The organism is Candidatus Nomurabacteria bacterium, from assembly GCA_020632395.1.
Lineage (GTDB): Bacteria > Patescibacteriota > Dojkabacteria > SC72 > JAHDCA01 > JACKFQ01.
The window spans coordinates 1-51,170 of record JACKFQ010000003.1 but is presented as its reverse complement, the minus strand read 5'-3'; the positions used below and the strand labels follow the sequence as shown (position 1 = coordinate 51,170).

At 40.9% G+C, this 51,170-nt stretch carries 48 protein-coding genes and 4 tRNA genes; 26 read left to right on the top strand and 26 right to left on the bottom strand.

The window, feature by feature from the left end:
- Window positions 1-338: 338 nt before the first annotated feature.
- From H6763_03510 to rpsB, 11 genes are all read right to left on the bottom strand, one after another.
- A complete protein-coding gene (locus H6763_03510) occupies window positions 339-2,837 on the bottom strand; it encodes a DEAD/DEAH box helicase (GenBank protein MCB9803871.1) in 2,499 nt (832 codons plus the stop codon).
- A gap of 4 nt (window positions 2,838-2,841) precedes the next feature.
- Window positions 2,842-3,402 (bottom strand): aminoacyl-tRNA hydrolase, encoded by a 561-nt coding sequence (locus H6763_03505; GenBank protein MCB9803870.1) that lies wholly within the window; start codon window positions 3,400-3,402, stop codon window positions 2,842-2,844.
- Between the two features lie 15 nt (window positions 3,403-3,417).
- The gene (gene ybeY, locus H6763_03500; protein ID MCB9803869.1) at window positions 3,418-3,933 is read right to left on the bottom strand and encodes an rRNA maturation RNase YbeY; all 516 of its coding nucleotides are present in this window, start codon (window positions 3,931-3,933) and stop codon (window positions 3,418-3,420) included.
- Between the two features lie 13 nt (window positions 3,934-3,946).
- Window positions 3,947-4,393 carry a GatB/YqeY domain-containing protein gene (locus H6763_03495; protein ID MCB9803868.1) on the bottom strand — a complete coding sequence of 149 codons (447 nt, stop codon included), beginning with the start codon at window positions 4,391-4,393 and terminating at the stop codon, window positions 3,947-3,949.
- Between the two features lie 35 nt (window positions 4,394-4,428).
- A complete protein-coding gene (rpsU, locus tag H6763_03490) occupies window positions 4,429-4,629 on the bottom strand; it encodes a 30S ribosomal protein S21 (GenBank protein MCB9803867.1) in 201 nt (66 codons plus the stop codon).
- 106 nt (window positions 4,630-4,735) lie between these two features.
- Window positions 4,736-6,979, bottom strand: coding sequence for a DUF4215 domain-containing protein (locus H6763_03485; GenBank protein ID MCB9803866.1), 2,244 nt, complete (start codon window positions 6,977-6,979; stop codon window positions 4,736-4,738).
- A gap of 70 nt (window positions 6,980-7,049) precedes the next feature.
- Complete coding sequence (locus H6763_03480) at window positions 7,050-9,029, bottom strand: hypothetical protein (GenBank protein MCB9803865.1); 1,980 nt, start codon at window positions 9,027-9,029, stop codon at window positions 7,050-7,052.
- A 39-nt stretch (window positions 9,030-9,068) separates the two neighbouring features.
- Window positions 9,069-10,244: a site-2 protease family protein gene (locus H6763_03475; GenBank protein MCB9803864.1), complete on the bottom strand. Its 1,176-nt coding sequence runs from the start codon at window positions 10,242-10,244 to the stop codon at window positions 9,069-9,071.
- A 28-nt stretch (window positions 10,245-10,272) separates the two neighbouring features.
- The gene (gene frr, locus H6763_03470; GenBank protein ID MCB9803863.1) at window positions 10,273-10,821 is read right to left on the bottom strand and encodes a ribosome recycling factor; all 549 of its coding nucleotides are present in this window, start codon (window positions 10,819-10,821) and stop codon (window positions 10,273-10,275) included.
- A gap of 483 nt (window positions 10,822-11,304) precedes the next feature.
- Window positions 11,305-12,018 (bottom strand): elongation factor Ts, encoded by a 714-nt coding sequence (gene tsf, locus H6763_03465; protein MCB9803862.1) that lies wholly within the window; start codon window positions 12,016-12,018, stop codon window positions 11,305-11,307.
- A gap of 68 nt (window positions 12,019-12,086) precedes the next feature.
- Entirely contained in the window at window positions 12,087-13,220 is a 1,134-nt protein-coding gene (gene rpsB / locus H6763_03460) for a 30S ribosomal protein S2 (protein ID MCB9803861.1), read from the bottom strand.
- Window positions 13,221-13,527: 307 nt separating this feature from the next.
- Here rpsB and H6763_03455 point away from each other — a divergent pair, with 307 nt between their 5' ends.
- A complete protein-coding gene (locus H6763_03455) occupies window positions 13,528-13,863 on the top strand; it encodes a hypothetical protein (GenBank protein ID MCB9803860.1) in 336 nt (111 codons plus the stop codon).
- Between the two features lie 49 nt (window positions 13,864-13,912).
- Here H6763_03455 and H6763_03450 read toward each other — a convergent pair whose 3' ends face one another.
- The gene (locus tag H6763_03450; protein MCB9803859.1) at window positions 13,913-14,620 is read right to left on the bottom strand and encodes an HAD-IA family hydrolase; all 708 of its coding nucleotides are present in this window, start codon (window positions 14,618-14,620) and stop codon (window positions 13,913-13,915) included.
- A 213-nt stretch (window positions 14,621-14,833) separates the two neighbouring features.
- Window positions 14,834-15,466, bottom strand: coding sequence for a DNA repair protein RadC (gene radC / locus H6763_03445; GenBank protein MCB9803858.1), 633 nt, complete (start codon window positions 15,464-15,466; stop codon window positions 14,834-14,836).
- A 99-nt stretch (window positions 15,467-15,565) separates the two neighbouring features.
- On the opposite strand from radC, the gene H6763_03440 reads away from it, so the two are divergent.
- A complete protein-coding gene (locus tag H6763_03440; protein ID MCB9803857.1) occupies window positions 15,566-16,144 on the top strand; it encodes a hypothetical protein in 579 nt (192 codons plus the stop codon).
- Between the two features lie 4 nt (window positions 16,145-16,148).
- On the opposite strand, the gene H6763_03435 is transcribed toward H6763_03440, so the two are convergent.
- From H6763_03435 to dprA, 3 genes are all read right to left on the bottom strand, one after another.
- Window positions 16,149-17,288, bottom strand: coding sequence for a DUF3182 family protein (locus H6763_03435; GenBank protein MCB9803856.1), 1,140 nt, complete (start codon window positions 17,286-17,288; stop codon window positions 16,149-16,151).
- 94 nt (window positions 17,289-17,382) lie between these two features.
- Complete coding sequence (gene topA, locus H6763_03430; GenBank protein MCB9803855.1) at window positions 17,383-19,497, bottom strand: type I DNA topoisomerase; 2,115 nt, start codon at window positions 19,495-19,497, stop codon at window positions 17,383-17,385.
- 81 nt (window positions 19,498-19,578) lie between these two features.
- Entirely contained in the window at window positions 19,579-20,847 is a 1,269-nt protein-coding gene (dprA, locus tag H6763_03425) for a DNA-protecting protein DprA (protein MCB9803854.1), read from the bottom strand.
- A 44-nt stretch (window positions 20,848-20,891) separates the two neighbouring features.
- Here dprA and H6763_03420 point away from each other — a divergent pair, with 44 nt between their 5' ends.
- On the top strand, window positions 20,892-21,365 hold the full coding sequence (locus H6763_03420) for a GreA/GreB family elongation factor (protein ID MCB9803853.1): 474 nt from the start codon (window positions 20,892-20,894) through the stop codon (window positions 21,363-21,365).
- 236 nt (window positions 21,366-21,601) lie between these two features.
- Here H6763_03420 and H6763_03415 read toward each other — a convergent pair whose 3' ends face one another.
- The 5 genes from H6763_03415 to H6763_03395 all read right to left on the bottom strand — a co-directional run bounded on the left by H6763_03415 (window position 21,602) and on the right by H6763_03395 (window position 26,407).
- Window positions 21,602-23,542, bottom strand: coding sequence for a hypothetical protein (locus H6763_03415; protein ID MCB9803852.1), 1,941 nt, complete (start codon window positions 23,540-23,542; stop codon window positions 21,602-21,604).
- A gap of 17 nt (window positions 23,543-23,559) precedes the next feature.
- Window positions 23,560-24,057 (bottom strand): hypothetical protein, encoded by a 498-nt coding sequence (locus tag H6763_03410; GenBank protein MCB9803851.1) that lies wholly within the window; start codon window positions 24,055-24,057, stop codon window positions 23,560-23,562.
- Window positions 24,050-24,835, bottom strand: coding sequence for a hypothetical protein (locus tag H6763_03405; GenBank protein MCB9803850.1), 786 nt, complete (start codon window positions 24,833-24,835; stop codon window positions 24,050-24,052). The genes H6763_03410 and H6763_03405 overlap by 8 nt, the downstream gene beginning before the upstream one ends.
- 130 nt (window positions 24,836-24,965) lie before the next feature.
- Window positions 24,966-25,994 carry a rod shape-determining protein gene (locus tag H6763_03400; protein MCB9803849.1) on the bottom strand — a complete coding sequence of 343 codons (1,029 nt, stop codon included), beginning with the start codon at window positions 25,992-25,994 and terminating at the stop codon, window positions 24,966-24,968.
- Between the two features lie 182 nt (window positions 25,995-26,176).
- A complete protein-coding gene (locus H6763_03395; protein ID MCB9803848.1) occupies window positions 26,177-26,407 on the bottom strand; it encodes a 50S ribosomal protein L28 in 231 nt (76 codons plus the stop codon).
- 111 nt (window positions 26,408-26,518) lie between these two features.
- On the opposite strand from H6763_03395, the gene H6763_03390 reads away from it, so the two are divergent.
- From H6763_03390 to rpmG, 7 genes are all read left to right on the top strand, one after another.
- Complete coding sequence (locus H6763_03390) at window positions 26,519-27,148, top strand: site-2 protease family protein (protein ID MCB9803847.1); 630 nt, start codon at window positions 26,519-26,521, stop codon at window positions 27,146-27,148.
- 508 nt (window positions 27,149-27,656) lie between these two features.
- Window positions 27,657-27,733, top strand: a tRNA-Thr gene (locus tag H6763_03385).
- 87 nt (window positions 27,734-27,820) lie between these two features.
- Window positions 27,821-27,906, top strand: a tRNA-Tyr gene (locus tag H6763_03380).
- Window positions 27,907-28,796: 890 nt separating this feature from the next.
- Entirely contained in the window at window positions 28,797-29,006 is a 210-nt protein-coding gene (locus H6763_03375) for a hypothetical protein (protein MCB9803846.1), read from the top strand.
- Window positions 29,007-29,297: 291 nt separating this feature from the next.
- A complete protein-coding gene (locus tag H6763_03370) occupies window positions 29,298-30,386 on the top strand; it encodes a hypothetical protein (GenBank protein ID MCB9803845.1) in 1,089 nt (362 codons plus the stop codon).
- Window positions 30,387-30,792: 406 nt separating this feature from the next.
- Window positions 30,793-30,868: transfer RNA gene (locus tag H6763_03365), tRNA-Thr, on the top strand.
- Between the two features lie 243 nt (window positions 30,869-31,111).
- A complete protein-coding gene (rpmG, locus tag H6763_03360; protein MCB9803844.1) occupies window positions 31,112-31,279 on the top strand; it encodes a 50S ribosomal protein L33 in 168 nt (55 codons plus the stop codon).
- Window positions 31,280-31,438: 159 nt separating this feature from the next.
- Here rpmG and H6763_03355 read toward each other — a convergent pair whose 3' ends face one another.
- Window positions 31,439-31,603 (bottom strand): hypothetical protein, encoded by a 165-nt coding sequence (locus tag H6763_03355; protein MCB9803843.1) that lies wholly within the window; start codon window positions 31,601-31,603, stop codon window positions 31,439-31,441.
- A gap of 47 nt (window positions 31,604-31,650) precedes the next feature.
- On the opposite strand from H6763_03355, the gene H6763_03350 reads away from it, so the two are divergent.
- The 6 genes from H6763_03350 to H6763_03325 all read left to right on the top strand — a co-directional run bounded on the left by H6763_03350 (window position 31,651) and on the right by H6763_03325 (window position 35,107).
- Window positions 31,651-32,529 carry a hypothetical protein gene (locus H6763_03350; GenBank protein ID MCB9803842.1) on the top strand — a complete coding sequence of 293 codons (879 nt, stop codon included), beginning with the start codon at window positions 31,651-31,653 and terminating at the stop codon, window positions 32,527-32,529.
- Between the two features lie 128 nt (window positions 32,530-32,657).
- Window positions 32,658-32,732 (top strand) — tRNA-Trp (locus H6763_03345).
- A gap of 285 nt (window positions 32,733-33,017) precedes the next feature.
- Window positions 33,018-33,194, top strand: a complete 177-nt coding sequence (gene secE, locus H6763_03340; protein ID MCB9803841.1) for a preprotein translocase subunit SecE — start codon at window positions 33,018-33,020, stop codon at window positions 33,192-33,194.
- An 18-nt stretch (window positions 33,195-33,212) separates the two neighbouring features.
- Window positions 33,213-33,884 carry a transcription termination/antitermination factor NusG gene (gene nusG / locus H6763_03335; protein ID MCB9803840.1) on the top strand — a complete coding sequence of 224 codons (672 nt, stop codon included), beginning with the start codon at window positions 33,213-33,215 and terminating at the stop codon, window positions 33,882-33,884.
- Between the two features lie 74 nt (window positions 33,885-33,958).
- Window positions 33,959-34,396 carry a 50S ribosomal protein L11 gene (gene rplK / locus H6763_03330; GenBank protein MCB9803839.1) on the top strand — a complete coding sequence of 146 codons (438 nt, stop codon included), beginning with the start codon at window positions 33,959-33,961 and terminating at the stop codon, window positions 34,394-34,396.
- Window positions 34,397-34,417: 21 nt separating this feature from the next.
- Window positions 34,418-35,107, top strand: coding sequence for a 50S ribosomal protein L1 (locus H6763_03325; protein ID MCB9803838.1), 690 nt, complete (start codon window positions 34,418-34,420; stop codon window positions 35,105-35,107).
- 202 nt (window positions 35,108-35,309) lie between these two features.
- Here the strand turns inward: H6763_03325 and H6763_03320 are convergent, their stop codons facing one another.
- Complete coding sequence (locus H6763_03320; protein ID MCB9803837.1) at window positions 35,310-36,014, bottom strand: hypothetical protein; 705 nt, start codon at window positions 36,012-36,014, stop codon at window positions 35,310-35,312.
- 202 nt (window positions 36,015-36,216) lie between these two features.
- Between H6763_03320 and H6763_03315 the strand changes: the two genes are divergently transcribed.
- The 10 genes from H6763_03315 (at window position 36,217) to H6763_03270 (ending at window position 47,284) form a co-directional block, all read left to right on the top strand.
- Window positions 36,217-36,732: a 50S ribosomal protein L10 gene (locus tag H6763_03315; GenBank protein ID MCB9803836.1), complete on the top strand. Its 516-nt coding sequence runs from the start codon at window positions 36,217-36,219 to the stop codon at window positions 36,730-36,732.
- 111 nt (window positions 36,733-36,843) lie between these two features.
- On the top strand, window positions 36,844-37,245 hold the full coding sequence (gene rplL, locus H6763_03310; protein MCB9803835.1) for a 50S ribosomal protein L7/L12: 402 nt from the start codon (window positions 36,844-36,846) through the stop codon (window positions 37,243-37,245).
- Between the two features lie 560 nt (window positions 37,246-37,805).
- Window positions 37,806-38,477, top strand: a complete 672-nt coding sequence (locus H6763_03305; GenBank protein MCB9803834.1) for a hypothetical protein — start codon at window positions 37,806-37,808, stop codon at window positions 38,475-38,477.
- Window positions 38,458-39,915, top strand: coding sequence for an ATP-dependent zinc protease (locus tag H6763_03300; GenBank protein ID MCB9803833.1), 1,458 nt, complete (start codon window positions 38,458-38,460; stop codon window positions 39,913-39,915). Before H6763_03305 ends, H6763_03300 begins: the two co-directional genes overlap by 20 nt.
- Window positions 39,916-40,031: 116 nt before the next feature.
- On the top strand, window positions 40,032-41,003 hold the full coding sequence (locus H6763_03295) for a hypothetical protein (protein MCB9803832.1): 972 nt from the start codon (window positions 40,032-40,034) through the stop codon (window positions 41,001-41,003).
- Window positions 41,004-41,270: 267 nt separating this feature from the next.
- Window positions 41,271-42,113 carry a hypothetical protein gene (locus H6763_03290; protein ID MCB9803831.1) on the top strand — a complete coding sequence of 281 codons (843 nt, stop codon included), beginning with the start codon at window positions 41,271-41,273 and terminating at the stop codon, window positions 42,111-42,113.
- Window positions 42,114-42,413: 300 nt separating this feature from the next.
- Entirely contained in the window at window positions 42,414-42,554 is a 141-nt protein-coding gene (locus H6763_03285; GenBank protein ID MCB9803830.1) for a hypothetical protein, read from the top strand.
- 129 nt (window positions 42,555-42,683) lie between these two features.
- On the top strand, window positions 42,684-44,087 hold the full coding sequence (locus H6763_03280; GenBank protein ID MCB9803829.1) for a glycine--tRNA ligase: 1,404 nt from the start codon (window positions 42,684-42,686) through the stop codon (window positions 44,085-44,087).
- Window positions 44,088-44,240: 153 nt separating this feature from the next.
- A complete protein-coding gene (locus H6763_03275) occupies window positions 44,241-45,905 on the top strand; it encodes a hypothetical protein (protein ID MCB9803828.1) in 1,665 nt (554 codons plus the stop codon).
- 416 nt (window positions 45,906-46,321) lie between these two features.
- Entirely contained in the window at window positions 46,322-47,284 is a 963-nt protein-coding gene (locus H6763_03270) for a hypothetical protein (protein MCB9803827.1), read from the top strand.
- A 135-nt stretch (window positions 47,285-47,419) separates the two neighbouring features.
- Here H6763_03270 and H6763_03265 read toward each other — a convergent pair whose 3' ends face one another.
- The 3 genes from H6763_03265 to H6763_03255 form a co-directional block, all read right to left on the bottom strand.
- A complete protein-coding gene (locus H6763_03265; GenBank protein MCB9803826.1) occupies window positions 47,420-48,574 on the bottom strand; it encodes a DUF1704 domain-containing protein in 1,155 nt (384 codons plus the stop codon).
- A 37-nt stretch (window positions 48,575-48,611) separates the two neighbouring features.
- Complete coding sequence (locus H6763_03260; GenBank protein ID MCB9803825.1) at window positions 48,612-49,310, bottom strand: class I SAM-dependent methyltransferase; 699 nt, start codon at window positions 49,308-49,310, stop codon at window positions 48,612-48,614.
- A gap of 433 nt (window positions 49,311-49,743) precedes the next feature.
- Entirely contained in the window at window positions 49,744-50,736 is a 993-nt protein-coding gene (locus H6763_03255) for a rod shape-determining protein (GenBank protein MCB9803824.1), read from the bottom strand.
- Window positions 50,737-51,170: the final 434 nt, after the last annotated feature.

The following is a 51,170-nucleotide window of genomic DNA, read 5'->3' as shown; positions in this document are numbered from 1 at the left end:
ACTCTGACTTCTAACTCCGGACATTATGCCTGTATTAGCAAGAGTATATTGAAAGAAATGAACGTGATTTACTTGGTCTTGGAGGTGTTGCCACAGCATGGTATTCGACAGGTTATATCTTGGGTCGCAATACTGGATCTCGCAAGATTGAGATTTCCGCCAAAAAAGTTGACTCGGAAAGGGTTGGGGCGATATTAGCTAAGGAGAGATCAGAACGTTTTACATCATTTTATCGAGTATAACGGGATCAAATGCAAATTATCATATTAATCCTATAAGATCAATAGGATTCGTTCTGAATCTTCTCGGCGTATTTTGTTACTGATACACACTTCTCTTTACAAAGTTGGCTCGACCCCTTCCTTCAGTTCCAATACCTTCTCCTGCAACAGAGTCATATACAAACCGTATCCTACGCTAGAGATCGCACCGGATTGCTCTCTGCCGAGTAGTTCCCCTACCCCTCTGATCTCCATATCACGATTGGCTAGAAGGAAACCTGAACCTAGTGATTCTGCCTCTTCAAGTGCCTCCAATCTATCACCAGCCTGTCCTACAAGCTTGGTGTGGAAGAAATATGCATATGCCTGTTTGTCTGAACGCCCTATCCTTCCACGTATCTGGTATAGCTGTGAGAGTCCAAAGATCTCACTACGATCAACAACCAAAGTATTTACATTTGGCAGGTCGAGACCATTCTCGATTATAGTAGTACAGACTAGGATGTCTATATGTCCTTTACCAAAACGATACATTACCTCAGAGAGTTCATGGTCGGATAGCTGACCGTGAGCGATCTCCACTACACTTCCAGGGAAATACTTCTGCAACTTGTTCTTAACATCAATGATGTCTTTGACGCGATTGTGGAGGTAATATACCTGACCCTTTCTTTCAAGCTCTTTGCTGATAGCACGATTAACTAGACTCCAATCAAACTTGGCAAACATATTTTTTATAGCTCGTCTTCTATGAGGGGGTGTGGCAATTACAGAGATATCACGGATTCCAGATAGTGACATATTTAATGTACGAGGTATGGGTGTTGCACTAAGTGAAAGTACATGTGATTCTACACGTTTCTGCTTTAAGGATTCTTTCTGAGAAACCCCAAATTTCTGTTCTTCATCGATCACTATCAGACCGATATTCTTAAATTTGATCGAAGGATTAAGTAATGAATGAGTACCGATCAAGATGTCGACCTCACCATTCTTTGCACTCTCGATAGCCTCTCTCTGTTTGGTCGGTGGCAAAAACCTCGATACTGCAGAAATCTTTACTCCAGTACCTTCAAACCGATCTTCGATCACTGCCCGATGTTGCTCTACCAATACGGTTGTCGGAGCCAGCATCACCACCTGTTTTTTTTGTAATGTAGCCCAGTACATAGCTCTCATTGCAACCTCTGTCTTTCCAAAACCCACATCACCAACTAATAAACGATCCATAGGCGATCCGGAGCGCATATCTCGTATGATCTCCTCTGTGGCTACGATCTGATCTTCGGTGTCTTGATATTCAAACCGATCAATAAAGTTCTGAAAGTCGCTTTGCTTCACTTCGTTCTGTTCTGTCTTCATCAGTTTACGCATTGCATACAGTTGGATGAGTTCCATAGCCAATTTCTCAGCATCAGCCTCTGCTTTCTTTCGGATCCGTCTCCAAGACCCACTATTTAACGAAGTCAAAACAGGATCCTTGCCAGAACCGATATATTTCGTCAACTTCTTGCTCTGGGTTAGGGGAACGTACAACCGATCCTTACCGGCATATCGTACCTCGATGAAAACACCTTCTTCCCGTTCAATGACACCGTTGTACTGACCTACTCCATGATCATCATGCACAATATGATCACCAGGAACGATCTTTTTGAATATCTCTTCTCTTTGAACCTTCTGTATAGAGGCAACTGTCCCCTCATGGACAGATTCCCCAGTATGATAATGATCAGAAAGATCTAATTCACCAAATGTCTCATATGGTGTCAGGATAACGGTCTTTTCCCTTTCATCAATAAAACCTTTCGGGATGATAGCTAGTGTATCTCCCACTACCTTTTTGAATTCGGACATGTTTTTCACATATCCACTCGCTGAATCATATCTATCACGTGAAGTGTCGATCGCCTGGATTGAATAACCCTTTGTAGTATATGTCTTTATCAATGTTTCTAAGATACTACTGGCTAACACATTCTCACCTACGAGAGGAAGTGCTCGGAAACCAATATCTATGACTGGAGCAGAGATATCTTCTCCATGGAACTTATTTACTCCCCTAACCTTTGCCAACATCAGTGGAAAATTCTCTGTATACTGCACTCCTTCAATTATCGTATCCACTACAAGATCATCTGTATCGTATCCACCATGTGATATCTCTATCTTGGAGATCTCCTCTATTCGCCTACGCGTTTCTGCATCAACGATACTGATATTTTCGATCTCATCCCCAAACATACTTACCCTGACAGGATCAACAAATCCAATTGGCCAAATCACAGCAACATCTCCATATATTGAAAATTCACCAGGCTTCCAAACTCTATTCACTCTAGATAAGCCTTGCTTGACGAGATCTATCTCCGAGAGAGCTCCTCCTACCTCCAGTAGATATGCCTTAACTTTATTGGAATATAATCCTTCAGAATACGATTCAAATGATTCAATATCATCAAAAAAGAGGATCTGGACTCGTTTCTGCAGATCAGAGGCGAGAGATCTTACGGTATATAGGTCCAAGTGGTCTGGAAATCCGGTAAGTAGAGCAATCCGTGCTTGAGATGAAAGTAACGGGTCAAATTCCTTTTGGATATCTTTGATCGTGAACATAGGATCAGACCTGCAAATGACTTCGTAGCGAACGACAGGCATCTGAGATGACCTCATTGAGTAACAAAAGGTCTTGGTCCTTGTATTTCATCAGAACATAATCTTCTCCTGAAATATCTTTGTTTACGCGATTTTCTACTCCGATCCGTACAGAAAGATAATCTGATGTGCCGATCATTAGCTTGATATTATTTATACCATTGTGAGACTTGGGAGCTTTATTACGCTGTATCTTATATTCCCCCAGGGGTATATCCAGATCGTCATGTATAACTACAAGGGATTCTGAGGCTTTTAGGTCGTATCTATTTAATGTCTCTCGAACTGCTAGGCCTGATGCATTCATCATTGTCATTGGCTTTAGAAAAAGTACTTTCTCCTCCATTCCAACCTTTCCGATAGAAAGCTCGGCGTTGAGGTATTTGTCATATACCCAATCATTCACACTATACAATGTGTCATATCCAAGGTACTCACGGAACTGATCTACAAACATAAATCCCGCATTATGCGGTGTATTTTTGTATTTATCACCAATATTCCCCAAACCTGCAAAAAGATACATCTGTATTGATATAAATTAATTACTTTTCTGATATGTTTTTAGGATGATCTTTAGTATTCGCTCTTGCTCTATGAACATAGCCTCCGGATTGTCATCCTCATACCCATACTCTAATTCCGTACTGTGATCATATCCATTTGTATGCAATAAGCCGTGTATGAGCATACGGATCAGTTCTTTTACTACAACTTCTAAAAATTCCTCATCTGTAACATCATGAACAACTTCTGACATCTTTGCCTCAATAACAGGATAACAAACGTATACCTCCGCTATTTTTTCTCTGTCGAGTTTTCCTGCCTCAAATGAAAGTACATCTGTCGAGGAGCTAATATCTCGTGTTTCATAATTGATCTCAGTTATAGCTTCTTCATCTACAAAGGATACTTCTATCACATCAACAACCAGTTTGATCTCGGCGGATATCAGATCGATCATCTTTTCGATATTTTGCAGAAGAGTATGTTCTTGGATATTGGGTGGAAGGGATCTAACACCAAATAACACGATCTTTGGCTGACCTTTTTTCATTGGGCAGAAACATTCAGCTTAACTTCTTGATCACTATATCTTTTACTGCATTTCCCTCTGCTTTTCCTTGTAACTTACCCATTACTGCACCCATAACCCTACCCATATCTTTCATACTCACCTCCCCCATCTCTTTTATTGTTGAATCAACAAATCCCTCGATCTCTTCTAGGTTCATCATTTGAGGGAGATACTGTTTGATATATTCTAATTGGATACGAGTGGAATCTACAAGATCTGTCCTACCTGCAGAGGTAAATTGATCAATACTATCTTGCAATTTCTTAGATTCTTTGCGAAGTACTTCTATGATCTCTTCTTCTGATACATCTTCACCCTTTGATATCTCAAAATTCTTCACACTTGCTATAGCTAATTGAATGATCCCAGAAATGACCTGGTCGTGATCTTTTACGGCCTTGAACATATCTTTTCTCATTCTTTCCAGAATTTCGGACATAATTTGAACGAATAAAAACTTAGATGATCATAAGATCACTTAGCTCTTCGTGCTGCTGTTCTCCTTCGTCTTTTCATCTTGGCGTATTCACGCCTCTTTTGAGAGTCTAGACTAGAAGGTGCAATGTGATAGACCCGATTTCTAAAGGTCTCAAGGATCTTTTCCCTAAGAACCTCACGATGAAGCCTTTTCAATGCACTATCTATACTCTCGTTCGAATGGACAATTACTGCCATCTAACCTACTTATAAAGTAATCTCAAAGCACGGGATTATAGCATATCCCCAATGCAAACATCCACAAGGGATGTTAGCAATTCTCATCTTCACATTGCAATACGATTCACTTCTTGGTTCTCTTTTCAAACTTCTCTCTCTCATAACCCAATCTCTCATCTTTCGATATGAATCTCAACAAGACCTTATCTGTACTATCCATGAAGAAGTACAGACCACTGATAGAGATCAGCAGTAATCCTATTCCTACCCTTCCAAGCATATTATCAAAGATAGCTGTATCAGGAAGTGGTTCTCCCGATGTTGAGCAGGTAACGGTTGTCTGATTGGTTACAGAACTTGGATTCCCACTTACAGGGATTATCTCTGCAGTATTGGTAAAAGTGCCAAATGACCCTGAAGGAACATTCACTTTATACACAAAATCTTTACTCTCACCAGGCTGTAGTACCCTCTCAGCAACGGGTACAGTCCAAGTAATGATATTTCCGGATAGAACACCGTATGAAGGTGATATCGAAGCTTTATCCACCCATGTCGGATCGACTGCATCATCCAAAGTATCGATCACACGATCGATCTCACCTGATCCTGTACCATTATTTTTCACAGTTATCTTGTAAAGGATCTGTGCGGTTAATTCTTTGCCAGTTGTACATGTAGGAGTACCATTCTTCACAATACTCCAGTCAGATGGTGCAGGGAGTTTACAATCTATCGTGCAAGTATCTCCACCATTCTTAGCGCCATCATCACACTCTTCCCCATCATCTATCACACCGTCACCACAACTTGGTAGAGAGCAGTCATTTCGACAAGCATCATCATCATTATCATTGCCATCATCACACTGCTCATCACCATTCAGTTCTCCGTCACCACAATATGTACAATTCACTCTACATTCAACATTTTGTTGGGTATCATCAATACAGCTTTTATTTGCCTCACACATCTCAGTTGTTTGATTACAGACACCATCCCCGCAATATGGCTCTTTTGTTATTGCCTCGGTCTGACAGCTTGAATTACAACCATCCCCATTATCAGAATTTCCATCATCACACTGCTCACCTGCATCTATTATCCCATCACCACAATATGTACAGTCCGCTCTACATGATTTGATCGTTTTGTTTGGACCACCTATCGGGCATGAGAATGCCGTTCCTTCATTACTTACCTCACATCTTTCACCAGTATCACAGTTACCATCCCCACAACTTGTACTTGGCGGTGGTGGTGGTGTCACATTGCAGTTTAAGGGTACTTTGGGTGATTCACAAATCGCAGTAGTAGAATCAGGTGTCTTATAGGCAGTTGCCCATACTTCATATGTATGACCAGTTTTTATCCTATCGTACTGTACCCCTGCGTCAGTCCTACCAAAATCAAAGTTTTGTGTCGCTGATTTTGCATTCTTACCACTCGTGATGAAATCCTGATAACTTGTTGCCCAGTATGTATCTGATCCTTGGGTGAACCACCCATCTGCTTGATCATTTATCCTGATAACAACCCTACCTTGACCTTCACCGATCGTGAAGTTCTCCCCAGTCACATTCCAAGAAACATCTGCACTTACACCATCATTTATTGTGGCAGGTGCAGAGGAAGATTCGACACAGGCTGCACTTACCGTGATATCACATACATCGGCTGTAGGTGGAGGTGGGGTTGATGGCTCACAGTCATCCCCAGAAAGAGATCTTGGACATAGAGTATACCCTCCTGTACCTCCATAATAATCGATCTGTCGGGCAAAACAATCAAGTGGTATATCCTGTTCTGAAGCAGGTCTTGGATCATCACCACACCCTAAGACACCAGTAAAGCTTTCACAACCAGTATCGCATCTATTACTACACTGTGATCCGTTCACAGTACTACATTGGAAATTATCACAGAAACAGTAGATACCGGATGTAGTACCCGCACCGGGGCCAGGACCATTACCTGCTGCATCACACTCCGCTTGAGTACATGTTCCTCCACCGGCAGCGGGACATTCGGACATATCCGCACACTGGTCACCACTGTCGATCCATTGATAATAAATATTACCGTTGTATGATTCGGTACACTTACATTTCTGTTTATATGTACAACCCTTACCTTCTCCGGTCTCACAGTAATACGCCCCATCCTCTACACATGTAACCCCTGGACCTGCAAGATCACTACACTCCTCATTAAATACTGGGGGTGGATAATCTCCCGCACTACTATCTGATGGACCTACTTGTGTAGATGGGCGGGAAAGTTGATAGACAACATAAATGATAACCGGTATGGCAATAATGAAAAATCCTACGATTATAAAGGTTAATCCTTTTCTGGTAATTTTCATAATGATAATTTGTTGAATAATAGTATTACACTATCAATCTACACAATGAATCTTCTGGTGACAAGTACTCCTATCGATCGTCATCCTCTACGAGGTCTTGTTCAAAACGGCTTCTGTGTTTTCTGATCGATCTTTCGGTTCGAGAATCCCTACTAAAATATCCAGCAACCCTCTCTACACCCCCAGCTAATAACAAGACTTTCTTATCGGTATTATTGAAGGCAAGCAGTAGTCCGCTTACAAGTATCAGGATGAGTGCACCTACGATCTTTCCACTTGTGTCATCAAACAATCCGGTGACAGGGATCAGACAGGCTACATTTACTGTTTCTTGAGCTGAGAATTTCTCTCCGTTCTGCGGTGTTGCTTCCACGATATTTGTATATTCCCCAAAGGATTCCTTCGGGATCAGCATTGAGTATGTCAACATCAACTCCTCACCAGGTTCAAATTGTGCATCATCACCACTCAATTTCCAGACGATCGTTTTTCCTTCTAGTACCCCTCCATTACTGATAGAACCTTGGTTCACCCAGCTTGGATCCACTTTCGGATCAAGAGTATCAACAACATCCACAATCGTTCCAGTTGCTCCACCTCCATTTCTTACCACTACAGTATAAAAGACCTGTGCAGATGTATTTGAGTTGATACAGCTCGATACACCATCCTTAGAGATCCTCCAAACAGGTGTGTCTGTTGGACAGATACAATCTGCTTGTTCTGTACATGCTGATTCACGACACTGTCCATTTGTACAAACTAATTCACCCCTACAATCCTCATCTGCCTTACATGTTTCGTTACATGCTCCTAAAGGACACTGACAGTTTGTCTGCGTCGGACAATCCGGATTTCGACATCTACCATCCGTACAAGCAAGACCGCTCGAGCACTGATCATCTGAAGTACAACCCTGTTCATCACACTGAAGTTTTGTAGAATCACATCTGACAGGGATCTCAGTCGTTGAACATGTACCTTGATAATCGCCGGTATAGTTTGGAGAATTTACAGCAACCCTCACTGTATAATTAACATCGGGTCTTATCTCATCTCCGTTGTAAGTCCAACTTGCGTTACTTGGATTCCCCCCCGAATCAATGAATGCCTGATTATCGGTAGACCACCAGAAGTCATTTCCATCCGTGAACCAATGACCGTCATCTATATTATCGATCCTTACTATAGTAGTTCCAAGTGTATCACCAGGACCCAATGTAAAATTAGCGTCTGTGACATTCCAGGATACATCGATCTTTGTATCATCCGGTAGAATCTCACACACAGCAGTAGCTGTAACATTGCAGGAATACTCTTGTGAACAATCCCAATCGAGTTGCGACGGGTCGCAACCTGGCTCAAAGTCTATACAGTAATCCCCTTTATCACCTACAAATACTACGGAGAAAGCACCGTTTGGTGCATTACTATCAAATTGATAGGTTTTACACCAATATTCTGGATTAGAATAATCAGGTGTACCTACTGTAGTACCATTAGCATCGTTACACCCTGATTGTGACCATCCATCACACATAAAACCTGAGTTCCATATCCCACAATCATCACGAGGGTTTATACCTGCTCCACAAGTCGTACTACAACCTGTGGCAGTACAGGTACCAACACATGTAGCACAATCGGGATTCCCTCCTGTATTAGGCAATACACACGTACCACCTTCACAATTCATTCCATTTCCACATCCATTTCCCGGCTGACAACACGGTTGATTCAAAGTACCACATGCAGATGCCTCACACTCCTCTCCTCCAGATGCGATTCCACCGTGTTCAGCACAAGCAGCAATATTACGTTGATCACATGTACCACCTTTATAGTTTGCATCCGGTCCAAATTGCCATCCGTCGTTACATTCCCCCCCATTACAACAGATCCCTGATGCATCACTATCTCCCGTACCGATCTGATTATCACGATTCCCTAAATAAACAACTGTAAACGCTAAGCCAGCGCCAAATAGAAGAAATCCTACAACAGCTAGAAATACAGATCCTTTCTTAGTTAATCGAACATTGTATGCCATCAAGAGGCTTTTTGATAATTATCTATATACCAATGTACATCAAGCAAAGAGATCTCGCAACAGGTCGATGTAAATGAAATCCTTTATCAGGACAGCCCCCATCAGTAACATCAGTAAAATGAAACTTATACGAATAAGCCATGCTTCAATATTCTTATTAAATCTGGAACCCATGATCCTCTCAGCGATCACCAATACGATACGCCCACCATCTAATGCAGGTATCGGAAGAAGATTCATAAAGAATAGCGTGAGACTTAGATTTGCTATCAGATCTAATATTCCCAATATCCCTAAACCTTTTAGATAATCAACAATGAAATACAACCCTACAGGACCCGCCAAAGTATTAACTGCTTGAGTATAATCACCGGAATCAGAGGCATCATTAAAGATATTTCCTATGTGTACTCCTGCCAACTTTAGCATATTTACAGAATGTACAAATCCACCCGCATACTTTTCCCAACCACGATACTCGATCAGATCGATGACATTATTTTCTAGCAGGATACCTACCTTTCCTTCTTCGGATAGATCACTTGGATACACCTCGCATACCTTTGCCTTGTCGATATAGTCACATATCTCAACATAGATCCGTTCACTTGCCCTTGATTTGGTGAATTCTGAAAATTCTCTTGAGGTCTGGATCTCTTTTAGGTCTGATTCGCTATCACCTACAGCTCTGATATAACCATCTTCAGGCCAACCCTCTTTTATAGCATTACCATCTTCGGATAATTCAGAATAGTACAGCTCTCCCAAAACCTTCTCTACCTTATTGCCAAAAGTAGGCTCATACCCTACAACGTCAGAAGGATAAACGAAACTAAATGCTGACATACTAAGAAAAACGTAGTATATGATAACTGCAGTCAAAAGATTGAATGTGACTCCAGCCAGAAGTATCGCTATTTTTACGAATACATTTTTATTTTGAAAATTTCGAGGATCATCGATGTCTGCTTTTGACATAGATTCCTCATCTACTACCTCTCCCAGGATACTGACATACCCACCGATAGGAAGCAGACATAGACGATATTCTGTTTCCCCTCTCTTCTTTGAGAATATCTTCGGCCCCATCCCTATAGAAAAAGCCTCTACCTTCACATTGGAGAGTTTAGCAACCAAGAAGTGTCCAAGTTCATGGATGAAGATCAGAAGCCCAAGCACCAAAATGACCAAAACGATATTTATTATAAAACCCATTTAGTTCACAACTGATATTAAAAAAGAGCTATATGCTCATTAAGTCACCTTCTTTTGTATCCTTCATATCTTCGATCACCTCGTTTGTCTTCTTTACCCTCTTCTCAATATCATCCTTGAACCTTTTACCGTCATCCTCAGGTAATTCTCCTTCCTTAACCATCTCATCGATCATTTTGATATAATCTCTGCGTACATTCCTGACACTTATCCTAGCTGTTTCTACCCTTTCTTTCATTACCTTGACCAGGTCTTTTCGCCTTTCTTCCGTTAGCTCGGGAACATGAACGCGAACTCCATCGCCTTCAATACTTGTGCTCAACCCAAGATTAGCTGCATCTATACCTTTTGCTACACTTTCGACCACCCCTTTATCCCAAACCTGCACAAAAAGACTTCTTGTGTCAGAAACAGATATATTTCCAAGATTCTTCAACGGACTAATAGTCCCGTAAGCCTCGACTTTTATTGGTTCGATCAACTCGGCAGTAGCCCTCCCTGTTCGTATCTGTGCCAACTCTTCTTTCAAGTGTTCAATACATTTTTCAAGGTCAGAATCAAATAGATCAAAATCCATAAAGTTTCTTGTAGTCAAAATTTACATAAAAACATTACTCACACCCTAAAGATTTTACATCAGAAACGTGTAGATTGGAATTTTCATTTTTGAATTTACCGTGGGATCGAACCTATCAAAATCCCCTCAACCTTACGATCGGAGTATTTGTGTTATTCACCAGCCCTTACAGGCTAACACCCCGCTTCGCGAAACCCAACCTCATCGCCTTACTTACCAATGGGGTATCATGTTTGGTTCACAATAAAACAAAACGGGTGGCAAAGCCACCCCAAAAACTCATCTCCTCGATAAAAATACTTATCTGACGCTATCGAAACACCCCTACTGATCTATATCATGTTCTTGGTGGCTGAACCTCATCGTGTACTTCGTGCCTATCTCCGTCATGTACTCGGTGGCTGAACCTCACCCAGCACCAGTACAGATAGGAATCCCATCTGACCGACATTTAGTATCGGATCGATACGAAGTATCCCTTACCTACTTACCAAATTCCCAGACCAATAATCTTCCGATCTTCAGAGGCTCACCTAATCTACCAATTGCGTCATCAAGTAAACTCTGCATCGTCTTGGTGTCATCTTTGAACCACTTTTGGGATAATAGACATTTCTCCTCATAGAACTTGTTCAATTTACCTTCGATGATCTTCTCAACGATATTTTCTGGCTTCCCTTCCTCCAAAGCCTCTCTTTTGAACAGATCTTTAAGTTCAGAGAGTTTGTCTTCCGGGATCCTATCGACAGAAACATATTCAGGTTTCATAGCAGCAGCCTGCTTGGCTAATTCATTTGCAAATTGGATAAAATCTTCATTTTTAGCCACAAAATCTGTTACACACTCTACCTCTATTAGAGCAACTGTCTTGCGATCAGTACCATGAACATACGAACCGATCATACCCTCTTTAGGTTTTTCTACTGTATCAACAGGGTCAGAAGCCCATCCACGTTCTTCGATCAAATCAAGTGCTTTTTCAAAATCCTCCTCAGCATCTTTGAACGCTATTTTGCAAAGACCGATCTTGGCTCCTGTCATATTATGTAATCGACTTACCGCATCACTTTTTTCATTAATATATACGACTGCCTTCTCCATATCACCATCGGCATTCTCCAAAGCCTCCTTACATAATGCCATTCCGGCAGATGTTTTACTGCGAAGTGCGACTATATCTTTTGCTGTGTAACTCATGCTTGATCTAGCTAATTTTATTGAATATCAGATAACATTGAATTCCAATGCATCTGATAATTTACTCTTTACTTCATTTTCTTGATCGCCTTTAGGATCTCATCTGCGGCCACATCACCTATTCCTTTTATTGCTTTTAGATCGCTCTTTGTGAGCTCTACCAGATGGGAAACCTTAGCATATCCTGCTGTTTCGAGCGCTGATGCTACTCTACCACTGATGCCAAGATCTTCGAGTGTTTTCTCTTTCTTCTTAGGTTCTACCTTGCGTGCTGTTTCTTTTCCGTCATCTTTCTTTGTCACACGAACAACTGTTGTTCTTTCCTCCACTTTTGCCTCTGACGCAGAAGATCTTGCAGCCTCAGCTACCTCTAAACCAGCTCTTAACTTCTTCATTCTCTCTCTTTCAGCTTCTTCTTGCTGTCTCTTCTGTTCTTCGTTTCTTTCAAACTCTGCTCGAAGAGAATCTAGTTTAGCTGTATGAGATTGCCTTAATGAGATAACCCTATCAGATCTTTTTCCAGCTTTTATAGCCTCTCCAAACAATTCTAAGAACATTCCTATACTTCTGATCGAGTCGTCATTAGCAGGGATCGGATAATCTACAAGATCAGGGTCACAATTCGTATCTATCAATGCAACGATAGGAATACCAGCTAACCTTGATTCTTTGATCGCATTCTTTTCAAGTTTACTGTCGATAACTACGATCATTGCAGGGAGTTTATCCATGAACTTGATACCTTGGTAAAGTTTGTTGAGTCGAGCAACGTCTCGATCCAATAACAACTGTTCTTTTTTGACAAGATCTTCGGCTCCACTGGCTAGACGCTCTTCCATACTCACTAGCTTTGAAACACTTTTATGTATCATCTCATAATTTGTGAATAACCCTCCGGGCCACCTTGTGTTCACATAAAAAGCACCATTATCTTCAGCAACCTTTTGGACCATAGATGCTGCTTGCCCTTTAGTACCGACAAGTAGGATAGACCCTGTATCAGCAGCTTTTTGCATCGCTTCCAAAGCCGACTTCAACATCTTCATTGATTTAACGAGGTCGATTATATGTACACCATTTCTTTCGGTGTAAATATACTCCTCCATTTTGGGATTCCATCGACTTTTGCGATGACCGAAGTGGACACCTGCTTTTAAGAATTCTTCTAATGCGGGAATTTGCACAGATTGTGTATCTGCCATGATAATTTTTCCTTATAATTAATTTACACCTACCTAGCAGGCATATTGCCAGGAAATTTGCTAGGTATGCGAGATTAGTTCCCAGGCGATAATAACAGATGAAAGAGTCGTTTTCAAGCTGAAAGAATGATCATGATAGAAACTAACTCGAGAACGGTTGTAGAAAGGATGACAGTTTGAAAGACATTGGAACGAAACAGGTGCGAGGTTAAGCCTGGGGTTTAACTTGAAGGCAGACACTAGATGGATCCGGGATTCGCATCAAGGCAGGCATGAGGTGGATCCCGGGGTTTGCACAAAGGCAGGCATGAGGTGGATCCCGGGGTTTGCACAAAGGCAGGCACGAGGTGGATCCCGGGGTTTGCACAAAGGCAGGCATGAGGTCAGTTACGGAGAGTGGTCAGTTACGGAGAGTGGTCAGTTATGGAGAGTGGTCAGTTATGGAGAGTGGTCAGCTATGGAGAGTGGTCAGTTATGGAGAGTGAAATTTAGTGGTGGACATGAAATCGGTAAATGGATAATAGGCATGGGGTCGATCATGGGTATAGGATTAGCTTGCAGACACGAGATTGGTTACAGGGATGTAGCTGGGGTAGATATGGGGGTGTATGACAGGAAAGGAGCTGTGGCAGACACGAGATAGACCGCGGAGATGAGATGGATAATGATCTTTAAATTCAACCCACATCAGGTTAGATACCAAATTCGGGAAGGAGTTCTGACCAGGCAGAGATAACAAAATCTGCCTTGATAGTACCATCTTGACCCTCAACATTCCCATCTACAGGAGGATCATACAATCCTGTACGAATTCCGATAAGCTGAGCTCCTCGGATATCATTTTTAAAATTATTACCCACCATTATGGCTTCCGAAGCCTCAATACCTAATCTAGATAACGCAAGTGTGAAGATCGCGCTAAACGGTTTTTCGAAGATCACCTCTTCTGAAGCGATCACTTCATCTATCAAATGCAACAAGCCGGCCTTTTTGATCTTTCTGATCCTGAGATTCAAGCTACCATCTGATACGACACCAATCTTAATATTGTGATCTTTCAGTTTCGTTAATGTACTCTCCACCTCTGGGTATGTCGTAATATGGTCTAAGAAGAAATTCCAATACATATCCTCAATATCAGGAAGCAAAGAGAGGTCATACTTCTGCACAACCTGATCCAAAGCCATCCTAAAAACCAATATTCTACTATGTCGTGTGTGAACAGTAGGGAAATTTCGCTGAACGATCTGGTGTTTCTCTTGAACTACCTCATAAAAAGGGTCTAGATCCAATGAGTATTTCCTTGCTAGATACGTCGCAACAAATTTTGTAGCTCGGTTATAAAGTGTACTCGAACGGATCAGAGTATCGTCAAGATCGACCAGCAATGCTTCATACATTCTGTAGGCAGTAGAAAACTTACTTCACCAGAATGATAGCAATATTCTGTAAGATACGGAAATATCTTGAAAAAGCACTTTGATGTTTTGATCCATTGCCGCACAAAGCAGCTGATGCCCCAACACTTTTGACAGATCATAATGAAGTCATTTATAAGGTATTTGCTTCACCTTAATTGCAAGGAGGATCCTTCATATTGTTAAATACTAAACTTAAAGAATACTAGTCCAACCGTTCTTACTTACAATAATATGATCGATCAGTTTTATCCCGATCAATTCACATGCTTTATTTAGTCTTTGGGTGGCTTGTCTATCAGAAACACTTGGGGAATGGTCTCCAGAAGGATGGTTGTGGCAGATGATTATTCCATAAGCATTTAGTTCTAGGGCTCTACTGATTATCTCTCGAGGATGTATTCCTACCTGGTCGATCGACCCAATTGATACAGTCTCACACCTGAGAGACTCATATCGAGCATTCAAGAACACACATTGCAGCACTTCATTTCTTTTTTCACGAATATCATTGAACAATTCTGCTGCCTGAGATGAAGTAGTCACTTTCTTTCTTTGTTTTAACGATGGATCATACAATCGCCTACCGATCTCCAGACTAGCAACAATTGCACATGCCTTTGATGCTCCTATTCCCTTGATCTGAAGTATCTCATCAAATGTCCCCTGGAGATCCTCAAGATCTTGTTTCTTAAGGATCTCAGTTATCTTCTTGGCAATTTGTTGGTAATTTTGTTTGCTGGTACCCGACCCTACGATTAAGGACAGTAAGTCTATTACAGAGAGACTTTCTACTCCCCGTTGGGTCATTTTTTCTCTTGGACGCATATGTTGTACGATACAAGGAAAGTATTAAATTTGTCTGAAGTATATATTGCATGATATAATATGTATGAGATATATAAGATTTTTATTAGCAAACTTACTATGAGAGCTGCAATATTTGGTGTGAAATATAACGATTCTCTAAATGAATTCAGAAAGATCACAAAAAAGGTGATCAAAAAGAATCGAGTACACCCTGATGATTCGTACTTTGATTCTAGTACGACTGCAGACAAAGAAAACCTCGATGGATTATATAAGAAACTCAATAAGATCCTCCTCAGATCAGATGTCGCGATAATCGAAAACACAGATTACAGCAATGGGATCGGATTCATCATTGGAAAAGCGGCTGAGATGAAAAAACCTGTATTAGTCTTTTTCAAAAAGGGGGAGGAGAACATCCCTTCTGTGGTGATACGATCATACCAAGAGTCTAATAAATTTGAGTTTGCTGAATACACAAACGAGAAAGACCTCGAAGAGATTATATCAAGCTTCTTAAAAAGGGCCAGAAAACTAGTAAATACAAAATATTTATTCAATCTCACACCAGAAATGGCCCGTTATTTACAATGGGATTCTGAAACGTCTGGTAGACCTATGGTTGATATTCTACGAGAATTACTAGATACAAAGATGAAGAATGACACTAATTGGCAAGAATTTGATAAAAATTGAAGTACTATTCGTCAACTATTACTGCACCGACACGAGTGTGTCCAAGTATTGGATCTACTGTATCACAAAAGATCTTCACATAGTCTCTATCATATAGACCTGTATATGCGTGATCGGTCAAAGAGTCTATTGTGATACTTCTTTTATTCGGATTTTCATTTAAATATCTTACTGCTACTAACTCACCAGCCGTAGCTCCCCCTGGGTAAGTCGAGATCTCAGTAAAATACATTTCAGGTTTCTGCGAGATAGTTTCTTGAAGATCTTCCCTTTCGAAAACACCATAGATCAAATCAGCATTTAATCTTGAACCAACACGAAATGGCTTATATTCTGTTATCAATTGAATCATCGAGTTAGCTTTCTTTTCAATTATTTGATAAAGACCGTGAGAACTGATCTCCTCTTTAAAACCACCGTTATATAATGATAACCTTGTTCCTAAATATCCAAAAAGACCGCTATCCACGATCTTTTGATGACCGATATATGAGTATACGTTTCCAAGTATTTCCAAGACTCCTATGGAATATGAGTCTGGTAGTGCACTACCTTCTGGATCAACAATATTTAGTTCGACCAACATACCAGACCGTTCTATATATCCATCCTGATACCCAAATAAGATCTCTTCCAGACGTGCAAGGTTCTCCAATCTGTACTGTTTTACAGTACCCGAACCATGCGAATCTTTAAGTCTAACAATAAAACCATCTTTTGACAGGTCAAAATAAGCTCTACGAATGTCTTTCTTTGAAAAGCAGGTGATCCCTGGTACCGAGAGATGTTGTTCGTACAGCTTTTCTGAGAATTCTCGGGGGAAATTCGCCGGTACACTCTGTGTATCCTTAACTAATGGGTGAATGATACCTTTTAGTGGGAATGAGAATTTCACCATACCTCCCCACAACCTTGTCGGATCAATCTGAAGCTGATCATACTGTTCAACAGTTACTGGACAGAATGAAAACAAGTAGCTATCAGAAGGAAGCCTTGTATTAGTTGATATCATACCTGAATACTCTGCCCCAACGATCTCGGCAAGATATTTTGCATATTCTGTATTTCGGACTATTTGAAACCCAAACTGATCAACACCGGGTGGGAGAAATGAGTATATATTATTAATATTTGCTTTGATCATACGGACAAAAGAATATGGACAACTATTTAACCTTTCTAATGAAGTAAGTATGTTTCTGAATCAACTAACACCGTTTCCTTCTAATTCCACCCTTTTACTCCTCCTCTTTCTTCTTTTTTGGGGTCTTTTTGATGTATTTACAATCAGGATAACCACTACAACCAATAAAGATCCTACCCCAACGGCTTTTTCTTTCTACTAAAGGTCTACTACATTCCGGACATTTCTCAGTTAGTAGTAATGGCAATGTTCCCTTACATTCCGGATAATCAGAACATGCCCAGAATTGCCCGTAACGACCACCCTTTAACACGAGAGCTTTCTTGCACTTTGGACATTCTTCCGGACGCAAATATTTCTCAAAATCGAGACCTTCCTCGCCTCCATCTAAACTTGTCATTCCCTTGCACTTGGGGAAGGTTGAACAGCTAAGGAATTTCCCATACCTCCCTAATCTGACTACCATTTTACCACCACATTCAGGACATTTCTCGTCACTTTCTTCCAAAATAACAACATCCTCTTTTTTAACATCTTTCTTTGCTTTTTTTATCTCCTTCTCGAGAGGCTTGAACTCTTGGTCTATGAACTTAACATACTCCTCTTTTCCTTCCGCGATCAGGTCCAATTGATCCTCTACACCTGCAGTATATTCGTAATCGACCAATCTACCGAAATTGTCTTCAAGAAAGTGATTTACAACAGTACCAACTTCCAAAGGATGTAGGTATTTTTCGATCTTTTCTACATATCCCCTATCTTGTACAGTACTAATTATCGTGGCATAAGTTGATGGACGTCCGATACCATGTTTTTCCAATGCCTTCACAAGAGAGGCATCTGTGTATCTCGGCTTAGGTTGCGTGAAATGTTGGGTTCCTCGTATTTTCTTAGCTTTAAATTCTTCCCCTATCTGCAATGTAGCAGAAAGTTCTTGAATACCTAGATCATCTTTCCCATTCGTACTTCCCCAGATCTTTCGGAAGCCCTCAAACAACACCTTCTCTGCACCAGCTCGAAATTCATAACTATCCTTACTGGCACCAATCGCCTCTGTCGTTATTGTTATCTGTTCACTTTTTCGATCTGCCATTTGTGAAGATATCGCCCTTTTCCATATCAGTTCGTATAATTTTGCATGAGAACCTGTCATTTCTTTCCTTATGAGGTCAGCAGTATTGCTGAAATCTGTTGGTCTTATGGCTTCATGGGCTTCTTGTGCATTTTTACTCCTGTTCTTGTAATACTTAGGTGTCGGAGGAAGGTATTTCTCTCCGAATTTCTGTACTATCGTTTCTCTGATAGCATCGATAGCCTGATTTGAGAGGTTGAATGAGTCTGTACGCATATATGTAATATACCCCCCCTGGTATAAGGCCTGTGCCAATGACATGGTTCTTTTTGCTGTGAACCCAAGCATATTGTTGGCTGCCTGCTGTAGCAAAGATGTTGTAAATGGTGGGAATGGAGATTTGCTTATCTGCTTCTTCTTAATATCGATCACTTTGAACATGGATCTCTTGAGGTCAGACTTTACAGTTGTGAATTCTTCATCACTTGATGGTCGATATTTTTTCGTATTCTTCCTCACCAACTCCATTTCCAAAGTGGTTTCGTTTGTGACGATGACATCAGCAAATACTTTCCAGAATTCCTCTGGAATAAAAGCTTCGATCTCCCTTTCACGCTCTACAATTAGCCGAAGGGCAGCTGATTGTACTCTTCCAGCAGAAAGACCGTACCAGATCTTCTCCCATAGAACTTGCGACACCCGATAGCCAACGAGTCTATCTAAAACACGGCGCGCTATTTGTGCATTCACCAGATGCATATCAACTTCTCGAGGGTGCTTGATCGCCTCATTCACAGCATTCTTAGTGATCTCGTAGAACACGACTCTTTGAGGTTTTTTAAGTTTGAGTGCCTCGGCAACATGCCATGCGATCGCCTCACCTTCACGATCAGGATCCATTGCAAGAAGAACTTTACCCCCTTTTGGGATAGCCTTTTTAATTCGTTTTATTACAGCTCCCTTACCTTTGATGGTGGTAAACTGTGGTGCATAATCATTTTCAAGGTCAACTCCTAATTTACTTTTCGGAAGGTCGATCACATGACCTACAGTAGCAACTACCTTATATCCTTTACCGAGGTATTTCTCTATGGTTTTAGCTTTTGATGGGGACTCTACGATAACAAGGTTACTCATAATATTTATCATTCCAATAATCTGAATTCATCTGGTAAGCACAATATCTGCTCTATGAATGACTGTCAATACCGCGATATTCTAACACGCACCCCTTTTCAACTCCAAATATTCGTCAAAGACCTCAAAAGAATACAGGGGAATAGCACCCTGTGCAATCAATAGATTACACCCCTCAGCAACACTTCTATCTATATCACCCGGTACGGCTAGAACGTCTACACCCATCTCTGCAGCATGCCTTGCTGTTATCATCGACCCTCCTTTAGACGAGGATTCCACAACGATAACCATTTTTGACAGTGCTGCAAGAAGACGATTTCGCATCGGAAACATACCTTTCACGACATCCACACCAGGTGGAAATTCAGATAGTACAGCTCCTTTTTGAACTATCTCATCATATAATCTTTCATTTCTTTTTGGGTATCCTTTATCGATCCCACCCGCAACTACAGCAATAGTTCTCAAACCAGAATCTAAAGTATATTGATGTGCCTGGGAGTCGATCCCATATGCCAAACCACTAACCACAGCACTTTCAGTTGCAATATTCTTGATAGAATCAATAATGCGCCTAACTACCTTACCTCCATAAAAGGTATGCTTTCGAGTACCAACAATCGTTATGTTCGAGCAAGAAAGTATCGATGGATCACCACTTATGAAGATCACCTGAGGAGCATCCCGTAAGCCCAAAAATCCCTGGGGAAAGAGCTTAGACCAGCACATGACGGGGATTATATCCCCTGATATAAAAGTACTTTCAAAATCTCGCATCTTTCTTCGGAAAACCTGCTCTGAGATGCCATTCTCTGTACAAAACTTGAAAATAAGTCTATCCAGGTCAAACCTATACGGAGAGGTTTCTGAGTACAGAGAACTTTCATTAAACTGCATTTTTACGCTATTTGAGGTGACTATACTCTCCCTGGTGGTTTCACTCTGCCGAGTGACTTCACCCTTCCGTGTGACTACGCCCTGTCGAGGAGTTTCACTCTGCCGAGTGACTACGCCCTGCCGAGTGGTTACACCCTCCTGAGTGACTACGCCCTCCTGAGTGGTTTCCTGCCCACTTGGTTTGTTCTGCTGAGACCTTTTCTTTGTGTCAGTTGCTTCAATTTGGTGAGAATTTTGTTTCTGCTGAATACCCTGCTCTCTTTGCTCACCTTTACTGTGCCGAGGATCTTCGATACGTTCTGTCACACTTTCATGCTGAAATTCTCCGATACGTTGTACTTCATCATCTATCAATCTTTTCAATCTGACATGTCCAAATCCAGGAAATGATAGAATTGCAGACATAAACGCTGGTGTGTCAATATCTCTTGTGGGTTTAGATGGTATCATGATAAAATCATACCCCTCCATAATTAACTATTCCTTAACCAAAAATGAAAGAACAAAGGGTCTATCAGATCACCCAAAAGAAGCATAGGCAACTGAAGAAAAAGGCTTTAGAGCTTGAAATTAGACGTCAACAGTTAAATAAGGATTGGGAAAAAGCTGTCATCGAGGGAGATGATCGAGAAACTGACGCAATAACCGTATCATTAAAACTTCTACACGAAAATGAACTAGAAAGACGCGAACTGAACCATATCCTTAGGAATGTGACAATTCTCGATCGGAAAATAACCCCAACCATAGAGATCGGATCAACAGCGATTGTGAAGATCGATAATAAGAAACAGAAGATCATGATAGTCGACCCAATTGAGGCTGATCCGTTACAGAATAAATATTCCTACGAGAGTCCTATCGGAAAAGCATTGCTTGGGCTTAATGAGGGCGATGAAGCGACCTACTCCTCTCCAAACGGTGTGAAAACAAGATTACAAGTTGTATCTGTCGATGGAGGTCGGTAAATCTTAGTATCCTTGGTTAGTTTTGCGCCATTCATCATTTGTAACCTGGAATCAGCCACTTGCCATTTACTATTCCAGACGCGCCATTAACTCTTAATTAACCAAATCTCGCTATCCGCAATCTGACATTCACTCATCACTCCTCGCCATCCACAATCTCTCCACTCGCTTGCTCCTTGTTCCTCTCCACTCACTCCTCACCATTTGCAATCTCTCCACCCGCTCCTCGCCACTCGCTACTTCATATTTTGGATCCACCAGTCAATGTATTCTCTGGCTACTTCGGCAGCCTGATAACTCTCACCACCATCCTCAAGAAGTAACACAAATGCATATTTTGGTTTTTCGTATGGAAAGAATCCTGTCACCCATGCATGCGTGTGCTCATAGATCCCCTTCTCGTTCAAGGCTCCGAACTCCGCTGTACCGGTTTTTGCAGCAACATCTACCTTGGCATCTGTTAGTGCCCAAATACTCCTTCTTGAACCGGCTACGGCTTCACGCATACCTTTACGGACTACTGATAGCACATCGTCTGAAACATCCACCTGTCTGATAGGTGTATGATCGATACTCACTTTTCCTCCATCCTTCTGAACAAAGTAATTGCCAATATGTGGAGTATTCAACACACCTCCATTTGCTATAGCTGAGATCCAATTTACCATCTGTATAGGTGTGACCAGGGCAATTCCCTGACCTATTACCGAATTACAACCATCTCCTTCCGGATACCAAACAGGTTCTAACCAGGTGATACCGGGGATCTTTGAAAGAGCTATCTTATTTGCTGGTGATGGTACTCTGCCGGGCATCTCGCCAACCAGATCTACTCCTGTCACAGAACCTATCCCAAACATTTCATAGTATGGGGCTAACTCATTGATATCCCAATTTCTGATCATTTCGCAAAAGAAAATATTTGATGATACTGATAGTGCACCGACAACATTCAATGTTCCATACGAGTTACCACGATACTCCTGAAAAGGTGCTCCATTGCTAAATGTATATCCTGACCTACTTGTATACAGGGTATTTGTATCTATAGCGCCTGATGCTAATCCACCAGTGGCTGAAAGTGTCTTGAATGTTGAGCCGGGTGGGAGTTGAGCAGCAATGCTTCGGTTCAGTAGAGGAATTTTGGGATCGTTCAATAATTTGTCATAAGTTGCTTGTGCTACACCACCTACAAAATCATTATTATCGTATGACGGGGTGGACACCATTACGATCAATTCTCCAGTATCGACATCCATCACAATCCCCGAAGCACCAGTTGCATCCCGCTCTTCTACAGCTTTGATGAGAAGATCCTGCATCTTTTTCTGGGCATCTATGTCGATAGATGTGTAAAGATTCAAACCATCTACGACAGGTTCGACCATACGCTCAACCCCAGTGACCTTTTCTTTTGCACTAACGCCCTTCTTACCGATCAACTGTTCATCATATACTGCCTCGATACCTAACCTTCCGATAACATCCTTGAACCCATTAAAAGCTATACTATCGTCATATCCAAGGTATTGCAGATCCTCGAGATCTTCCGCTGTGACTATACTGGTGTAACCCAAAAGATGTGAGAAATATGCTCCTTCTGGGTAATATCTCTTATATCCCTCCTCTATCATAACTCCTGGTAATTCGTCTTTTGCTGCTTTAAGGTCGATGGTAGTTTCATTATCTAGATCTGCTGCCAGCAGGATCGAACCGTATCTTGCATATACCCCTTCCTTTTTCTCAAGTCGTTCGATCATGTATGTCACATAACCCTTCAGGTCCTCGATCTGTACTTCAGCCTCACGAGCAGGTCGGAGTTCTTTCCACTTATCTTTTGTTATTGTTCCGATCTTATCAAGTATTGGTGTCAATTCTTTAATATTCAATCCTTCATCATCATAAAAAGGTTCGATCTCTAATACTAAGTTTGTTGCTGCAACATTCTCTGCCAACTTCCTTCCATCTCTATCAAAGATCACTCCCCGATTAGGATATACATAGCTCGTTTTGATCTGATTGTTCTGGGATCTTTCAGAGTAATCAGCGCCTTGGACTATCTGGAGATCTATAACAGAGCTCAGCAACGCAACAATTATTGCCCCAAATAGTATAAATGCGAGGATGAAATTCCAGCTCGACACTTTTTTCTGTTCCAGATCCCATATCCCTGTCATTGATAATTCTTTTTGATCTAAATCTTAACTTTTACTGACCTATTCTCACCTCCTAGATAATTAGAATTAAGCAGATCCAGCAGTAAGAATATCACGGTTTCAATTATAGACCTTGGCAGTGAGAAAAGCAGTATGTCTATACCATCAGTCCGAACTAATGAACCACTACTGATATCGATCATTATCATCTTAAAGAAGTGGAAGATCATGAACGATAGAAACAGGATGATGATCCGAACCAACAATTGTTCATAGGGCAATACCCGTTTTAGCGTATTATAAGCCAATAGTAATGCTGTTATGGAAATGAAATACACCCCTAAAAGATGTCCATAGAAAGGATCGATCAACAATGTGACCATAAGGTATACGATCACAGAAGATCTGACAGTTAATCTTTTTGATAGTAACAGAGCTACTACTGCGACTGGAGATATCAAACTTGCAGAAGTGAATATCACTTCTACCATAGCTAAGACCACTCCTACAAATATTAGTACAAATATATTACCCACCGGGCCGTACAACGAACAAATTAGTCAGATACTGGTACTCTACAGGCAATTTCACAGCTACCTCCACACCTACCGCAGCAGGATCGTAATCAACTGCTGCAACTTCACCCAGATAGAGAACTGTACCCACATCTGCATCATTTACAAAAACATAATCACCGACCTTAACCGTAGCACTATTAGGTATGTTCTGGACTACGATCCCAGTATCTTTTCCAATTGCCACACCCGGCCAACTCTCTGTTGTAGTTTCATCTGAGAGCTTTAGCTCATCTACTGGTGTTTTCAATAATTTCTCATCTTTGCTAACTACAACTACTCTCCAGTATCGTTCTCCGCTAGTTGGAAGGTCGACTATAGATGTTCTCTTGTTCACGGTGTCGACCTTACCGATGAATATATTTCCTAAACGCACAATATCTCCTTCCAAGATGCCTTCTTGACTACCTTTATCGACTATCAGATATTCGTTAGCTGTCTCATGACCATCACTCAGGACCGAAGTTTCTGCTCTAAATTCTTCATCAGGAGATAGTTGAAGTTCAACCTGTAGCAAGCCTATCTCATCCAAAAGAAATTTCACTGTCGAATTTTCAGCTCTAAGTATGGCATTCTCGATTAGCAGATCATTCCTTTCTCTTCTGATAGATCCGATCTCGCCAACTGCAGAGAAGGTATCGGAAATTGAAGTACCTGCATCTTCTGAGAGCGCCATTAAAGGCTTTCCGATAGGTTCTACGAAGATACTTACATATCCTGAGAGCGAAATAATATGCATAATAATTAGGATAAATGAGACCAAGACATATATTGCTTCATCGGGTAATTGTTTTGAGGGGGTTTCCATTATGGCAATGATCCGTTTTGATATGAACTACAAAATATTGGATTAACCAAATCCCTTAAATTCAGATGATCTCCTCCCAGGACTTCTGGATCCTTTGGAGCAATTCGATATGGTCGAGCATCATTGATGTACCTCTAGCAACGGCAGATAGTGGTTCATCAACCACATGAACAGGCATCTTCAATTCCTGTTCCCATAGTTTATCTAACCCCCTGATCATAGCTCCTCCTCCGGCAATATGTACGCCTGAGGTCAACAGATCAGAAAGCAGTTCAGGTGGAGTTTCTTCTATTGCGTCCTTTACTGCATCGGTGATCTTATCGATCGAATTCATAATTGCCTCACGGATCTCCACACTGCTCACCTCGATCGACTTTGGAAGACCAGTTAGTAGATTTCTTCCTTGGATTATTACATTTTTCTCTTCCTCTAGTGGTGATGCAGAGCCCACAGCGATCTTTACATCTTCTGCCGTCCTCTCACCTATCAGCAGATTATATTTTGATCTCACATAATTAATAATATCCTGATCCATCTCGTCACCAGCGATCCTGATGGTCTTATCTACTACAATATCCCCAAGAGAAATCACAGCAATATCACTTGTACCACCACCTATATCAATTATCATACTTCCAGACGCCTGCTCAACAGGCAAACCGGCACCTATAGCGGCTGCCATTGCTTCCTCTACAATAAAAACCTGCCGAGCTCCAGCAGATCGTGCAGCATCAATGACTGCCTGTCTTTCCACCTCTGTAACTGAAGACGGCACACCAACGATCACTCTTGGTCTTGGGATCTTGAAGGATTTTGATGAATAAACATGTACTTTATTGATGAAATAATGGATCATTGCCTGGGTCATATCAAAATCAGATATCACCCCATCACGAAGTGGTTTTGCAGCGATGACTCTAGCTGGTGTCCTACCGATCATCTGCCTTGCCTCAACACCAACAGCAAGTACGCGCTTGCTTTTCTTATCTATAGCTACAACTGAGGGTTCCGAAATGACAATCCCCTTACCTCGAAGAAACACCATCGTGTTTGCAGTCCCGAGGTCTATTCCTACATCGTATGTGATCAAGCTCCAAAGTTTATCGAACAAAATTTGAGGTCTACTAATTAAGTGGTTTGGTATTTGTAATGGAATAAACGATCTTCCAATTATCAATGGATTCTAACATGTAACGCAAAGGTTTTGAAAGTAAGGGAATAACCTGTAGATGTGCGGTTGGTGAACAAGACGTCAACTGGCGGATATTTTGATCATTTTTCTTGCTCAAGTTCCGCAAGATCTTTCCTCATTCTTTTGTAGCACTTCATACAGACGGAAACATTCTTAACTTTTCCATCGACGTCCATCTTTACTTTTCGAACGTTTGGCTTGAAAGTTCTGGTAGTACGAGGAGCACGAAACCTCCACTGGATGGAGTGATGATGTTGTATCCTTCTACCTGCTACAGTTTGTTTTTCACACAATTCACAATATTTTGCCATGACTATTTGCTGTGATCTAAAGAGTAATGATCAGGTAGTTCTGTTAATTCTTTCGTTGAAATACCATGAACAGGGTGATATTATCAGAAACTTAACATCTAAGCAAGAAATATGTCAGACACTTTTCAATGGATCTTATTGGGCTTACCGGCCTTCATTCTTGCAGGTTCAGTTCACGAATTCATGCACGCTTGGACCGCTAAAAAACTTGGAGATTATACTGCAACACTCGAGGGCAGACTAACCCTTAACCCACTTGCTCATCTCGACCCGATCGGTACGTTTTTAATGATAATCGTAAGGTTCGGCTGGATGAAACCTGTACCAATAAACGAATACAATTTTGCAAATCCGGTTCGTGGTACAGCACTTACTGCATTGGCGGGACCTGCCTCAAACCTAGCGATGGCTATTCTTGCGGCTATGATCTATCGTATTTTAAACCTATTTGACCCGTCACCTTTTGGGGCTCTAGCTTTAATAACGTTGTTTGTCGAGGTATTCACTTGGGTCAATGTAGCACTAATGCTTTTCAATCTGATACCTGTACCCCCTCTTGATGGATACAGGATCTTTCGTGCATTCCTGCCAAAAGGAATTCGGTACTATTGGGAGCAGGCCGAACGATATGCACCCTTTATTTTGCTTGCTGTATTGCTTCCAATTTCACCTCTAAGCACACTTACTCTAACCCTAATTTCAAGGGGGGTATCTTTTGTCATTGATCTCCTGCTCTCTTGAATTTCATGACAAAAATCGACTACATTATTGCCAATTTTCTCTCCAGTTGGTATATTCGGATACCCTAGCACATTAAAAGAGGAATTCTTAAGCCCCGTAGCTTCAAACTTGGGAGTTCAAAATCGTGCTTTCCCTTGGGAAAGCATTGCGGACACCCAGCCTACCAAAAGTAGGGCTCTTAAGATTTCTCGGAGTGTTAGGGTCTTTTTTTATCCACTTCATTTATCTCCGACGATCTAGTACAAAGTGTCATGCTGGGAGATTTGCATTTTTTATCATCCCCTAATTCAAGAATAAGCTACGAAATTATGTGACTTACCTATTGTGTCTGAACTTACTTTTATACTTCACTCGGTGGTTTTCCGATCAGAATACTCAGATCGCATCGTGCGTTTATCCTTCCTTTCGATCACACACTGCATCCTTTGATTGACTGAATCACTCTTCTATAATAAACTCACCTAGTTCTTTGAGATGTTTGCTGATATTCGGTGTACCATATTGACACGCTGGAGTAGCTCAGTTGGCCAGAGCAGCGGTTTTGTAAACCGCGGGTCGAGAGTTCGAATCTCTCCTCCAGCTCCATCCCGCTAACTTATAGTGCGGATGGATAGTATGATATGATGTAACCAGTTGGAAGCACCCCCTAACCTCTATAGGTTAGCTGGATAGGCAGGGATGGCGGAGCGGTCAAACGCATTGGACTGTAAATCCAACGCCTCACGGCTACACAGGTTCGAATCCTGTTCCCTGCACCACTGGTTACTTCCTATCCCCTTCATCACTGGTTACTTCCTATCCCCTTTCACCACTAGTTACTTCCTATCCCCTGCATCACTAGTTACTTCCTGTTCTCTGTACCACTGATTACATCCTGTTCTCAGCGCCACTGATAACTAAATGTTCTCTACACCACGGGTTACCTGTACAACGAGTTCCCTGCACCACTGGTTCCCTGTACCACTGGTTCCCTGTACCACTGGTTCCCTGTACCACTGGTTCCCTGTACCACTGGTTCCCTGTACCACTGGTTCCCTGTACCACTGGTTCCCTGCACAACGGGTTCCCTGTACAATGGGTTCTCTGCACAACGGATCCCCTGTACAACGGGTTCCCTGTACAATCGGTCCTCTGCACAACGGTTCCCTGCACAACGGGTTCCCTGTACAATGGGTCCTCTGCACAACGGTTCCCTGCACAACGGGTTCCCTGTACAATGGGTTCTCTGCACAACGGATCCCCTGTACAACGGGTTACTTACACCACTGTTTCAAACACCCTTGATATGGAATGTTCGACCTACTATTACTTACACATCCTATAATGTACATTTCCCAGTAAATATGTTACAATCAAATTAGAAACAACGCCTTATGTTTGGAAACAGAGGGTTGGGGACGGTGATCCATTTGGATCCCTCGACACTTGCTATTAGACCAAACAGCTTACAACCGGCCATCCAAGGTCGGTTTTTCATTTATATGATCCGACCTTGAATTGACCGGCTTTGTGCTGTGATCATTCCAGCCTTGCCGATGTTCTTTTACAAGGTATGGAGTAGCAAAGTAAAGATCTCTCACCAGAGGGTATTGGCGTATATCAGCAATTTGTCTGATGTACATCTATACCCTCTGGAAGGAGAAAAAAAATGGAAACACTAAAGATCGCGATCCTGCTTTGCAGGATCGCGATATCGTTCACGTTCCTGTGTTCGGTGCTCGTCACCGGACACAGAAGAAAGATCAGAGAGAAGCGGGGGGAGCCAACTCCCGAATCGATGAGCGTCCCCTTTATGGGGATGCTCATTACAATAGTTTTGTTCATAGTACATCAGTTCCTTATGGAACTGGTGTACTAAATTTTTCCCAGAGGGAAAAGCACGGTATGGCAACATACACTCATCAAGCTACTCCATACCGTGTTTTTTATGCGTAGAAGACCCCGCTTACACTATAAGTTAGCGGGATGGATTTTCCCACCCGTTTGCAATATAATATCTATATATAATTACTTTACAAATTCAAATCACATTCATATAGACCCTGAACTAGGGTAAGGTTTTAAACAAAGTCCACCTATACAATAGGTAACTCACTCCCAAGAACCGTTCTCCAAGGATCTTTCAATCATTAATATTTGATTAGATATCATGCTGTTATATATAGATCAGAAAACTAAATTCACTAATACGACGCAAGTCCTTACACTTAAAGGACGGAAGTTGTATAAACTCGCAAAAAGCACCTACAATTCCTATCTCCCCTACCACACATTCGACCATGCACAAACGGTATTGGATCGCTTGACTGCGATGCGAGACAATATAAGACTAGAGGTTTTGACAGCAGACTATTTGGAGATCCTCTGCCCACATATCCCATGTGGCGCTGCATTAGCAGAGATAGCAGAGATAGCAGAGATAGCTGAGAAAGCAGAACTATCTTCACAATTCTCAAAATTAAGTAAAAAAGCTAGGAAAGAGCTTGAGTCGATCGAACATGAATTGTTTGACCTTATGGTAATTGCAACACTATTCCATGATGCAGGTCACGAAGGATATAGATTTGCCCAGGAGATCGAAATCAAAAATGCGCTAGCAAAACATACTTCAAACAACGTATCTCCGAGATCCTCATCGATCGATCTTAACCTCTACGAGAATTTACTAAGTACAGAAGAGAAATCAGTTCAAATATTTGAGGGTCTTACCAAGAATATGCTTGAGCAATTCCAGATCGAGATAGTTTCCAAAATGATACTAGCAACTGCGTTTGGTCAGGATGATCCGATATTACCGAAATGGAAGCAACGTAAGTATGCTCCAAAAGCTGCTGCTGAAAGGATCGTAGCGTTCTGTGACTTAGCGAGCTTCCTCGAAGGGGCTGAAAAAGTCCTCCTGTACACGATCAATGTAAAGCAAGAAGCGATACTATCAGATCCAGAAAACACCAGGATGTTCGGCACTATACATGAAATGTGCGATGACGTGATTGAACACTTCTACACAAAATCTGTGAAAAATGCCATCAGATCGGTAGAAAATGACTTTACCGCTGAGTATGTGGCAAAACTATACAAGAGATATGAGAAAACCTTGTCTGATATGATTTTGATCTCGGAATATTCAAATGAATTATCAAATTCGAAGAGACCTAAACATAGCACCAACACAAGAGAAGATCTCATGACGACTTATCACAGGTTAGACAAAGAGCTCAAGAAAGCGCAATCTGTATAACCCCTACTCTACTCGAGTTGTGATATAAACTTTGAAATTCTATTTTCGAGAATTCTTGATCACTATTTCTCTTGTCACCCTTTCCCACACATTTTGTTCATATCATGTCACCATCTGGATCTGGCAGATATTCTAATGTTCCGTTATGATTTGATCATTCTGTCTTAAACATTTCTCTTGAGAGAATATCTATATTACTAAATCATTCAAATATAGTTGCGTGAAGGTTTTGTGCTGTTGAATATTCTTAATTTATAGTTTAAACTCCTCTCATTACTGTGCAATAATGTTCTGATTAGGTCTATTCGCTCACCAGAGACCACCTGTTCTGACAGGCTACTCTCAATGCTCATATGAAAAGAGCTGTTGATATTAGAAATTCAGATTCGTTTATTAGACTCAGTATGCTGGATTAGCTCAGTTGGTAGAGCATTCCCATGGTAAGGGAAAGGTCCTGAGTTCGACTCTCAGATCCAGCTCCATCCCGCTAACTTATAGTGTGTTCACATCGCACATATAGACTTAGTCGTTAGTTGAGACTCTTTTGGAATCGAATTCTATCAGCAATTATCAATAGAAAACCCAATCATTCATGAGAAATACTTATCTAATATCAATCACACTAACACACACGTTTCTAATTCTAGATCATAAAGGGATTTGCCCACCTACCCGTTTTCGTATATAATCACCAGCGTATCTGATAAATTGCAACAAGTACCGTCATGGCAAAGAAAAATAAGCGAACAGTGATCGGACTTAAATGCTCCGAAACTGGAAAGGTCAACTATACCCTATTCAAACCTGCAAATGTTACAGGCAAACTTGAGGTGATGAAATATAGTCCAGACCTTAAGAAGCACACTAAGCACGTTGAGACGAAATTGGGCTGATCTTCACAAATTTTGTTAAATGTTCAAAGCCCTGCTCAGCAGGGTTTTGTGTTATAGGCAGGGTTATATGAAGTGATCATGCAACGATGAGTCATGACCACCGATAAATGCATGAGCAGGCGATAGCCCATGAAAAAGTTTCGAACAGATGGTGCATCATTATTTAGTGATATTTATCAGAAGTTTCGCACTGCTCCCCCCTACTCGCTCACCTCCTCTCATAGCCTTACCTACCATTAGTACACCCATATTTAATGCATCCATCTTTTTCTGCCTTATGTCCTTATACCAATCGCCTTTGTGGGTATACTGCGCATTGTCCATTGTCCCTTATTCCGATAAACTGAAGGAATAAGCTCAAATTTGTATAAATGCTGAAATTTTTCTCTGCACTCAATTACATCAATCCTCTCTCGATCTTTTACTTACTTTTGCATCCCCCTTTAGCTTATACAAGAGAACGATCAAGTTTTAATACCACAGTTTTATCAACAGGTATCATTGGTATACCTATGATATTGGCTTTGAATATTTACTTATTTTCCGGTGGTGATAACGCGATTGTTGAGATACTCATCTTCATTACAATTACATCTGCATTAACAATATTTGGAAAAATAATTGGCCTGACTGGAATATACTTAACTAAAGAGTCACTTGCGTATTGTGTATTCTTCGTAAAGCTTTATGAGATAAGGAAAGAAGATCTTTTTGCCGTAGAGTTAAAGAAGTACAGAAACACATTTGTACTTTCTGCATATTCATTTGACAGAAATATTGGTGGGCTTATACTGGAAAAAATTTCCTCCTATCCTTACAGTGGTCCGTATTTTGTAGTTTCGGAAGATTTTATACGTAAGCTTCCGCAAGTATTCGATCGATCCCAATTATCCGAGCATATTATGAATTACCCCAAGAAACCTTATGATAAGGAGGTATACTCTCGTTTGAAGCAGTTGGATAATTTACAGAGTAAGGTAACCGAATCGTTAGGTATCCGTCCAGGGGTTCTGCTTCTGTTGTTACATCCCTTGTCGTTAATCTTCATTGTAAGAATTCTTTCATCTAGCTTTTTAACTTCTATGATCATATTATTTGTGGTCTCACCGATCCTTACACAACTAAGAGAACGTTTGATCCAAACACAGTTGGTTAGAAGGAAATACATCGACGATACTATTCAAGAGCTTTCGCATCTTCCCCTGAAGATCAAGATATCGCGTCTAATAGAGTATATTGAAAAGAAATGACTCACTGGGCTGTAAATTCACGCAAGTTGTATTATAATCACTCTGTATCATGTTCTTTTCACATTAGGTTGAGGGTCTTTTTTAAATATTTGGCGTGTGTCTAAGCACCTAGTTTACCTAGATAATGTGGGCCCATAGTTTCAATGGTAAAACAACGGTCTCCAAAACCGTAGTTCCAGGTTCGAGTCCTGGTGGGCCTGCCATCCCGCTAACTTATAGTGAGGAGTGGGGAGAGCGGTTATTCACAATATCCCCTATCATACATGTTACGATGGCCTAGACATGTGGATATGGTAGATACAAGAGATCGCCTGCGAGAGTATGAAGTTAGATGCTGGATGGTGGTGAAAGTTTTGAGTAGAGATAAATCGCGTGTTGTAGATTAATTTCATGTTATTAATTGGAGTTTTTCAGGGGTTTGGACAACTGCTCATTCTGATAGTATAATCCACCGTTAATTCCCATTGAAATTAATGTATAATGCCGATATGAGAAATCCCTTCCCAGGAATAATTCAGGAGATCAGGGCAGTCACCTGGCCAACAAGAAGTGAATTGATAACATTGCTTACATTCACGATTGTTGTTTGTGCTATACTCGCACTCATGATGCTCGGTTTGGATGTGTTTTTCCTAGAGCTAAGGGATGTTTTATTAAATCTATAATATTGGATAATTCACTAAATGGCAGATGACAAGAAAAAAAAGGTAAATGCTTCAGCAGATGAACAGATAAAAAGTGAGGTTGGGAAAGCGACTAAGACGAAAAAGAAGGCCACAGTTGGCATTTTGTCAGGCGAGAAGAAAGCCAAGAAAAAGATAAAAGCGCATCCTGATTCGAAATGGTATGTACTTCAGGTAAGACCTGGATATGAAAATAGTGTACATAATTCGCTTCTTCAGAGAGTTGAGGCAACCGAACAGCAGGAAATGATCAATGGGATATTGATCCCAGTTCAAAAAAAGATAGTGGTCAAGGGTGGAAAGCAATCGATCAAGGAAGAAAAGATCTTTCCTGGGTATGTATTGGTAAAAATGGTTCTAAATGAGAATACATGGACAATAATCACAGGAACTGAAGGGATAAAAGGATTTGTGAAAACAGATAAGTACCCAAGACCCCTTCCTGAGAGAGAAGTTCAAGCTATCATGAAATTCATGGAGGTTGAGCAACCAGCTTACCAAGCCTCATTTAGCGTTGGGGAAGCAGTAAAGATCATCGAAGGTGCCTTTGCAGACTTTATCGGAAGCGTTGAAGAGATAGACGATGCTAAAGGAAAGGTCAAAGTGATGATATCTTTCTTAGGCAGAGAAGCCCCAGTAGAATTAGATTTCTCACAGGTAAGCAAACTATAAAATTCATGTTTCAGAGTGAGGGGCCTCTACCCTCAATAGTATAGATAGTATTTATTTATTGAATTAGGATCAAAATGGCAGAGAAAAAAATAGTTAAACAGAAAATGAAGTTAGTTATTCCTGCTGGACAGGCAAGTCTTGCTCCTCCTATCGGACCTGCACTCTCGCCTACCGGTATAAATACAAATGACTTTGTCCAGAAATTCAACGAGAAAACAGCTGAAGGACAGGGTATCCTGACTCCGGTGATCATTACGATCTTTGAGGACAGGTCATTTACCTTGGAATTCAAAACCCCTCCAACCAGTGAATTGATCAGGAGAGAACTCAAGATCAAAAAAGGGTCACCTATACCAAACATTAAAAAAGTCGGAAAACTGTCTAAAGCACAGATCTTAAAGATCGTTGAAATAAAAATGCCTGATCTCAATACGACCGATGAGAAACAGGCATACAATACGATCGCTGGTACAGCGAAACAGATGGGTATCGAGGTCGAAGCTTACGAATAATATCTTTAATTACAGAAAGAAATGGCAAGACGAGGCAAAAAATATAAGAATGTCAAAAAGCTTCAACCTACACAGGTACTTTCATTAGAAGAAGCTTTAACATCAGTTAAGAAACTATCATACTCTAAGTTTGATGGTACAGTAGATCTTAATCTGACAATTAAACTTCCTAAGGACAAGGATCCAAAATCACTGAAGGGATCCGTTTCACTACCCCACTCTACAGGCAATGCAGAAGTAAAAGTTGCTGTATTTACCTCAAAAGAGAGAGAGGCTGAAGCAAAGAAAGCTGGTGCAGATATGTCTGACCTAGAGAAATTAATGACTGATGTAAAGGCTGGAAAGATCGAATTTGATGTAGCGATCGCCTCACCTGACGTGATGCCGCAGATCGCAGCTCTAGGAAAAGAGCTCGGTCCTAGAGGTTTGATGCCAAATCCCAAGACTGGTACTGTCACAGATGATCTTGAGACAGCGATCAAAGAGTATAAACAAGGAAAAATGACATTTAAAGCTGATGCTCTGGGTAATATGAATTTCAAAGCTGGAAAGGTATCACAAACAGAAAAAGAACTCATCGAAAATGTCTGGGCTTGTGTGAATGCAGCTGCTGATATTCTTGGTAAAAAACCTGAGCAAATCCTACAAAAGGTTCATCTCTCCCCAACTATGGGACCCAGTGTAGAAGTAGCTTTAGTTTTTGAGAAGTAGGTATATCTATTCCGCAATCTTGAAAATTCCAGGAGCTATTCTCCAGAGAATACCGATCATAACCGCTCGGTATCTGATGCTTTTCATACGATCAGGATCTAATGATCGCGCATGATAACACAACGAAGTGTACTGGATATGAGGCTATTTTCACTATTCTGGGACAAAGACTCCCACTACTGGATTTCGAGATGTAATGGATCTAGATGATATGAGACAGATCAGTATCCGAAAAGCCAGTTTTATGGGTCGGTGAAATTCGGCTATAGGGATTATACAATGCTCTTCTGGCAGACACTTTATTGAGATACAATAACCTTTCTTTAGTTAATTCCCATACTATCCAATGAAAAAGTGCATATGATATTTGAATTGATTGACCGACTCTTGTGTTGATAAAATCGCTTTGATTCTTCCTAGAGATTTCTTCATACACAAAGAACCCCAATGCCCACCTTAACGCAACCAGTCCATCAGGTGAATTAGACTGTATTCTAGTAGCCACATAACTCGGTGATGAGAATGTCTCGTCAAGATCAATTAATCTCCAAAGCATTTCTAACGACTGTGGTGGATATTCATCATCGATATGCTCTTGCATATGGTCTATGAGTAGATGAACACATTCATTATATGTTAGATGATCAAGATCTTGATCTGTAATATCTTCTCCATAGCAGATTCGAACGTACAATCGTGCAAGAATTGGCGAGAATGTATCCCTATCCCTCCAATACATATCGAGGTAAGCAGGGTTATCAAGCGCACCGATCTGCATCGGTGGTTGACTCTCGCAACCAGTACTTAAATCCCCAATTGTATCACAATAATTCACTCTTTCAATTCGCAAAACAATATAAGTATGTATACCTGATATATAGACTTGTAGTATATCAATTCTGAACATGATTTTCTATACCAATCGGTGGTTCAAATGTTCTAAGTATCAAACGATTTGCAAGAATCCCAAAGATAATGTATCATCCATTCAGATCGAAGAAACATGGTGGACTTACCAATCTCGTTGAGATAGAAGACATAAATCCGTGTGAGATCTGATGGTTTTCATAGAACCTACAAATCATTCAATAAATTAACAACCATATATTATGGCTAAAAGCAGAGAGCAGAAAGAAATGCTACTCGAGATGTATAAGGATACGCTTAATAACAATAGCGGATATCTTGCTGTAGATGTCAAAGGTGTAAATAACGAATCCATAACCAATCTTAAAAAGAAGTTGAAAGATATTGGTTCGAATGTGATAGTTGTAAGCAATAAGCTTTTCCAGATCGCACTTCGTGAGACAAACCAACCTACTGAAACTTTGGATTTCGCAGAACAGACCGCAATCATCCCTTATGCCGATGATCCAACAGCCCCAGCGAAACTCATCAAAGAAGTACAGAAGGAAACCGAGGCACTTCCTGCTAAACACGGTTTGCTGAAGGGACAGTACCTGAATGATCAGAAAGTAATGGAACTTGCAGAGATCCCCGCAAGGGAGGTTCTCTTAGCCAAGCTACTTGGTTCGATGAATTCACCTTTGACAGGATTTGCGAATGCGGTTACCGGAAATGCACGAGGTTTTGTTCAAGTTTTAAAGCAGGTCTCAGAGAAGTAGTCATCTAATTAGTCATTGAACCACGTGGTATGTGTGAATTCAAACATATCCACACCCACCACGAGGATCATGAAAACAAACAAGTATTTAATTTAGTGTGAATATATAGATATGGCAGAAGAAGCAAAAACACTCCCCGAACTTTCAGGAGATGCACAGAACGTGCTTGAAATGGTTGAGAAAATGACCGTTCTCGAGCTTGCAGACCTCGTGAAAGTAATGGAGGAGAAATTTGGAGTAAGTGCCGCAGCTCCCGTAGCAGTAGCAGCCTCCGCCGCTCCTGCAGAAGCAGCAGAGGAAAAATCATCTTTTGATGTGATCCTCAAAGACGCAGGATCTAACAAGATCGGTGTCATCAAGGTTGTCAAGGAAGCTACAGGTCTTGGTTTGATGGAAGCAAAGACAATGGTCGAAGGTGCTCCTCAGACAGTAAAAGAGGCTCTTCCTAAGGATGAGGCAGAAGCACTAAAAGCTTCAATGGAGGAAGCTGGTGCAACAGTAGAATTGGCATAACACCCAATTTTTATTGAATCGATAAAGGGGTGCGCAAGCACCCCTTTTTTATTGTCTTTTTGTTGGTAACGGTTCTCCACCTCAGAGATCGATGACATTGAGGTCATTCGCGATCGAAAGTTCATCATGTATTCTACTTATAACGGCTCATCATGTTCTGTACAGGCTGAGCCTGCTTGATACAGCCTGAGCCTGCTGATACCGCCTGATACCGCCTGATACCGCCTGATACTGCCTGATACTGCCTGATACCGCCTGATACCGCCTGATACTGACTGATACTGACTGATACTGCCTGATACCGCCTGATACTGACTGATACTGCCTGATACTGCCTGATACTGACTGATACTGCCTGATACTGACTGATACTGACTGATACTGCCTGATACTGACTGATACTGACTGATACAGCCTGATACAGCCTGAACCTTATAGGTCTATTTTTGTTTCATTAAATTCAATGTACACTACATGTATGAAACAGAGGGTGATATTGATAAAACCCCTTTGTTATGGTATAATATTCACATCCACCTAAACTATCAAACTCCCTAAAGATGTCCGAGATCACAACCTGGATCACACAGCATGGTGTTACCGAGCAGATGCTGATCCTGCTACTTTTTATTCCTATCATAGCAACAATAGTAAATCTTTCACGATATTTGATAGGTTTTAAGACTCTAGGGATTTATGCGCCAATGACACTTTCATTTGCCTATATATTTACGGGTATAAGGTTTGGACTACTTGTGACATTGGCCGTTATACTCTCAACATTACTCACATACAGCCTACTGAAGAAGATCAGGATGCATTATCTTTCCAGAATTACCATCAATTACATTTTGATATCTGTACTTGTAGTTGGTGTGATAGTTTTAAATGACGTCTCTCCGATAAGTCTTACCACAGAACATCATGATGCTACAACCATACCTCCACTAGGTGTGATCCTGATAGCGACACTTTCTGACTTTTTCATTAAACAGTATGTTAAAAAGGATTTCTTGAATTCTGCACGTTCTTTAGGAGAAACCGTATTAGTGGGAATAGCAGGTTGGCTCGCATTGCGATCACCCCAATTACAGCAATTTGTCCTAAATAATGTATGGATCTTCTTGATACTATTACTGGTCAATTTAGGATTAGGTAAATATACCGGAATGCGATTCAAAGACTTATTAAGATTCGAGCAGATCCTCAAGAATGATAAAAGCTCTTCTTAGTCACAACAAGAAAGAGGTTTTGGCTATAAACCGCAGAAACCAGATATATATCCGACCTCACAACCCCCTATCAGCTAAGAGATTGGCTGATAATAAGCTGTTGACAAAAAGGGTACTAGCAAAAATTGGTATCGATGCACCAGAAACATTTAAGGTCATTCGTACAAAAAAACAATTAGAATACCTAGATTGGGAATCTCTTCCAAACAGCTTTGTAGTAAAGCCCAATCGAGGATCAATAGGTAGTGGTATCATAATCTTTTATGGGAAGAAGAAGAATCAGCTTGCATGGATAAGACCAAACGGACAGATCATGGGACCAGAAGATATCCGTGCACACATGGAAAAGATCTTAGAAGGTCGTTTCTCCATGGGAAATAATAATGATGTCGTAATAATCGAAGAAAGGATAAAAACACACCCTGAGTTAAAGCGATATTCATACAAAGGAGTTCCTGATATTCGTTTGATCGTATACAACCAAGTACCAGTAATGGCGATGGTTAGGCTTCCGACAAAAAGATCAGATGGGAAGGCAAATCTACATGCCGGTGGGATCTGTGCAGGCATAGACATAGCTTCTGGAATCAGCACATATGCCATGCATATGAAAAACAAATCAGTGTTTGAAGACACTTATGAAAGTATCGATCAAACAATGGATCTGAAGCAAAATATGCCTGTAAGAGGTATCAAAGTACCATTTTGGGATGAGATACTCGAGATCGCCATCAAATGCCAACATGCAAGTCACTTGGGTTATTTGGGTGTAGATATCGTGATCGACAAAGAAAAAGGACCTTTAGTATTGGAATTAAATGCTCGTCCAGGCCTCGGGATACAGACCGCAAACAATTCAGGACTGCGTGAACGGTTGGAGCGCGTAGAAGGCTTGAAGATAAAGAGTATTAAGCATGGTGTAAGAGTTGCTAAAAATCTCTTTGGTGGTGAGGTAGAGGAAGGGATCGAAGCACTTTCAGGTAAACAGGTCGTAAATCTGGTTGAGCGCATAACTATCTACTACAACACAAGGAAAGAAAAGAAAGATGTCGTTAGTGGTATGCTTGATACAGGGATACTCACATCACGAATTGATAAAGGTCTCGCGAGTCGCATAGGGTTTTCTGATGCACTTAAGACTGTCAACCAATTCGAGATCCCTGAGCGATTCGAAACCCTCGCCCTAGCACAAGAATACATAGATCTACACGAGGAACATCTGATCGAACATCCGATGATAAAAAGACTTGCTAAGATCACAGAAGCGGGTCATATCGTTGTTCGCCCCGTGATAGAGATCAAGATCAAGATCGCAGGAGTTATCAAAACAATAGAAGCCGTGATAAGTACACAAACCGATATGGTCTACCCCCTATTGATCGGTCGTAGCGAGTTAACTGATTATCTTATCGATGCAAGTAAGACATTCACAAAATAGACCTTAGTGAATATTTAGTTTTGTTTTCATGTTTGGTAGATTGTATAGAATAAAGATCAAAATAACCTTAAATTATTCTTATACACTCAAAATATTTTAATTTCTTTAATACGATAATGACGAAAGATTACCTCGCTGAAGCTGGAAATGTTCATTTAGCCTATTATGTAGAGGCAGCTGATAAATTAGGAATACAATACGAGATCATCGTACGCTCATTAATGGCTCGATTCTCAGATAACGGAAAACACTGGTTCATCTTGAACACCGCCCTACCTGTCAACAATGTCCCAAGCACAACCATTTCCAAAAGAAAGAATCTCGCATACAAGGTATTAAAGGTCGGAGGTATTCCGGTAGCAGAGCAGAGAGAGATCAACAATGAAGAAGAGGCTATAGATTTTTGGAAGGAATTTGGAAATATTGTGCTCAAGCCTGTTCAAAATCTCGGTGGTAATGGTGTTAGTCTCCTCCCAAAGAGCGAACATGAAGTACGACACGGATTCCAAACAGCACTGGCAACAAATCTCTCAAGTACAAACGTCAAAGTCCTTGCAGAAGAATTTTGTACAGGAACTAATTACAGAATATTAGTATGTGATGACAAAGTGATAGGAGCAGTAAGAAGGAGAGCCGCCTACATTGTGGGTGATGGATCAAATACGATAGAACAGCTTATCATTAGCACAAATCAACAAAGAAAAGACCGTCTTCTTAAGCCTATTCGATTAGATAAGGAAGTAGAAAAAAGACTATGGGCAAATAATCTAACCCTGGATAGTATCCCTCAAAGAGGTGAAGAAGTCGAAGTACGGCTCAATTCAAACCAATCCACAGGTGGAACGACAGAAGAGTGTCTAGATGAGATCGATCCATATTATCTTGACCTCGCAATCAAGGCAACACAGGTACTTGGACTGAAAGTTGGAGGGGTAGATCTGATCGCCGAGGATGTGACAAAACAGGCCCCATGCGTGATCAACGAGATCAACTACAACCCAGGTCTTCGCGTACATTATAAAGCTGACAAAGGGAAGATCGTTGACGTCGCAACACCGATAATGCAGTATATCAGGGAGAATATATAGACCTCCCCTATCCCTCAGCGATCGGACACTTACAATTACTTCAGATCGTTGGAAGCCCTAGTTTCCGACTGTTATTCTACTATCGTGGACACCCCTTACCTCTCGGATCCCTATCGTATTGAAACATTTGTATTGAAACATTTGTAGATCTGATCCATCCCTTGATGCTTATCTTTGCGCTTGATTCGATCTGATCGTCGATGTATAGTTGTATATTGGTGTTGTCGAATGTGTCGACAGATATAACCTATCGCAATAAGATTATCTATGAGTGTGTCGCAGAGTACGACAAAACTAGTGAAAAGATCGTTTGTAGAGTTGGGTATGACAGATGAACACGCTGAGATATATCTTTCCCTACTCCAATATGGCCCTTCAACCGCCTCTGCAATATCAAAGAGGACAAAGATACCTAGAACCACCATCTATGATGCTGTACAGACCTTAGAGGACTGGGACCTCCTTAGTAAGGATGTGGGCGTGAAAACGGCTGTATTCAAAGCACATGACCCAGACCTACTCCTCGAGCAGGTGCAATATAAGCGAAATAGGATCTCCGATACGGCATATACCCTTGAGAGATCCATACACCAGCTAGAATTGCTATACGCCAGGCAACAGTCAGAATCTCCCCCAATTAGAGTTCTTGTTGGTAAAGAAGGATTAAAAGATGCATACGATGATGTTTACCGTTCAAAGGAGCTGATGGGTATAGCATACCTTGATCCTGACCCTACTACTGGACGGCCACGAGGGAGTGAAAGATCACGTACTACAGCGATAAAGACAGGGTCGGAACGATTTCTCGAAAAGTGTGCTGTACGAGGGATACTATTAAGGCAGATATATTTTGGTGAACTTTCTGGGTCCAAACATATTGAGGATGAGGTAGATGAAGAGTTCATAAATGTTCTTGTTATTCCTGGATCATCGAGTGAGCATTCTGGTAGCTTTGAGAAATATATCTACGAAGGCAAAGTATGTCTGATATCACCCACCACTTCCTATGCCATAATTATTGAAGACGAATATCTCTACCAGTTTGAAAGTCTCCTATTTGAGAGTAGTTGGAAGAAGTATTACAAAACCAATAAAGTGCTCTCGGAATGAGAATCCTCGATTGTATATGATATTACACAGTCTCCTATAGGTCACCATTATTTCCCTTTTAATTGACTCTCAGGTCGGTTTACCAATATAATCAATAACCTACTGAGATCTATCCGAGTGAGCAGGAGATAGTGAAAACCCTGCAAAGAGCTTTAGGTATGGCATACAATCGATATTACCATGAGTGGCAAATACCTTATAGGATTTGCAATATGGGTGGAACCGCGGAAGTTTACTACCGTCCCTATCAGTTTCTGTTAGAGGACGGTTTTTTCATTTAAGTTCAGATCTCACTGCTAGATGAACAAGGCTCTGAAGGTGCTACTCTTTACTAATTCTTTAATAATAGTTGCTGGAGCAATGCTAGGTCCTATCTACGCTCTCCTGGTCGAGGATATTGGTGGGGATCTACTAGATGCTAGTTTGGCAAGTGTGGTCTAGGCAGGTGCGGTCTACGCAGGTGTTCTTGTTAGTTATGGGCTGCATGCCTATTTATAACGTAATAATAGCCATAGAGCCTAGAGAGCTCTTATAGCAAGTTTTAGTTAAATTATCTTTTATATAATTCAAATGGAACAGAAAATTACATTAGACACACTCTCTGCATATGCAAAAAGGCGTGGGTTCATATTCCAATCATCAGAGATCTATGGCGGCTTTGCAGCTGTTTATGATTATGGACATTATGGGGCATTATTACGAGAGAATATCAAAAATTCATGGATTAAGAGTATGTTGAGTCATGATGAGATCAAATACCTTGATTCTGGTATTTTTACACATCCGAAAGTATGGAAAGCAAGTGGTCATGTAGATTCTTTCGTTGAACCTGAGATCGACTGTAGAACCTGTAAAAATAGAATGAAAGCCGACCAACTTTTGGAGCCTTTTGGGATAATGGAAGCTGACAGACTCCCTATCGATGAGGTGAACGAGCATGTAGCAAAACTCCGTGAGGAAGGAAAGCTTAAATGTTCAAAGTGTGGTGGAACTGATCTTACTGACGCTAAAAAGTTTGATCTACTCGTCAAATCAAATCTGGGATCCCCTACTTCCGAACTTACAGAGGAAAATGTTGTCTATCTTAGAGGAGAGACCTGCCAAGGAATCTATCTGAACTACAAGAACTATCTGCAAACAATGCGAGTGAAGTTACCTTTTGGTATAGCTCAAGTTGGAAAAGCCTTTAGGAATGAGGTTGTCGCAAGACAGTATATCTTTAGGACTCGAGAATTCCAACAAGCAGAGATGCAGTTGTTCCTACATCCTTCATTGATGAATGAAAAGTACGAATATTGGAAGGAGGCGCGAATGAGATGGTGGATCGAAGAGCTCGGTATTGAAAAAGAGTCGCTGAGATTCAAGGATCATGAAAAATTAGCCCACTATGCTAGTGCAGCTGTAGATATCGAATACAATTTTAGGACTTTAGGGGCATTTGCAGAAGTTGAAGGTATCCACCAAAGAGGAGATTGGGATCTTTCTAGGCATCAGGAATTTTCAGGAGAGAATCTAGAATATTTCGACCAAGAAAGGAACGAAAAATATATCCCTCATATTATGGAAACCTCTGGTGGTCTAAACAGGATGGTTCTAGCAGTACTAGATCAGGGTTATACGGAAGAAACGCTGGAAGATGGTTCAACTAGGCTTGTGATGAAGATCAAGCCTTCTCTAGCACCTGTAAAGGTAGCTATATTCCCGTTGGTCAAAGATGTAAAACTGATCGAAATTGCCCAAAAGATCAAAAGCTCACTACAAAACTTGTTCGTTGTGGAGTACGATGAAACAGGAAGTATCGGTAAGCGATACCGCAGGCAAGATGAGATCGGAACACCAATGTGTATCACAATCGATTTTGACTCCCTCGAAGATGATTCCGTCACCATTAGGGATCGGGACACTCTGGAGCAACAGCGTGTCAAAGTAGGTTCGATCATGGAGCAGATAGAGCAACGACTTGGAAACAGTTGATCTACAGTATAGAATCAATAGAATACCGCTGTTGATCCACATCATGCAGAGAGGGAACTAGTGAGTATGTGTTTCTTTAGAATTATTTAATATACCTACTATATCAATTCTTTTCATTCGCTCAGTTCGCACTATAAGTTAGCTGGATAGATTATGAACATCACAACCCTACAAGGAATTAACCTAAAAAACCCCTACACTACAGTAATCGTAGAAATGGATGCAACACCAAAGACAGATCTAATCGATCTTCTCCGAGGATTTCATGACATCTTCATGTACGACTATTCCGTTGAAGGAAATGTACTTTCGATCCAAACAAAATTGCCACAACTATGGAAAGAAGCCTCAAAAACATTAAATAGCTATGCGACCGGACAGATAACATACGATGAGGCGAAAGATTCCCTACTCAACAAGATCATCCGTGGACAGGTATATTCCATGTCCACGATCCCTATCCTAGTCGCTGCTCGTGATATGGGTCTTGAACTGAATCAATTTTTTATGGATGGAGAGATCGACCTCTATACAACCGGAAGTCCATCACAATGGAATCGATATTACCGCGTCGGAATGGGAAGACATTCTGGTGTGACGGTATCTTCTGGTAGCAGTGGAGATTCAATACTTGCATTAAAATCCTCTAGAGATAAGAGGATATCAAATCTTGTAGTCACTCAGTTAAAAATGCCAATAGCCCCATGGGACGTGATCGAGTCCGAAGCACATCTCCGAGAACTTTTTGAGACATTTACAAAACCTGTTGTGATAAAGCCAACAGGCTTAACACAAGGAAGTGGAGTGACAACAAATATCAACGATATCGACCATGCGATCCATGCATATAATTATGCAAAAGATATCATAGGAAAAAAGAATAGGGCCATTTGGCAAACAAACGTCATGATCCAACAACAAGTTTATGGGGATGATTATCGCCTACTCGTAGTGAATGGAAAACTGGAGATCGCTACCAAGCGAATTCCCGCATTTATTGTAGGAGATGGGAAAAGTTCTATACGAAGCCTTATAGAAGATATCAACAAGGATCCCAGAAGAAACATTGAAAATCCTGCACACATACTTAAACCCATAAATTTTGATGTCCCACTACAGGAATTCCTAGAGGAACAAGGATTATCTCTAGAGCACATACCAAACGACCAAGAACGCATATATGTGCGAAAAGTTGCAAGTATGAGTCAAGGTGGCATCACAGAAGACTTTACAGATAAAGTTCATCCACAGATCAGATCTATTGCAGAATCGATCGCATCTAGTATCCACGCCAATGTTGTTGGTATAGACGTAATTTGCAGGGATATTTCAAAAACTCTTACTATAGAGAATGGAAGCTTCATAGAATTCAACACCATGCCGGAATCGTATCTGAACTCATTTCCGGTACTAGGTAAGCAATATCCTGATATAGGTTCTAAGATAGTTTCGGGTCTAATTCAGAATAAACCGTATTGTAAAGGGATCGTTATGATCGGCCAGGTTGAAGATGTATATCAAATACTTCTTGAAAAAGGCCTTGTAGAACCAAACTCACGAACCGGTATATACCACCGAAACAGTCTTTACATGAATGGAGATAAGTTGAATGATGCAATGGATCATCATGTAGCAGTGCGGGCACTAAAGATCAATGCTTCTTTGGATAATATTGTGATCGTTCATGACAACATCGAATCAGTAGAAATGTACGGAACCGGTTTTGACAGGATAGATATTCTAGTCACAGATATCCCTGAGCTTTTCGAAGATCGTATCCATGATGGTCTGATCAGTCAAAAGATCGCCCTGGCATGAGCTGATCGGGTCCGACATCCTTACCTCATTTTTCGTTTGAATTCATCTATTTGATGAAGCTATCGACCAAGTCAAATTTGCTCTGAAGTTCCATGTTCAAATATATTGTACATGCCCAATATACACCGTTCAGACAACATATCTGCTTACCTTTCCGTATCCATTCCGATAAAGTCACAATTTTTGCATAACTAATGGATGCCGAAAAAGGTCCCTTTGTTCCACGATAGTTTTTCTTTGTTTCACAAATCGACTGACTCCCACTCCACTCTCAAATCAGCATCTGTGCTGAACAACGACTTGAGATGACTTTGAATTTTTCCATCCCAGAAAGCTGTTGTATTTTTAGATCAGGATATTTCCTCAAGCTCCCCCACCCTGTTATAATTTGAAGGTTAAATTCTTCCAAGATGTTAATGAGATTTTTAGTATTAGATAAAACTCAACGAATTGCTACAACTGGCAAGTTTCCTAAGCGAGTTTCACGCATCCTCGAGGAGATCGATAAACATGGATATGAAAGCACATTTGCGTACTATAACAGCCTTCAGGTCGAGTTTGCTAATGATAAAACAACAATTACCGTAGATGGTGAAGACATCGTTTCATACACGCATATACTCTTGGGAGGTCATTACGTTACTGATAATTCCTATGAGTTAAAACAGCTCATCGTATCAGTAATAGACCGTTGGAACAAAGAAAATCCCTCAAAGAAAATTCTCGTTCAGAACGCTCATGCAATAAAAATGATGCAAGAATACACCAAAACATGGATGGCAAACATCTGCCTACAGTACAACATTCCTCATCTGAAAACATATTTCAGTGCCAATAGAGATTACCATCTGAACATTGGACCTTTGGAATACCCTATCATCCTCAAGATCAATTCGGGTGAGAACGCGATAAAGCTTATCGATGGCGAAGAAAAGATAAAAAAGAATATATATCTGGTGAGATCACCGGAGGATTGGCATGAAGAGGTTTTGGATTCGATCAAAGAAAATGACTATATTGCACAAGAATTCGTAGATATTGGGGAAGATCTCAGGATCTTTGTCTCTAAAGGCCATGTAATTGCAGGATGGAAGCGGATCTCCCCTCCAAACAGCTTTCTTACTGTCACAAAAGGTTCTACATACCTGTATCATAACGATCCAACCGACGCAGAAAGAACACTTGCAGAAACGGTTGCGCGGGCTTTGCGGGCGGATTTTATGGCGGTAGATATTATTTATAAGCAAGGTAAACCATATGTTCTGGAACTCAGTCTACACCCCGGTTTCAATGCATATGAGACAAAGTGCCTAGATGGCGATCCCGTAAATATCGCAGATGCCCTAATTTCTTCCTTTTCTGAAGAAAAGAACCCGTAAACCGTCCCCATAACTCAATATTTCTATGGCTCTACAGACCATGGCTAGATACAGATCATGGCTAGATATAGACCAGGGCTAGATATAGACCATGGCTAGATACAGATCATGGGTGCTATACCACACATTTCTGATCTATATACCGGCTTTCTTAAAGGCCTTCTCAAATCTCTGTTTACTAGGAACAATAGCAGGTTTTCTGATCAATCCATCATCAACCCAACTGACCTGTTTGAAATTGATCTTTCCTGCATACAATTTTGCATACAATGTTGCATCTTCAGCACATTTCTTCCTTACCCTCCTAAAACCTCTAAAATACGCAACATCTTTTGAGTATATCCCCGGCATTGAAGTATCGCCTAAACCTCTCTTTACACGAAGAACCCGAAGGAATGCATTTTTCTTTGTATAGATAGAGCTATATACATTATGAAGCTCCCTGAAAGACATCTCTTGACCGATATATGTCCCCCAGGCCGAAACGGCACCTTTTCTTAAGTCAGAATAGCTCAATAACCCCATTATCTCCTCATTATATACAGCTAGTCCTTCCTCGACCTCCAGATAATCACCATATGTAGGCTTAGAAAGAGCCTCATAGCCTGTCTTCAGACCATTATGTGATCTGATCACATGTGTAAATTCGTGAACGATAGATTTGCGTAAGCGGGAGGGAGTGGTCTCAATGTTTGGATCGATCAGGATCTCCTTGTTTTTGACTCCTACCTTCATTCCATTTTGTGCTATGTTCATAGACTTATTAGCACTCCACTCCTTGAGTTCAAATTCTTCTAGGACAGTATTTATAACTGCAGCCACCTCATCAAAGCCCATTTTTCGCCTATCTTTCTTTGGTTCTGACAGATCATACATTGACACATACCTCCTAAGTACACGACAAGCATTTCTGAAAAGTACTGGCGTAGGCATCCTAAATCGTTTTATGGATAATTTTGTAAATCGTACATTATCACCTACTGCGTGCATTAGATCAGAAGACAGTTTCTTTGATTCAATTAGTTGAATATAGAATTCTGATAATCTTGGGTCTACATCTGTAACACTCTCGAGAGATGCAAGAATCTGAAAGAGCTTGTCATTCTTATTATTTACTATCCGATATTCAAATTGAGGGTTGTAATCCTCAGAATTCAAGAATTTCTCCATTTCTGTATTTAGATTCGTTGGCGTCAACACAAGTGAAGTTGGAATACGCAGTTCGTGAAGGATCTCTGTAAGCTCCGCCAACTTCATGTTCTTTTTTCCTTTTTTAGTGAATATGGTCATAATCTATGGCCTATATTTTATTGCTAAGATAATATCATCAACTAGGCTTTTTGTACAAACCTATTACATGCAGACGGAATTTTTCCATCCGCTTCATCATAACGATCTTTTGCCACAACCAAGCCAACGGTCTCGTAAATATAGTAAACCCGATATAACGAGGATCATCATTGTATACATACTTGATCTTTGTATATTTATGATCTTCTACCAGGTAACGATCCATATCTTCTTCCGAGTTCAGTCTGTAGTACGCCTTGTATGTATCTCCTTCTCCTCTTTTATAGAGTAATTTTGTGAAAAATTCGTGAATAAAATATGGTATCTCACTGGCCAACACCGCATACCACCCATCAACATTCGGCGCTATGAAAATGAAATACCCTCCTGATCTAAGTAACCTATCACACTCCTTGATGAAGATCTCGGGTTTTTCTACATGTTCCAATACCCAGGCAGATACGATAATATCAACCGAATCATCAGGAAGAGGAACATTTGTCATATCAGCAAAAACCTTTGTATCAATAAGGACATTGCGATTTAGGGCTTTTCTATCCATATCCACTCCAATAACTTTCCCACATCGCTTATACTGCTCCTCTAAGGCTGTGCTATGGCCACAACCAGCATCGAGTAGTACTGGATCTCTTCCCAGATCTTTTAATGCATCTATAGCATAATCCACCAGCCTCTGATATGGAGCGTAAATATTCTTATCTAAGGGATCAACCATAACATGACGGTAGCAGAAATAATCAATAAGGTCTATCGGAAAAAGAATATCGGCTCCACCCGCGACATTCTCTATATAATTCAAGACTCGTAGTCTTGAGAGGGCATATTCCTGCTTACTTCTTTGTTGCGATCCTGTTTACCTGCTCCCAGCTTCCTACTTTATTGCCCTGCGGTTTCGGTTCTTGCCTTTACCCATCCTGTTTACCTGCTTCTAGCTTCCTACTTTATTGCCGTCCAGCTTTTCCTAACTCCCTGCTAATTGCTTTCTTGTCATGCGGTTCCATCGTTTCCTTTTTTCCCAGCTATTCTATTTCGGAGCTATCCTGACATCATGCCCATTCTACATTCATTCAAACTATATGGATCTGCATTAGATAATTGATGACCGATAGATGTTACTCTGCGATATTCACCCTATCTCCGCTATCGCACTATAAGTTAGCGGGGAAGGAAAGCTCCAACGCCTCACCAGTCCCCTTCGCCACACAAAACATCGGTTCTTCAGCAACATAAGCAGGAACACCTGTTGCCCTAGTAAATAGCTTGTCCAGATTCGAAAGCAACGCAGTTCCTCCACTCATGACCATTCCCCTATCTATGATATCTGCTGCCAACTCCGGTGGTGTACGCTCTAGGACAGATTTTATTGCCGCTATGATCTGATTTAATGGGACTCTCAACGCCTCAGCGATTTCATTTGAATCAATGATCAGAGATCTTGGCATACCACCTGCAGCATCACGCCCCTTGATCTCATAGGATCTAGGTTTTTCAACCTTGATCGCTGAACCGATCTTGATCTTGATCTGCTCAGCAGTTTGCTCTCCGATCAGCAAACCGTGTTTCTTACGAAGATGAGCGATTATTGCGTCATTTAATGCATCACCCGCAACTCTCAGAGATGAATACTCTACAACTCCCCGCAATGAAATAACGGCAATCTCAGAAGTACCTCCCCCCATATTCACTATCATATTGCCTGAAGATGTTTCAATAGGTAATCCAGCACCAATAGCCGCAAGTAATGGCTCTGGTATTAATTTTGTCTTTCTAGCTCCCGCATCGTTAGCTGCCTTTAGAACAGCACGACGCTCAACGCTTGTTATACCTGCAGGTACACTGATCATCACATCGGGTTTAAAAAGCCTTGAGACACCACCCAGTGACTTAGAGAAGAAGTATTTCAATAAGGCTTCTGTCACACGAGCATCTGCGATCACACCGTTACGCATTGGTCGTTTAACAATGATCTCATCAGGTGTCTTTCCTATCATTTCTTTAGCTTCGCTTCCTACTGCAATTACACTCATATCATTTACATCAAGGGCCACAACCGTAGGTTCGACAAGAACAACACCCTCCCCTTGGAGGTATACTACTGAATTTGCTGTTCCGAGATCTATTCCCAATTTCTTTCCAAACATGTTTGTATTATAATACAAATACTAGGATACATCCCAATTATTATATTTTTGATAATTCCCCGACCAGGTAGTATTGAAAGATCCTAGAGTAGAGGTAGGAATTTAGTCGATTTTGAGAGACTTGCTCCTTAATAATCCCATACTCTATTATCCACAAACATCAACTAACACCTGTTTTTCATGATCTTTTACAAGCTATCAGAATGACATCGGCTCTCAGATAAGTAGATATCACATGGACATTGATCACTTGGGCGTTGATCACTTGAACATTGATCATTTGGACATTGATGTCATTAATTAGATTTAAATATTTAAATTGTTCTATTTAATCAGATGGACAAAATTTTCTATTTCCATGGAAACGATACTGTTGACCATTGGAAACCGAGTTATGATCTTGCAAGTTTCGATGAATCAAAAGGTTTTATGGC

Bases quoted from the DNA above. Each gene is read 5' to 3' on its own strand.
- topA (MCB9803855.1), bottom strand. From the start codon at position 19,497: ATGAGTAACCTTGTTATCGTAGAGTCCCCATCAAAAGCTAAAACCATA.
- H6763_03370 (MCB9803845.1), top strand. From the start codon at position 29,298: ATGCTGTTATATATAGATCAGAAAACTAAATTCACTAATACGACGCAA.
- H6763_03270 (MCB9803827.1), top strand. From the start codon at position 46,322: ATGAGATTTTTAGTATTAGATAAAACTCAACGAATTGCTACAACTGGC.
- H6763_03485 (MCB9803866.1), bottom strand. From the start codon at position 6,979: ATGAAAATTACCAGAAAAGGATTAACCTTTATAATCGTAGGATTTTTC.
- H6763_03475 (MCB9803864.1), bottom strand. From the start codon at position 10,244: ATGGGTTTTATAATAAATATCGTTTTGGTCATTTTGGTGCTTGGGCTT.
- H6763_03420 (MCB9803853.1), top strand. From the start codon at position 20,892: ATGAAAGAACAAAGGGTCTATCAGATCACCCAAAAGAAGCATAGGCAA.
- H6763_03510 (MCB9803871.1), bottom strand. From the start codon at position 2,837: ATGTTCACGATCAAAGATATCCAAAAGGAATTTGACCCGTTACTTTCA.
- H6763_03265 (MCB9803826.1), bottom strand. From the start codon at position 48,574: ATGACCATATTCACTAAAAAAGGAAAAAAGAACATGAAGTTGGCGGAG.
- H6763_03290 (MCB9803831.1), top strand. From the start codon at position 41,271: ATGAGTGTGTCGCAGAGTACGACAAAACTAGTGAAAAGATCGTTTGTA.
- H6763_03325 (MCB9803838.1), top strand. From the start codon at position 34,418: ATGGCAAGACGAGGCAAAAAATATAAGAATGTCAAAAAGCTTCAACCT.
- H6763_03350 (MCB9803842.1), top strand. From the start codon at position 31,651: ATGCTGAAATTTTTCTCTGCACTCAATTACATCAATCCTCTCTCGATC.
- H6763_03315 (MCB9803836.1), top strand. From the start codon at position 36,217: ATGGCTAAAAGCAGAGAGCAGAAAGAAATGCTACTCGAGATGTATAAG.
- H6763_03480 (MCB9803865.1), bottom strand. From the start codon at position 9,029: ATGGCATACAATGTTCGATTAACTAAGAAAGGATCTGTATTTCTAGCT.
- rplL (MCB9803835.1), top strand. From the start codon at position 36,844: ATGGCAGAAGAAGCAAAAACACTCCCCGAACTTTCAGGAGATGCACAG.
- H6763_03305 (MCB9803834.1), top strand. From the start codon at position 37,806: ATGTCCGAGATCACAACCTGGATCACACAGCATGGTGTTACCGAGCAG.
- H6763_03280 (MCB9803829.1), top strand. From the start codon at position 42,684: ATGGAACAGAAAATTACATTAGACACACTCTCTGCATATGCAAAAAGG.
- H6763_03405 (MCB9803850.1), bottom strand. From the start codon at position 24,835: ATGCATATTATTTCGCTCTCAGGATATGTAAGTATCTTCGTAGAACCT.
- H6763_03275 (MCB9803828.1), top strand. From the start codon at position 44,241: ATGAACATCACAACCCTACAAGGAATTAACCTAAAAAACCCCTACACT.
- frr (MCB9803863.1), bottom strand. From the start codon at position 10,821: ATGGATTTTGATCTATTTGATTCTGACCTTGAAAAATGTATTGAACAC.
- H6763_03505 (MCB9803870.1), bottom strand. From the start codon at position 3,402: ATGTATCTTTTTGCAGGTTTGGGGAATATTGGTGATAAATACAAAAAT.
- nusG (MCB9803840.1), top strand. From the start codon at position 33,213: ATGGCAGATGACAAGAAAAAAAAGGTAAATGCTTCAGCAGATGAACAG.
- H6763_03300 (MCB9803833.1), top strand. From the start codon at position 38,458: ATGATAAAAGCTCTTCTTAGTCACAACAAGAAAGAGGTTTTGGCTATA.
- H6763_03285 (MCB9803830.1), top strand. From the start codon at position 42,414: ATGAACAAGGCTCTGAAGGTGCTACTCTTTACTAATTCTTTAATAATA.
- rpsB (MCB9803861.1), bottom strand. From the start codon at position 13,220: ATGGCAGATACACAATCTGTGCAAATTCCCGCATTAGAAGAATTCTTA.
- H6763_03435 (MCB9803856.1), bottom strand. From the start codon at position 17,288: ATGATCAAAGCAAATATTAATAATATATACTCATTTCTCCCACCCGGT.
- ybeY (MCB9803869.1), bottom strand. From the start codon at position 3,933: ATGAAAAAAGGTCAGCCAAAGATCGTGTTATTTGGTGTTAGATCCCTT.
- H6763_03375 (MCB9803846.1), top strand. From the start codon at position 28,797: ATGGAAACACTAAAGATCGCGATCCTGCTTTGCAGGATCGCGATATCG.
- H6763_03415 (MCB9803852.1), bottom strand. From the start codon at position 23,542: ATGACAGGGATATGGGATCTGGAACAGAAAAAAGTGTCGAGCTGGAAT.
- H6763_03255 (MCB9803824.1), bottom strand. From the start codon at position 50,736: ATGTTTGGAAAGAAATTGGGAATAGATCTCGGAACAGCAAATTCAGTA.
- H6763_03355 (MCB9803843.1), bottom strand. From the start codon at position 31,603: ATGGACAATGCGCAGTATACCCACAAAGGCGATTGGTATAAGGACATA.
- rpsU (MCB9803867.1), bottom strand. From the start codon at position 4,629: ATGGCAGTAATTGTCCATTCGAACGAGAGTATAGATAGTGCATTGAAA.
- H6763_03395 (MCB9803848.1), bottom strand. From the start codon at position 26,407: ATGGCAAAATATTGTGAATTGTGTGAAAAACAAACTGTAGCAGGTAGA.
- H6763_03295 (MCB9803832.1), top strand. From the start codon at position 40,032: ATGACGAAAGATTACCTCGCTGAAGCTGGAAATGTTCATTTAGCCTAT.
- H6763_03450 (MCB9803859.1), bottom strand. From the start codon at position 14,620: ATGTATGAAGCATTGCTGGTCGATCTTGACGATACTCTGATCCGTTCG.
- H6763_03260 (MCB9803825.1), bottom strand. From the start codon at position 49,310: ATGGTTGATCCCTTAGATAAGAATATTTACGCTCCATATCAGAGGCTG.
- secE (MCB9803841.1), top strand. From the start codon at position 33,018: ATGAGAAATCCCTTCCCAGGAATAATTCAGGAGATCAGGGCAGTCACC.
- rpmG (MCB9803844.1), top strand. From the start codon at position 31,112: ATGGCAAAGAAAAATAAGCGAACAGTGATCGGACTTAAATGCTCCGAA.
- H6763_03440 (MCB9803857.1), top strand. From the start codon at position 15,566: ATGAGAGCTGCAATATTTGGTGTGAAATATAACGATTCTCTAAATGAA.
- H6763_03390 (MCB9803847.1), top strand. From the start codon at position 26,519: ATGTCAGACACTTTTCAATGGATCTTATTGGGCTTACCGGCCTTCATT.
- H6763_03495 (MCB9803868.1), bottom strand. From the start codon at position 4,393: ATGTCCGAAATTCTGGAAAGAATGAGAAAAGATATGTTCAAGGCCGTA.
- dprA (MCB9803854.1), bottom strand. From the start codon at position 20,847: ATGATACCATCTAAACCCACAAGAGATATTGACACACCAGCGTTTATG.
- radC (MCB9803858.1), bottom strand. From the start codon at position 15,466: ATGCGTCCAAGAGAAAAAATGACCCAACGGGGAGTAGAAAGTCTCTCT.
- rplK (MCB9803839.1), top strand. From the start codon at position 33,959: ATGGCAGAGAAAAAAATAGTTAAACAGAAAATGAAGTTAGTTATTCCT.
- H6763_03455 (MCB9803860.1), top strand. From the start codon at position 13,528: ATGAGGTGGATCCCGGGGTTTGCACAAAGGCAGGCACGAGGTGGATCC.
- tsf (MCB9803862.1), bottom strand. From the start codon at position 12,018: ATGAGTTACACAGCAAAAGATATAGTCGCACTTCGCAGTAAAACATCT.
- H6763_03320 (MCB9803837.1), bottom strand. From the start codon at position 36,014: ATGTTCAGAATTGATATACTACAAGTCTATATATCAGGTATACATACT.